The sequence below is a fragment of the Amphibacillus sediminis NBRC 103570 genome, from assembly GCF_001552275.1.
GTDB lineage: Bacteria > Bacillota > Bacilli > Bacillales > Amphibacillaceae > Amphibacillus_B > Amphibacillus_B sediminis.
In genome coordinates, this window is the sequence record NZ_BCQW01000013.1 from 1 (window position 1) to 57671 (window position 57671).

Annotated in this window: 40 protein-coding genes, 1 pseudogene and 1 riboswitch (1 of these 42 running past the window's edge); of the genes and pseudogenes, 31 read left to right on the forward strand and 10 right to left on the reverse strand. The window is 38.2% G+C overall.

Going from position 1 to position 57671, the window contains the following annotated elements; translation table 11 throughout:
- The 5 genes and pseudogenes from ASE01S_RS09255 to ASE01S_RS09270 form a co-directional block, all read left to right on the forward strand.
- Nucleotides 1-1564 (forward strand): acylphosphatase (locus ASE01S_RS09255; RefSeq protein ID WP_067841350.1); only part of this gene is annotated, 1564 nt, incomplete at its 5' end.
- 24 nt (nt 1565-1588) lie between these two features.
- Nucleotides 1589-2281 carry a cysteate racemase gene (cuyB, locus tag ASE01S_RS09260; protein ID WP_067841352.1) on the forward strand — a complete coding sequence of 231 codons (693 nt, stop codon included), beginning with the start codon at nt 1589-1591 and terminating at the stop codon, nt 2279-2281.
- 503 nt (nt 2282-2784) lie between these two features.
- Nucleotides 2785-3129: a transposase gene (locus ASE01S_RS16500; RefSeq protein ID WP_373277944.1), complete on the forward strand. Its 345-nt coding sequence runs from the start codon at nt 2785-2787 to the stop codon at nt 3127-3129.
- Nucleotides 3130-3193: 64 nt separating this feature from the next.
- Nucleotides 3194-3685 (forward strand): annotated as a pseudogene (locus ASE01S_RS16505) (transposase).
- Nucleotides 3686-4165: 480 nt separating this feature from the next.
- Nucleotides 4166-7171 (forward strand): peptidoglycan-binding protein, encoded by a 3006-nt coding sequence (locus ASE01S_RS09270; protein WP_067841355.1) that lies wholly within the window; start codon nt 4166-4168, stop codon nt 7169-7171.
- A 502-nt stretch (nt 7172-7673) separates the two neighbouring features.
- Here ASE01S_RS09270 and ASE01S_RS09275 read toward each other — a convergent pair.
- Nucleotides 7674-8240: a nuclease-related domain-containing protein gene (locus ASE01S_RS09275; protein WP_067841357.1), complete on the reverse strand. Its 567-nt coding sequence runs from the start codon at nt 8238-8240 to the stop codon at nt 7674-7676.
- Nucleotides 8241-8419: 179 nt separating this feature from the next.
- Between ASE01S_RS09275 and ASE01S_RS09280 the strand changes: the two genes are divergently transcribed.
- The 4 genes from ASE01S_RS09280 to ASE01S_RS09295 are packed head-to-tail and all read left to right on the forward strand — an operon-like array spanning nt 8420 to nt 12879.
- Nucleotides 8420-10492, forward strand: a complete 2073-nt coding sequence (locus tag ASE01S_RS09280) for a BglG family transcription antiterminator (RefSeq protein ID WP_067841359.1) — start codon at nt 8420-8422, stop codon at nt 10490-10492.
- The gene (locus ASE01S_RS09285; protein ID WP_067841361.1) at nt 10485-10766 is read left to right on the forward strand and encodes a PTS sugar transporter subunit IIB; all 282 of its coding nucleotides are present in this window, start codon (nt 10485-10487) and stop codon (nt 10764-10766) included. Before ASE01S_RS09280 ends, ASE01S_RS09285 begins: the two co-directional genes overlap by 8 nt.
- Before the next feature lie 22 nt (nt 10767-10788).
- Complete coding sequence (gene ulaA / locus ASE01S_RS09290; protein ID WP_067841364.1) at nt 10789-12156, forward strand: PTS ascorbate transporter subunit IIC; 1368 nt, start codon at nt 10789-10791, stop codon at nt 12154-12156.
- A 12-nt stretch (nt 12157-12168) separates the two neighbouring features.
- Nucleotides 12169-12879, forward strand: coding sequence for a transaldolase (locus ASE01S_RS09295; RefSeq protein WP_067841366.1), 711 nt, complete (start codon nt 12169-12171; stop codon nt 12877-12879).
- Nucleotides 12880-13544: 665 nt separating this feature from the next.
- Here ASE01S_RS09295 and ASE01S_RS15555 read toward each other — a convergent pair.
- Nucleotides 13545-13931: a helix-turn-helix domain-containing protein gene (locus ASE01S_RS15555; protein WP_083512079.1), complete on the reverse strand. Its 387-nt coding sequence runs from the start codon at nt 13929-13931 to the stop codon at nt 13545-13547.
- Between the two features lie 292 nt (nt 13932-14223).
- On the opposite strand from ASE01S_RS15555, the gene xylF reads away from it, so the two are divergent.
- The 3 genes from xylF (at nt 14224) to ASE01S_RS09315 (ending at nt 18149) form a co-directional block, all read left to right on the forward strand.
- The gene (xylF, locus tag ASE01S_RS09305) at nt 14224-15330 is read left to right on the forward strand and encodes a D-xylose ABC transporter substrate-binding protein (RefSeq protein WP_067841368.1); all 1107 of its coding nucleotides are present in this window, start codon (nt 14224-14226) and stop codon (nt 15328-15330) included.
- A 136-nt stretch (nt 15331-15466) separates the two neighbouring features.
- A complete protein-coding gene (locus ASE01S_RS09310) occupies nt 15467-16981 on the forward strand; it encodes a xylose ABC transporter ATP-binding protein (RefSeq protein WP_157065185.1) in 1515 nt (504 codons plus the stop codon).
- Nucleotide 16982: 1 nt separating this feature from the next.
- Nucleotides 16983-18149 carry a sugar ABC transporter permease gene (locus ASE01S_RS09315; RefSeq protein ID WP_067841372.1) on the forward strand — a complete coding sequence of 389 codons (1167 nt, stop codon included), beginning with the start codon at nt 16983-16985 and terminating at the stop codon, nt 18147-18149.
- A gap of 300 nt (nt 18150-18449) precedes the next feature.
- Here the strand turns inward: ASE01S_RS09315 and ASE01S_RS09320 are convergent, their stop codons facing one another.
- Entirely contained in the window at nt 18450-19028 is a 579-nt protein-coding gene (locus ASE01S_RS09320; protein ID WP_067841375.1) for a TetR/AcrR family transcriptional regulator, read from the reverse strand.
- A 321-nt stretch (nt 19029-19349) separates the two neighbouring features.
- Here ASE01S_RS09320 and ASE01S_RS09325 point away from each other — a divergent pair, with 321 nt between their 5' ends.
- The 13 genes from ASE01S_RS09325 to ASE01S_RS09385 all read left to right on the forward strand — a co-directional run bounded on the left by ASE01S_RS09325 (nt 19350) and on the right by ASE01S_RS09385 (nt 36788).
- Nucleotides 19350-20735: a PTS transporter subunit EIIC gene (locus ASE01S_RS09325; protein WP_245630352.1), complete on the forward strand. Its 1386-nt coding sequence runs from the start codon at nt 19350-19352 to the stop codon at nt 20733-20735.
- Nucleotides 20736-20859: 124 nt separating this feature from the next.
- On the forward strand, nt 20860-22740 hold the full coding sequence (locus ASE01S_RS09330) for an oxidoreductase (protein ID WP_067841378.1): 1881 nt from the start codon (nt 20860-20862) through the stop codon (nt 22738-22740).
- 91 nt (nt 22741-22831) lie between these two features.
- Nucleotides 22832-24712, forward strand: a complete 1881-nt coding sequence (locus ASE01S_RS09335; RefSeq protein ID WP_067841380.1) for an oxidoreductase — start codon at nt 22832-22834, stop codon at nt 24710-24712.
- Between the two features lie 741 nt (nt 24713-25453).
- Nucleotides 25454-26248, forward strand: a complete 795-nt coding sequence (locus ASE01S_RS09340) for an IclR family transcriptional regulator (protein ID WP_067841383.1) — start codon at nt 25454-25456, stop codon at nt 26246-26248.
- A 26-nt stretch (nt 26249-26274) separates the two neighbouring features.
- On the forward strand, nt 26275-27294 hold the full coding sequence (locus ASE01S_RS09345; protein ID WP_067841385.1) for an ABC transporter ATP-binding protein: 1020 nt from the start codon (nt 26275-26277) through the stop codon (nt 27292-27294).
- Nucleotides 27284-28330: an ABC transporter ATP-binding protein gene (locus ASE01S_RS09350; RefSeq protein ID WP_067841387.1), complete on the forward strand. Its 1047-nt coding sequence runs from the start codon at nt 27284-27286 to the stop codon at nt 28328-28330. Before ASE01S_RS09345 ends, ASE01S_RS09350 begins: the two co-directional genes overlap by 11 nt.
- Before the next feature lie 58 nt (nt 28331-28388).
- On the forward strand, nt 28389-29600 hold the full coding sequence (locus ASE01S_RS09355; protein WP_067841389.1) for a dipeptidase: 1212 nt from the start codon (nt 28389-28391) through the stop codon (nt 29598-29600).
- Nucleotides 29601-29614: 14 nt separating this feature from the next.
- A complete protein-coding gene (locus tag ASE01S_RS09360; protein WP_067841391.1) occupies nt 29615-31249 on the forward strand; it encodes an ABC transporter substrate-binding protein in 1635 nt (544 codons plus the stop codon).
- 60 nt (nt 31250-31309) lie between these two features.
- Nucleotides 31310-32260: an ABC transporter permease gene (locus ASE01S_RS09365; protein ID WP_067841394.1), complete on the forward strand. Its 951-nt coding sequence runs from the start codon at nt 31310-31312 to the stop codon at nt 32258-32260.
- A gap of 12 nt (nt 32261-32272) precedes the next feature.
- Nucleotides 32273-33163 (forward strand): ABC transporter permease, encoded by an 891-nt coding sequence (locus ASE01S_RS09370; protein ID WP_067841397.1) that lies wholly within the window; start codon nt 32273-32275, stop codon nt 33161-33163.
- A 21-nt stretch (nt 33164-33184) separates the two neighbouring features.
- Nucleotides 33185-34012 carry an alpha/beta fold hydrolase gene (locus ASE01S_RS09375; protein WP_245630354.1) on the forward strand — a complete coding sequence of 276 codons (828 nt, stop codon included), beginning with the start codon at nt 33185-33187 and terminating at the stop codon, nt 34010-34012.
- 490 nt (nt 34013-34502) lie between these two features.
- On the forward strand, nt 34503-34976 hold the full coding sequence (locus ASE01S_RS09380) for a hypothetical protein (RefSeq protein ID WP_067841401.1): 474 nt from the start codon (nt 34503-34505) through the stop codon (nt 34974-34976).
- A gap of 276 nt (nt 34977-35252) precedes the next feature.
- Entirely contained in the window at nt 35253-36788 is a 1536-nt protein-coding gene (locus ASE01S_RS09385) for a bifunctional metallophosphatase/5'-nucleotidase (protein WP_067841403.1), read from the forward strand.
- A gap of 281 nt (nt 36789-37069) precedes the next feature.
- Here ASE01S_RS09385 and ASE01S_RS09390 read toward each other — a convergent pair whose 3' ends face one another.
- The gene (locus ASE01S_RS09390; RefSeq protein WP_245630353.1) at nt 37070-38761 is read right to left on the reverse strand and encodes a cellulase family glycosylhydrolase; all 1692 of its coding nucleotides are present in this window, start codon (nt 38759-38761) and stop codon (nt 37070-37072) included.
- Nucleotides 38762-39086: 325 nt separating this feature from the next.
- Nucleotides 39087-39191, forward strand: a riboswitch (SAM riboswitch).
- 119 nt (nt 39192-39310) lie between these two features.
- Between ASE01S_RS09390 and ASE01S_RS09395 the strand changes: the two genes are divergently transcribed.
- Complete coding sequence (locus tag ASE01S_RS09395) at nt 39311-39592, forward strand: hypothetical protein (RefSeq protein ID WP_067841405.1); 282 nt, start codon at nt 39311-39313, stop codon at nt 39590-39592.
- 254 nt (nt 39593-39846) lie between these two features.
- Here the strand turns inward: ASE01S_RS09395 and ASE01S_RS09400 are convergent, their stop codons facing one another.
- The gene (locus ASE01S_RS09400) at nt 39847-40173 is read right to left on the reverse strand and encodes a MazG nucleotide pyrophosphohydrolase domain-containing protein (protein WP_067841408.1); all 327 of its coding nucleotides are present in this window, start codon (nt 40171-40173) and stop codon (nt 39847-39849) included.
- An 83-nt stretch (nt 40174-40256) separates the two neighbouring features.
- Here ASE01S_RS09400 and ASE01S_RS09405 point away from each other — a divergent pair, with 83 nt between their 5' ends.
- Complete coding sequence (locus tag ASE01S_RS09405; RefSeq protein ID WP_067841410.1) at nt 40257-40832, forward strand: LOG family protein; 576 nt, start codon at nt 40257-40259, stop codon at nt 40830-40832.
- A 454-nt stretch (nt 40833-41286) separates the two neighbouring features.
- On the opposite strand, the gene ASE01S_RS09410 is transcribed toward ASE01S_RS09405, so the two are convergent.
- The gene (locus tag ASE01S_RS09410; RefSeq protein ID WP_067841413.1) at nt 41287-41790 is read right to left on the reverse strand and encodes a competence protein ComK; all 504 of its coding nucleotides are present in this window, start codon (nt 41788-41790) and stop codon (nt 41287-41289) included.
- A gap of 539 nt (nt 41791-42329) precedes the next feature.
- Between ASE01S_RS09410 and ASE01S_RS09415 the strand changes: the two genes are divergently transcribed.
- Nucleotides 42330-43226: a DUF2628 domain-containing protein gene (locus tag ASE01S_RS09415; RefSeq protein WP_083512082.1), complete on the forward strand. Its 897-nt coding sequence runs from the start codon at nt 42330-42332 to the stop codon at nt 43224-43226.
- Nucleotides 43227-44280: 1054 nt separating this feature from the next.
- The gene (locus ASE01S_RS09420) at nt 44281-45384 is read left to right on the forward strand and encodes a glycerol dehydrogenase (RefSeq protein ID WP_067841418.1); all 1104 of its coding nucleotides are present in this window, start codon (nt 44281-44283) and stop codon (nt 45382-45384) included.
- A 422-nt stretch (nt 45385-45806) separates the two neighbouring features.
- On the opposite strand, the gene ASE01S_RS09425 is transcribed toward ASE01S_RS09420, so the two are convergent.
- Nucleotides 45807-48899: an ATP-binding response regulator gene (locus ASE01S_RS09425; RefSeq protein WP_067841420.1), complete on the reverse strand. Its 3093-nt coding sequence runs from the start codon at nt 48897-48899 to the stop codon at nt 45807-45809.
- A gap of 17 nt (nt 48900-48916) precedes the next feature.
- Nucleotides 48917-50047 carry a response regulator gene (locus ASE01S_RS09430; RefSeq protein WP_067841422.1) on the reverse strand — a complete coding sequence of 377 codons (1131 nt, stop codon included), beginning with the start codon at nt 50045-50047 and terminating at the stop codon, nt 48917-48919.
- 219 nt (nt 50048-50266) lie between these two features.
- Here ASE01S_RS09430 and ASE01S_RS09435 point away from each other — a divergent pair, with 219 nt between their 5' ends.
- On the forward strand, nt 50267-56155 hold the full coding sequence (locus tag ASE01S_RS09435; RefSeq protein ID WP_067841425.1) for a SpaA isopeptide-forming pilin-related protein: 5889 nt from the start codon (nt 50267-50269) through the stop codon (nt 56153-56155).
- 62 nt (nt 56156-56217) lie between these two features.
- On the forward strand, nt 56218-56883 hold the full coding sequence (locus ASE01S_RS09440; RefSeq protein ID WP_067841428.1) for a class A sortase: 666 nt from the start codon (nt 56218-56220) through the stop codon (nt 56881-56883).
- A gap of 418 nt (nt 56884-57301) precedes the next feature.
- Here the strand turns inward: ASE01S_RS09440 and ASE01S_RS16355 are convergent, their stop codons facing one another.
- Nucleotides 57302-57436, reverse strand: a complete 135-nt coding sequence (locus tag ASE01S_RS16355) for a hypothetical protein (protein WP_281176897.1) — start codon at nt 57434-57436, stop codon at nt 57302-57304.
- A 28-nt stretch (nt 57437-57464) separates the two neighbouring features.
- A protein-coding gene (locus tag ASE01S_RS09445; RefSeq protein WP_067841430.1) for an AimR family lysis-lysogeny pheromone receptor crosses the window boundary here: on the reverse strand, nt 57465-57671 show its final stretch. The gene runs 816 nt beyond the window's last position; only the last 207 of its 1023 coding nucleotides appear in the window; the start codon falls outside the window, past its right edge — the gene reads right to left on this strand; it ends in the stop codon at nt 57465-57467.

Genomic DNA, 57671 nt, shown 5'->3' on the forward strand with positions numbered 1-57671 from the left:
CTTACTTATGAAAGATTCAGACAGAAAATGGTTACCCCATCTTAAAAATGCTATTCCAGAAGAAGCATTTGGCTATAAACTTTGCATGTATACTATAGCATTAGAAGCTTGGCGTAGAGGATTAAATGTAAAATTCTGTAATGTTTTTTTTGATGGTAAAAGAAGAGTGAGATTTTCATTAAGTGATGGATCCAATGAGTATAAATTTGCAGTTTCTAGAGGTAGCAAGGTTTCTAAAGAAGCTAACCATATATGTGTTAATAAAGCATTGACTAAAGATTATCTTCAAAAGAACAATGTTCCAGCCCCTATAGGTTATAAGTTTGATCTATCTGAGGGTATAGACTATGTATTAAATAAAGTAAGTAGTTTAGGCTTTCCTTTAGTCGTTAAACCTACTGATAGTGGAGCAGGAAATGGTGTCTTTGCTAATATTAAAACTCGTGAGGAATTGATCGAGTCTATAGAAGTTCTATGGAAAAAGCTTAATTTTAATGAAATTATTGTTGAACAATACGTAGAAGGTGATGATTTTAGGGTCTATGTTATAGGAGATAGAGTTGTAGGAGCCGTTACTCGAATACCAGCACATATCTATGGAGATGGGGAGAATTCAATAGATTTCTTAATCGATGAGAAAAATAAAAGAAGGAAACTCAATCCCTATACTCATGGTAGATTAATAAAAAAAGATAGAGAACTGATTCAACAATTGAAGAAAAATGGTTGGAGCCTTAAAGATGTTCCTGCAAAAGATCAGTTAGTCTACTTAAGAGAAAAAAGTAATGTTTCAGCTGGTGGAGATGCTATAGAAGTAACAAATCAACTAACGGACAAGGTCAAAGAAATTGCTATTGAAGCAATAAATGCCGTTCCTGGATTAATTCAAGGTGCTGTTGATATTGTTGCAGATTTAGAAAATAATGTGGGGCATGTAATTGAAATAAATTCCAAACCACAGATAGCAATGCATTTATTTCCAGAACAGGGAGAAGCTCAAGATGTACCAGCTGCTATAATTGATTATTATTTCCCAAATAGTGTTAATAATAGACGGATATATAGTTATTACTTTGATTTCAAGTGTATACTTAAGCCTTTGGAGAACAATTTAGTCAAAGAGATCCAACTACCACCAGCTCCAAAGTTTAACCATAATCGAGTTTGGTACTTAGTTTCTGGTAAAGTTCAAGGTGTGGGCTATAGAAAGTGGATTGCTAAAAAAGCTAAAAGTCTTGAACTAAATGGTTTTGTTGAAAATTTGAGTAATGGTAATGTAAAAGTCGTTATTTCGGGTAGAAAAGCTGCTTTGGAGAAATTTGATAAAATTATTAATCAAGATAAACCTAGAAAAGCAAAAGTTAATAAAGTAGCTAAAAAAAGATGGACAAAACCAATAAAAATGGGATTTGAAATAATTAATAAAGAAAACCAGGATACACAAAATAACATTGCTAATTATGAAGAGTTAAAAGAATCATACTTAAAACTGGAGAAAAAGTATAATACTATTATTAATAGTAGATCTTGGAGACTGACTGCTCTTTTTAGAAAATTTAAATAAAATATTGTTTGGAGATGTTTTTAAATGAAAAAAACAATTGGTATACTTGGGGGAATGGGGCCAGCAGCTACTGTAGAATTATTCAATAGAATTGTTAATAAGACCAAAGCGAAGTACGATAAAGATCATATAAATATTGTTATTATAAATGATCCTGAAATACCAGATAGGTCATTATATATTTCTGGTAATGGAGAGAGCCCCCTTCCCAGACTAAAAAAAAATATTGATAAACTTCAAAGTGTTGGAGTAGATTTTATATTGATGCCTTGTATGACTGCTCATTCATTATATGATCAACTAAATGATTATGCTGATATTGATGTCATTAATGCGATTAATTTAGTTGATCGCTTTATTAGTAGTACACCTAATACTATTAATAATGTAGGTCTTCTTGCGACTGATGGTTCAGTAATGTCCAAGGTTTTTGAAAAGTATATTTCAAAGAAGATTGTAAAGCCTGAAAAACAATATCAAAATTTTTTAATGAGTGCAATATATGACCGAGATGGTTTAAAGGCTGGAAATTTATCTAAAACTACGGTAGATAGAGTATTTTATGTCCTTGATCACCTGAAAGAAATGGATATTGATGCCGTAATTGCAGGTTGTACCGAGTTAAGTTTAGTTTTAAATGAAACTAATGCAGGAATACAAGTAATTGATCCACTTGACTTATTAGCACAAGAAGCAATAAGATTATCCACAAGTTAATATGTTTTTATAGCTGTGTACAATAGTCAAAAGTATCGTGTCTATTTGAGTTTGTACATAGCTATTTTTAATTTAGGCTCTATAATATTTGTTGGGGTTCAGATGAAATTCTAAAAAAAATACACGCAAGCCCAAACATTCTTTATACTTGAATTGTCTAGAAACAAGAAAAAAGAATGGGGTTGCGTATACTATGGATTTTATCATGAATATTCCAGGATTAAAAGATTGCTTAGTGACAAAAGTAGAAGAACGCGATGGAAATGTAGAAATTCATGTAGAAATGGAGCGTCCCCCCCCATGTTTGCCCCAATGTGGAGAGGAAACGCAAAGTATCCATGACTATCGGTATCAAAAGTGAAACACTTAAAATGGTTTGAGCGGATGACCAAATTTGGTATAAGCGTCGTCGATATAGATGTTAAAAATGTGGAAAACGGTTTTCAGAAGCAAACAAAATTGTCCAAAGATATCAACGAACATCATTAGAATGGAATCAAGCGGTGTCCATTCGTTCGATTAAAGGAAAGACGTTTAAAGAGGTAGAAGAAACGTATGGTTCTTCATCTTCGCCCATTGTGAGGCGATTTGATGAGTTAGTTGAAACACAAGTTACCAAAGTAGAATCCCTTCCTCCAGTCATTGCCATTGATGAATATAAGGGGGATACGAAAGAAGGGAAATACCAGCTAATTATAGCCGATGGTGTTACCAAACAACCTTTAGATATTCTACCAAATTGTTATAAAAACGCAATCAAACATTATCTTCAAAAACATGGGGCAAAAGTAGAAATTGTCATCATGGATATGAGGCCTGCGTTTAAAGCTGCGGTTCAAAATCGTTAGGAAAGCCAAGTATTGTGGCTGACCATTTCATTTTTGTCGCTATATATACTGGGGATTAGATGGAGTGCGAAGACGCATTCAACAAGACTTTCATGATTATGATCGGAAGAAGTGTAAACGTATGAAACATGTCTTTCATAAAGCGAAGGATCGTTTAAAAGTAGATGAGCTCGGGCATTTAGAAAGATATTTAAACCTGTCTACAGAGTTAAGAGAGGCCTACGAATTAGGAAGCATATCGAGAATGGTTTGATACGCAAAATTAATCGGTAAAGAGCAAATAGTCCAAGTAAAGGAAGGTCTACAATCCTTTTACCAAACAGTTATAAACACAGGAATTCCTGAAATGATTAGTAGTATCAAGACGTTCCAAAACTGGCAGGTAGAAATATTAAATAGTTTTGTATATGACTATTCTAACGTTTTTTTAGAGGGTATTAATAATACCACGAAGGTTATGAAGAGAAATGCATATGGTTTTAGAGGCTTTAAACGTTTTAGGGCAAAGCTCTTATTAGCAAGACAGTATAAAGAAGTTGGGTTACATGTTGGGTAAAGTGGCGAAATAGAATTGCCACCCCAACATTTGACGTAGAACCTTGATTTAATGTAGTACCTATTATGCCTAACTCGTATAAGTTGGATCGGGTGATACGTATCATCTAGAAATTTCTGATCAGTAATGAAGCATTTCCTCATAGATATCGAAATATTTTATACTTCTTACCAAAATAAATCATTTTCAATTTTTTTAATACTAATGAAACAATAAATTAATTGTTGTCCCTATTAGAATAACCATAGTAGTGATAGTTTCAGTGATAAAGTTGATAACTTATTACTAAGAATAATATTAAATCTTTTTTTTGCTCTAAGTTCGGGGTTTACTATTTTTTATTATTCTCATTTTGATCGGCTATTATAAAAATTCAATAATTATTTTAAAGTGTCATTTTTAGTACTCTATTAAACTTTACTTATATAATCATAGACTGTAAAATAAACTTGAACTAATAGGTTAGGAGGGATAAACAATTTGATTAAGAAAAACAGAATAGCATTAGTTTGGGTTATCCTATTATTTTTACTATTTAACGGTAATAATGTTATCTATGGAGAGGATGGAACTAGAGAGGATGGTACACTATATCCTAATGACAACAACTTTGAGGTAGCTTTATTAAAAGAGCATCTTAATGAATTAGGCTTTTCTGTAGGGATGGATTATCCAAATAACTATGGACCTTCCACAAAAAGGGCAGTTGAACAGCTCCAGGCCTATTATGGTCTAAATGTCACAGGAATTGTTGATTCTTTAACTTCTCAGACTATAGATGAGATTATAAATAATCCACTGAGACTAGGTCAAAATAACATAGAGACGCAACAGTTGAAAGAGAAGTTAAGTCAGTTAGGTTTTTCTGTCACTATGATTTCATCAGATAGCTATGATGAAGAGACTGAACAAATAATAAAGGATCTTCAAGCTCAGTTTGACCTGGTTGTTAATGGTATAGGTGATCCGATTACTTTAGCTTTAGTGGATGAGATATTAGAATCTCAAAAAGAAGAGTTAAATACAGAACTAACTAGTAAAAATTTAACTAACTTAACTGAGAAGACAACTCATGAATTAGGCCCTAAATCAAATAACGAGCAGGTGGCCGAGTTAAAAGCAAATTTAAATTTAGTAGGGTTTAGTGTAGGGATGAACTATCCCAATAATTATGGTCCAGCAACAGAGCGAGCTGTAAAAGAGTTTCAAGCTTATTACGGCTTATCAGCAACGGGGATTGCGGATAGTCAAACACTTCAGAAACTGGATGAGATCTTGACCAGTCCATTACGCCGGGGACAAAATAATGATCAAGCCCGTGAATTAAAAGAGAACTTAAATCGGATCGGTTTTACAGTAAGTATGAATTCACCGGGAAGCTATGGTCCAGCAACTGAACAGGCACTGAAAGACTTCCAGTCTCATTACGGTTTAGTGGTTAATGGAATAGGAGATTCAGTGACTTTAGCTAAGTTAGAGGAAGTTCTAAACCAAGATCTGTCTGTAGGGATAACACGTCCTGATGTTGTAATGTTTAAGGAAAAATTAGGGATGATAGGTTTCCCAGTAGCGAGTAACCCTACACCTTATTACGGAAAAACGACCGAACGGGTGGTAAAAGAGTTTCAAGCTTACTATGGTTTGCCTGTAACGGGTATTGCGGATAGTGAAACATTATCTGTTTTAGAGAATGCAGTTAATCAAAGGCTAGGTCCTGGATCAAACAACAATCGAGTAGCTGAATTAAAAGAAAATTTAAATTTAGTAGGTTTTAGTGTAGGAATGAATTATCCTAAAAGTTATGGACCAGCAACGGAACGTGCTGTGGATCGATTTCAAAGTTACTATGGTCTACGAGTTACAGGTATCGCTGATAGCCAAACACAGGAGAAGCTAGATGAAATTTTAACCAGCCCATTACGCCGAGGACAAAATAATGATCAAGCCCGTGAACTAAAAGAGAACTTGAATCGGATCGGTTTTACAGTAAGTATGAATTCACCGGGAAGCTACGGTCCAGCAACTGAGCAGGCAGTGAGAGACTTCCAGTCTCATTATGGTTTAGTGGTTAATGGAATAGGAGATTCGGTGACTTTAGATCAAATTAATACAATTCTCAATAGTCCATATCAAAATGGGAAGAGCCATCCTGATATGGTTATATTTAAAAGAATGCTTAATACACTAGGATACAATGGTTTGTCTACCAGTAATGATATTTTTGGTAACAATACTGAACGTAGGGTAAGAGAATTTCAAGAGGCGATGGGTTTACCAGTTAGTGGGATTTTGGATGAAATAAGTATTGAAGTACTTTACCAAGTCTATGAAAAACGTGCTGTTTATCAAGAAACCAAATATAATGTCACACTCAATCAACAGTTGTCGATACAAATGGGATTAAGTACACCACCCCAAACGGATCTGTTTAAGAATGCACCAGCATATGTAAGAACCTCTGATTTATCGTTCAGTACAAGTGGGGTGATTACGGGTTCAGGTGTTCGGGTAAGGACATCTCCTAGTACTACAAATAACGACAATATTGACAGTGTCCTCAGTAACGGTACGGCGGTTGAATATGTGAAAACAGTTAAGGGTAGCTCTGTTTCCGGGAATACGGATTGGTACGAAATTAGATATAACGGTAAAACGTTATATGTCCATAGTTCTCTAGCTTCTAAAAGTGCTGCTACTGCTAGAACAACCAGATCAACAAAAGTCTATGAAAGCCAAAGTACATCTAGTCATGTTTACTATACGCTCTCAGGTAATAAGTCAGTTTCTGTTGTTAATCAAGGGAGTACATGGACACAAATTACTGGTGAAGTGTGGCGTAATGCTAAACCAGATCAAGTTTTGCAGTATTTAGATCCTGCTAAACAAGATGAGTTTCAACATTTATTGTTATCATCCAGTGTGAATGTACCGAGTGCTCAGATTAATCGAATTCTATCTGGAAAGGGCATACTTAATGGCAAAGGCCAGGCATTTATAGATGCTGCTAAAACTCATAATGTCAATGAGGTCTACTTAATATCGCATGCACTCCTTGAGACCGGGCATGGTAATTCATCACTAGCAAATGGGATAGAGGTTGGAAGAAATAGCAGTGGAAATCTCGTACTAGTCAACTCAAGCAACAGGAAAGATTTAAGAGACATCAAAAAAGTATATAATATGTTTGGTATTGGTGCCTCTGATGGAGACGCAGAACGTCTCGGGGCTATTCGAGCTTACAATGAAGGTTGGGATACGCCTGCTAAAGCAATTATTGGTGGTGCGAAATTTATCGGTGAAAGTTATATTCATAACCGATACCAACAAAACACACTATACAAGATGAGATGGAATCCTGCTAACCCAGGTTATCCACAGTATGCGACTGATATGGGTTGGGCTGCTAAACAAGTCTCAACGATTAAATCTATGTATCAACAGTTGGATAATCCAATGATGACCTTTGATATTGTTAAGTACAGATAACTTTTTAACCCGTCTTTACCATATCATAATGAGTGGAGAGACGGGTTATTTTTAAAGGCTCTAAAATAATAGTTTAACTTCATTAAGTAGAAGTCTCCCACTTCAATAGCGGTGAGAAGAAAGCTATTTATATTTCACTCAGTAGGTGCAAATCTCGGCTAAATAAAGTTAAAGCCTCTGGTGGATGCAACAGATCTTCAGTGGAAAGTTATCGAACGTAGTGCGGTAAAATCTGCACAAATACGCCAAGGCGCATTTGAATAGTAGTGAATCGAGGAATATATCATCATAAAATTAAGACTTGGGAGCGATAACAGGCATTAGATCAATTTAAGATCTAATGCCTGTTTTCCCTTTAACATCTCCAGGTCTATGGATCGCTTTGCTTGAGTCAAGCCTACCCTTAGTCAAATTAACTGGCATCCTAATCTGATTTTAGAAAACCGCTATAGTCTGTCCGCTTTCAGTTTAATCCACTCATAACAAAATGTGACTGAGTGCATTACGAAGCCTTGCTGTTCAACGTTTTTAATTGCTCAGCAAATGCTTTGACCTTAGCTTTAGACAAGCAAGGTGTTTTGCGAGCCTTAATTGCGTCAATAAGTGTATCGTAGTAACAGACATGCTGTTTAGCCATTAATGAATCATCAACGGCAAGCTTGGTTGAGTTAGTAAAGGTAACGATCGGGTGAATATACTTAGCATTAATACTTAAAAGCACAGCTAGCTCCTTTGCTGATTGTTCAGTTACTTGGAAAGGATTAGTGATCGCCTTTTCTTGTTTTTTACCCGCAAATATCCACTCTTGGTCAGTTGCGGAGCCCTTGACTGTTCCCGGCCAATTCTCTCGGTTAATGACAAAAACACCATAAATAGAAGGAATCACGTGATCGATTGTCATTTCTGTACCAGGAAGCTTGACAGCTAAAACCGTTTGGTAGGCCGTGTCATCAAGCTGTTCAAGTGTACGCTCAATATAGCTTGCACTAACTCTTTTTCTAAGTTTTGTGTACAATGCACTTGCTCCGACTATTAGACCAAGGACAAGAAAAATATATAATTCGGACATGTATGAACCTCCATATTTAGCTTATAATACCACTATCATAACATGGTTTTCCTCACGATAGCGGGCTTTTTATTTTTTGACAGTACAATCATCTGCTTAAAGCACTCTATCAATTAGTACGCAATCATTCTATCATATGAAAGCGCTTTTAAATATAATAAAAGTAGGTGATAACAATGATGAAAAAAGAATCTGCGGTAATTCTCAAGATATTGCTCGAAACAAAAACAATTGATTTGGACAAGCTGTCATTATTGGTCAGGAAAAACAAGAAGCAGATGTGGTATGAGCTTTCCGTACTGAATCAATATTTGGTTGATTGTGATTTATCTCCGATCGAAATCAAAAATGGTGTACTTGTTATTCCAGAAGCGGAGGTGAACGAGTGGAAAACCATTTTAGTTCGAGAAAAAATGGATGGCTTTAGGTTACAGCAAGAACGGATCTTTATTCTAATCCTTTATATCGCTTGTCGGCAAGAATTTGTTTCAACATATCACCTTCAGGATTTAGTCGGGTTAAGTCGTAATTCTGTCATGATTGATATCAGAAAATTGAGGAAACTTATCAATCATTATGATGTAGCTCTACATTATGACAGAAAAAACGGCTATAAGTTCACTGGAAATGAGTTAAAAATTCGTAAGCTGATGGAGTATGCCCTGTCTAAATTAAATGAAGTCGTTCCATTAGACAAAGTCACAACCTTTTTTGAGGAAATATGGCATGTTTCATTTAAGATCGGAGAACTGAATGATGAGATTTTAAATCTAGCTAAGCACTATCAGCTTGAGTTTGTGATGGATAGGCTTGAGGAGTTTGTCTACTTTTTCGCTTTTATGAAAATGAGACGAAAAGAAACACCGATCCCTTTTGCAGAGCATGATAAAGAAATTTTAAGTCAACAACGTCTGTATCCAATGGCTGTTAGCTTAGTAAAAGATATCTATCACTCGAAGCGTTATGATGAAATTTTGTTTTGGGAGACACGATTACTAAGTATTATTCAGGGCGATAAAGGGGATAGTAAGGATAATTATTTTACACAACTAACTACAAGTATTATTCAAAATGTACAAACTATGATTGGGATAAAATATAAAAATGTTGAACTCATTGAGCGAACCCTTTATCAACATATCGTGCCAGCTTATTTTCGAATTAAATTTGATGTGTATTATAAAAATCCACTTCTGGACAAAATAAAAACGGAATACAGGGATTTGTTCCATTTGACCAAAAAGGGGCTACAGCCATTAGCAGATGAGTTGAATAAAAGCATATCTGATAATGAAATTGCTTATTTCACTATTCATTTTGGCGGTTATTTGTATTCAAATCAAGAACGAGAAAAACAAAAACTGCGGGCTTTAGCCGTTTGTCCGAATGGTATTAGCTCCTCACTGATTATGAATGCGAGTCTTAAGTCCATTTTTCCGGAAATTGAATTTGTTCAGGAGCACAGTCTAAATCGAGCAAAAATGTTGCCAGAAGATGAGTATGACATTATTTTTTCCACAACCTTTTTTCCAGCTAACAAAAAATTATATCTGACCAAGCCAATTTTAAATCCTGTCGAGCGTGAAGTGTTGCGTGAGAAGGTTTGCGCAGACTTTGACCTTCTTGATCGTCAAAAGAGTATTGATTTGAAAAAACTAATCGCCATTGTTGAAAGGCATGGAACGATTCAATATAAGGATCGCTTATATACAGATTTGCAAGCCTATTTATATGGAGTTGGTACAGATGCTTATAAGGGGGCGAAAAACTTGCCAGATCTTTTAAATGAAACACTTATCCGAGTTTCTTCAGCGCGAATGAATTGGAAGGAAGCCATTCGTGAAGCCGCTCGACCGTTACTAGAACAACATTATATTAATGAATCTTACATTCAAGCCATGATTAAAAGCGTCGAAAAAATCGGACCTTATATTGTGCTTGCACCGAAAGTCGCTGTTCCTCATGCCAGACCAGAGGAGGGAGTGAAAAAACTAGGCATTAGCTTATTAAAACTCGATCATCCAGTTGACTTTAATAGTGAAGGAGAGGATGACCCAGAACGGTTCGTTCAGCTTGTCTTTGTTTTAGCAGCAGTAGATGGTCAAGCCCACTTATCAGCATTAGTACAGCTGTCAAAAATTCTGGATGACGAAGAAAATATTGAGCAGCTTATTAAATTGAAAGAACCTTTGAAGATTTATCAGTTAATTAAACAGTTAGTAGAACAGGAAGGAGGAACTGAACATGATTAAAGTATTGACAGTCTGTGGCAATGGGATTGGCAGTAGTTTGTTATTGAAGTTGAAAATTGAAGAAATTGCGAAGGAAGCCGGTATTTCTGTTGAGGCAGAATCGATTGATTCTGGTTCAGCAACAGGAAAAAAAGCAGATTTGATCGTTACAGTAAAGGAGTTAGCTGGTGCCTTCCCTGAAGATCAAAAGGTTGCAATTATTCGCTCTTATACGAATAAGAAGAAGATCAAAGAAGATGTATTACCAATTCTAGAAGAAATGGCACAACAATAATAACAAATAGGAGGGGTTTTCAATGGCTATATTAAACTTCATTCAAGGCATTCTATCAGAACCAGCATTTTTAATGGGGTTAATTGCATTTGTTGGACTGATCGCATTAAGGTCTCCTTCCCATAAAGTCCTAACAGGTACACTAGGACCAATTATTGGTTATTTAATGCTCTCAGCAGGGGCGAACGTGATTACAGCTAACCTTGAGCCGTTAGCCCAAATGATCGAAGCAGGCTTCAATATTACCGGTGTTGTACCCAATAATGAAGCTGTAGTATCAGTCGCACAGGAACTATTAGGTGTCGAGACGATGTCAATTTTAATTGTAGGGATGATTGTCAACCTGATTGTTGCACGTTTTACGCATTATAAATATGTTTTCTTAACTGGTCATCATAGCTTTTTCATGGCATGTTTACTTTCTGCTGTTCTCGGGTCAATCGGTTTTGCTGGTTGGGAGCTCATTCTACTTGGTGGCTTTTTCTTAGGGGCATTAAGTGCAGTGCTTCCAGCAATTGGCCAGCGCCTAACCTTAAAGGTTACGGATGGTGATGAAATTGCCATGGGTCACTTTAGTAGTGTTGGCTATTATGTGGCGGGATTGATTGGTAAGCTTGTCGGTAAAGAAAGTAAAAGTACAGAAGAAATAGAAGTTCCAGAAAAATATGCTTTCTTAAGAAATACAACCATTTCAACCGCGATAACGATGCTTGTCTTTTATGTTATTGCTGCCTTAGTGGCAGGACCAGAGTTTGTCGGCACCATATCAGAAGGAACGTCGCCCATAGTTTTTGCCATTGTATCAGGTTTATTGTTTGCCGTTGGGGTAACGATTGTTTATGCAGGTGTTCGAATGATCTTAGCAGACTTACTGCCTGCCTTTCAGGGGATTGCGACAAAGGTTATTCCAAATGCTGTACCTGCAGTAGACTGTGCTGTGTTTTTTACCTATGCTCCTACCGCTGTTATTATCGGTTTTGTCAGCAGCTTTATTGGTGGGATAGTTGGGATGCTTATTTTAGGTGGAATAGGCGGCGTGTTAATTATTCCAGGTATGGTTCCGCATTTCTTCACAGGAGCTACTGCTGGGATTTATGGTAATGCAACAGGAGGGCGAAGAGGTGCGCTAGTGGGAGCGTTTGTTAATGGATTACTGATCTCATTCCTGCCAGCCTTATTACTTCCTGTACTTGGTGATCTCGGCTTTTCAAACACAACTTTTGGTGATACGGACTTTGCCCTTTCTGGGATTGTACTTGGTCGTATTGGGGATTGGATCGGCAATGGGGGGATTTATGCCATTGCAGCAGTATTGGTGATTGCATTAGTTGTCCCGAATTTTATTAGAAAGTCTAATTTGGCTATTAACAACACAGAATATGAAGACTAAGGAGTGAGAAGAATGCCTGAACTAACGATTGATATCTATTCAGATGGGGCAAATATTGAGCAAATGAAAGAAGCTTATCAGTCAGGCAAGGTAACTGGCTTTACTACGAACCCAAGCTTAATGAAACAAGCAGGGATTACCGATTATACTGCATTTGCCGAAGAAGTTGTTGCTACTTTTCCAGAGGTGCCCGTGTCCTTTGAAGTGTTTGCAGATGATTTTGAGACAATGGCAAAAGAAGCAGATAAAATTGCTTCATTTGGCTCAAATGTTTATGTGAAAATACCGATCACCAATACTAAAGGAGAATCAGCTGTTCCACTAATTAAGGAGCTTTCTGAACATTTAGTCAAGGTAAATGTGACAGCTGTTTTTACCCTTGATCAAGTCAAGGCGGTAGTTGAAGCATTAGCTGATAAAACAGACAGTATTGTATCTGTTTTTGCAGGCAGGATAGCGGATGCAGGGATTGATCCAATCGAGATCATGAAGCAGTCAGCTGATATTTGCCATCAGAAGCGGCATGTTAAATTGCTTTGGGCTAGCTCGAGAGAGGTCTTAAATATGATTCAAGCACAGCAAGCCGGGGCTGATATTATCACGTGTACACCTGATTTGATCAAGAAGTCAGCCTCAATTGGGAAAGACTTAGAAGCCTTCTCGCTCGAAACAGTGCAAATGTTCCATGACGATATTCAAAAGCTAGGCTATCAGATTCTTTAAATATGAAAAAAATTTGAATACACATCATGCGTTATTGTTCTTCTCAAGAGAATAGTCACACGTATAAAAAGGATTGAAGCGGCTTCAGCTTTACTAGTAATAGGGCTAAAGCCGCTTTGTTATTTGAATAAAAAATGTGAACTGATACCTAATTGGCCAGTCATAGATAAACCATATCAGATTGAACTGAAGTTGCACTGATTAAGGAAAGAAACAGTAAAAGATTAAATGCGCCTTGGCGTATTTGTGCCCAGATCTTATTGAGCGAAGATCGCTATAGAAAATCTATGGCATCCAATGATCGTAGTGTAACTGGCTGGGGCTGCGATTACTCGCCCTATCGAAGGGCTTTTGTAAGCCTCCCACTTGAAGAAATAAGGGAACACGTCATGTCTAAGTGGGAATCCAACAGCCAGTAACGGCCCGATTGGTTCAACTCACGTTCAGTGGAGGAGATAGGAAGCTGACTAAGTTCGCGACGTCGTGTCGCAACGTCTGCACGAGCACATCCTATGCGTCGAAACCCCACTGAACGAAGTTTCACTTTATTCAGCCGGGGTTTGAATTCCTACTCACCACTTTTAGATGTGGGAGACTTCTGCTAAATGAGTTAAAATGTTATAAAAATAGCCTTAGGCAACTAAATCATAACCTAAGGCTATCCGCTATTGATCATCGTTTAACTCGTCTTGAATAAAACCCCATAGCCGTTCTATTTTGGCAATGTTTGCATCCGGGTTTTTACTGATTTCTTTTAACAGCTTGGTACGTTTTAATGCTTCAATCGCTGACTGCTCTGCCTCATACAAAGAAGAATCCTCTGCAACGATGTGAGCGGGAGTGTAAGGAATATCGGTTAGACCGAGTAAATAATCTGTTGAAACATTGAAGGTTTGTGCTAGCTTAATTAATGTTTCTAAAGCGGGTTCATTACGTCCCTGTTCATAGTAACCATAAGCACTTGTACTAATATTTAAAGCCTTGGCTAAATATTCTTGCTTGAAGCCTTTCGCTTCACGTAATTCTCTTAAGCGTTTTCGAAAGATCTCCATCTAACCACCTCCTAATCTTGGCTGCATTATACAACGTTAGCTTGTCCAATATTTCAAAAACAACAAAATATTACAAAATTCATTTACAAACAACATTTTGTTGTATATAATATAAAGCGTTAATAGAATGTAAGCGAGAAGCAGGAGGGGGGATCAAAACATTGTTAATCTATATAAAGTAAGCGCTGTCAGTTAAAGGGGGCAGGTTCTTAGGGTAAATGGTTTTAAGTTAGACTCAACTTAGTTCGTACAATCAACGAACATTTAAACTTATTCTGAGAGGAGCATTTCAATGACATGGAAGATAGGTAAAATCGGCATGATCATTTTGATAGGCTTTCTGATGATCGGCTGTGGACAGGCAGTAGGACAGGATGATGTCAAGGATGAGGTAAATGAGGATATTGGAGCGAATGATAAAGAAGAAAAGGAAACAGAAAAGATTACCATTGGTTTATCAGTTGCGGATTTGACACTGGAACGTTGGCAGCATGATCGTGATATTTTTGTCGAGCGTGCTGAAGAGCTAGGTGCAGAAGTGCTTGTTCAGTCAGCAGATGGTCAGGATGAAAGACAGCTGTCACAAATTCAAAATATGCTATCACAAGGGGTTGATGTCTTAGTCATTATTGCGAATAACTCTGATGCTTTAAGTCCAGTCGTCGAACAGGCACACGAAGAAGGGATTCCTGTAGTGGCCTATGATCGGCTGATCAATAATGCGCCTGTCGATGCCTATGTTTCCTTTGATAATGTTAGAGTCGGTGAATTGCAAGCTGAATATTTAATTGAAACAGTACCGACGGGGCGTTACTTCTTATTGGGAGGAGCACCGACGGATAATAATGCACATATGTTCAGAGAAGGACAAATGAATGTCCTTCAGCCATTAATTGATCGGGGGGATATTGAGGTTGTCGGGGACCAATGGGCTGATGGTTGGTCGGCAGAGAATGCCCTCAGTATCATTGAGAATGCCTTAACCTCAAATAATAATCAGATTGATGCGATTGTCGCTACAAATGACAGTACGGCTGGTGGTGCGATTCAAGCCTTAACGGCACAGAATTTGGCTGGCGAAGTCGCGATATCGGGTCAGGATGCCGATTTGGCAGCCGTACAACGTATCGCTGAGGGAATACAATCGATGACCATCTATAAGCCGATTAAGGATATTGCCACACGTAATGCCGAGGTAGCGATTGAACTGGTTAAAGGGGGAGAAGTTGTCTCAGATGAGCGTGTTGATAATGGGGCTGTGGAAGTACCGTTTGTTAAGCTAGAGCCAATTTTGGTTACTCGTGATAATATCATCGATACGATTGTCTTCGATCAATTTCATGATTTTGATGAGATCTATCGTAATGTACCTGAAGAAGATCGCCCAGAGCTCCCTTAGCTTAGGATGATTGGATTGACATGAGGGCACGATTTTAACCTTGCCCACATTATATGCTAACTTTGTCACTGATAACAAGTAGGGGGCTACCTCCTACTTGTTGCTAATGGATTGAATGATCACGGGGGTGGTATATGTGAGTGAATTTGCGTTACAAATGAAGGAGATTACCAAGGAATTTCCTGGTGTCAAAGCATTGGATCGAGTGAGCTTCTCTGTTAAGAAGGGGGAGATTCATGCGTTATGTGGTGAGAATGGTGCAGGGAAATCTACATTAATGAAAATATTAAGCGGTGTTTATCCAAGTGGTAGCTTTACTGGAGAAATCATCATCAATGGTCAAGTGGTTGACTTTAAAGATATTAAAGCTTCTCAAGAGGCTGGTGTTGCGATTATTTATCAGGAATTAGCGCTAGTACCTGAAATGACAGTGGCGGAAAATATTTTTTTGAGTAGTGATTTAATGAGGAAGCCGGTTATTGATTGGGCTATTCTTTATGCCAAAGCAAAGTATTGGTTAGATCAGATTGGCTTAGCTATTGATCCGCAAATGCGCTTAGGTGACCTAACTGTAGGTAAGCAGCAATTAATTGAAATTGCTAAAGCCTTGACCAAAAAGGCGGATTTGCTGATCTTGGACGAACCAACAGCTGCTCTAACGGAGAGTGATGTTGAGGTGTTAATCCGGCTATTAAAGGAGCTCAAGCACAAAGGTGTGACGTGTATTTATATTTCCCATAAGCTGGGTGAAGTGATGGAGCTCGCTGATACGGTGACCGTACTAAGAGATGGTCAGACCGTAAGTACAGATCCGATTAATCAATTAACAGAACGTAAAATTGTGACGAAAATGGTCGGTCGAGAACTAACAGATTTCTTTCCATATCAAAAACATGCAATTGGTGCTGAGGTGATGCGTGTTGAGCATTATCACTTTCGTCATATTTCAGGTGAGATGCTGGTAAAACAGGCTAGTTTCACATTAAATAAGGGTGAAATTCTTGGAGTGGCTGGTTTAATGGGATCAGGGCGAACCGAATTATTTACCAGTTTGTTTGGAGGCTATCCAGGTATGGCTTCAGGCAGAGTCATCATTGATGGCTGTGAGCTTAAGATAAAAGGTCCTGCCGAAGCCATAGCCGCAGGACTAGCCTATCTGTCAGAGGATCGAAAAAAATATGGTCTCATTCTTAACATGGAAATTAGTAAAAATGCAACCCTTGCAGCATTAAACAAAGTGATGTCAGGAGGTTTAATTGATCGGGCATTAGAATTGCAAAAAGCAGAGACACTTACAAATAAAATGAAATTAAAAGCCCATAACCTAGAGGCTCATGTTGGACAGCTAAGTGGTGGAAATCAACAAAAGGTTGTCTTAAGTAAATGGTTATTCACCGAACCCAAAATACTGATCCTAGACGAGCCTACTCGAGGAATTGATGTCGGAGCGAAGTATGAAATTTACAAAATTATCAATGAATTAGCTAGTCAAGGTGTGGCGATTGTCATTATTTCATCAGAGTTACCAGAGGTGTTAGGGATGTCGGATCGGATCTTAGTCATGAGTGAAAGAGAAGTGACAGGACATTTATTGCGATCAGAAGCTAGTCAAGAAAAAATTATGCAATATGCGACTGCTAGGAGGCGTTAAAATGAAGGTGAAGCAAGCACTAGAACAAAAACCCTTGAACAACAAACGAAAACTAAATTTAAATGTTCAATCTTACACATTAATCATAGCTCTAATCGCGATTGCGCTAATTTTTAGCTTTTTGACTAATGGTGAATTTCTTTCACCACGAAATCTATCAAATCTATTTAATCAAATGGCCGTGATATCGGTACTATCGATTGGGATGACCTTAATCATTGTCGCCGGACATATCGATTTGTCTGTTGGCTCATTGGCAGGTCTCACAGGTGGAATCGCAGCAATTCTCCAGGTCTGGCATGGATGGGGAACGATTCCTGTCATTTTAATTGCCCTGTTGACAGGGGCGTTGCTTGGACTTTGGCAAGGCTGGTGGGTGGCTTACCGAATGGTTCCTGCTTTTATCGTCACCTTAGGAGGACAATTGATTTTCAGGGGGATTTTAATCGGGATTAGTCAAGGGCGGACAATTGCCCCCTTAGAACCAAGTTTTCGCTTTATAGCCAATAGCTACTTACCATTTAGCTTAGGCTATCTGCTTGCTTGTTTAGGGATACTGATTATGTTTGTTGTGACATGGCGAAGTCGTGTAAGGCGAAATAGCTTAAATCTTCAGCTTCATTCACCATTTGTTGATTACGGCAAAATAGCTCTATATGCTGTATTTACTTTATTCATTACCTTTATGCTCAATCTCTACTATGGTGTGCCTTTGCCAATGCTAATTGTTGTGTTACTCGGTACATTTTTTATCTTTATTGCTAATCAAACCGCATTTGGTCGCTATATTTATGCAATTGGAGGTAATAAGGAAGCGGCTGCTTTATCAGGTATCAATATGAAGCGCAATACGTTAAGTGTCTTTGTTGTGATGGGAACATTAGCCGGTCTAGCAGGTGTCATGCTAACAAGTCGATTAAATGCTGCCACGGTTAGCGCTGGAGATATGTATGAACTTGATGCGATTGCGGCCTGTGTCATTGGTGGAGCAAGCTTAACAGGAGGAAAGGGCAAAATTGTCGGTGCGATTATAGGGGCCTTAATTATGGCGAGTATCGATAACGGCATGAGTATGATGAATCTGCAAACCTTCTGGCAGTATATTGTCAAAGGCCTAATCCTGATTGTTGCTGTCTGGATTGATATTGCTAATAAGCATAAGGCATAAAGGATATCCTGTCTATTAAGTAAAGGCTCTTGGTTAATCGGTATGTTCACAATTCTAGCCCTATGTAGGATATCTGATTTGGGAGTCTATTAACACAAGTTCTTAGTCATATATCACATGATATGCCCTCGGTTATTCAAGTGAGATGATCGAGGGCATGGTCTAAAGAAATTATAGGAGTGGAATCTGACCAAACACAATAGCATGACCAGTTATCGATCTTTGGATAGTAAGATAGATATTAATGGCGCAAGTCTGTGGCAAAAAGGCACAGCATCATCTTGGCAATGGCTAAGGTAGTTACAGATGAGCTGTCTTGAAAAATTGATTATTTAAAATGAAGATTAATTGGCGCTCCATATGCTCTGGTGAATCTCTATAATCAGATTTTATCCATTCTAAAATTAGGCCTAAAATGCCATAGGCAAGGTATGTAACGAAGTAATCCGCATTAATCGCCGAGTTTAATTTTGAGGTGCTAACCTTCTTTTTAAATTCATCAGAAAATTTAGCAATAAAAGTATCATGGATATTAGGAATAGGCTCAGACGTTTTCCACAAATTAAAAAATTCTTTTTTTTGATAAATATAATTAAAGATGTTTTTTTCCGAATAAATTAAGGTATGGTCATCTTTGATTGAATAAAAAAAAGCAGACACTAGACCATTTAGTAAACTATTGTTAAGTTCCTCAACAAGCTCTTCTTTATATTGATAATGAAAGTAAAAGGTGCTTCTATTGTAGTCTGCCCGCTCAACTATATCTGTCACTGAAATATTTTTATACTCCTTTTCAAATAACAAATCAATAAATGCTTTTTTTAACATTTTTTTGGTTTTTCTCACACGCCGATCCTCTGATTTGTTTTCCTTACACATGACTATACCCCCAATTCATAAGGTGTAAATTCAAGTTGAAATTCCCAAACGTATATGTTTATTTTATCATTTACTCTACTGATTAGGAACATGCTATTGCATATGGTATTTATTTTTGAAAATATCAAACACTTTTGCAAAAGATGTAGGCTATTAGACACTTAGGGGAATTTTAGTGGTTGATGTTTTAGCCTGCTAAACATTAAGATAAAAACAGATAAGCTTATCGATGGTTTTAAAGAACGTTCAATCCAAATTTTGATAAATGTTTTAAACATTAACTTATGAAAGCGGATACTTTATTTTTGGAGGTGTAATTGAGTGAATGATAGAGAGCAGTTTGTGAATGAAATATTAGCAGCATTAGGTGGGGAAGAAAATGTGCTAACCATGACTCACTGTGCAACTAGATTACGGTTCTCTTTACGAGATAATACTAAACTAGACCTAGATACGCTAGAGGCTAATTCCAAAATATTAGGTGTAGTAGCTAAAAACGGTAATTACCAATTAATTATTGGGACAAATGTTGCGCAGGTATATAAGGAAATAATTGATATAACAGGTCCATTCTCTTCACAAGCAACAGAAGCATCTGATCAGGATCAAAGTGAGCCAAAATCAAAAGGGAATATTTTGGATCGGTTTTTATCAACGATCTCATCCATCTTTACACCTTATATTCCAGTATTAGCAACCTCAGGGATTATTCTAGGACTGATTGCATTAGCAGAAAACTTTGGTTGGCTAGCAGAAAATAGTCCGACTTCTATTACGCTAAATGCAACTGGGAATGCTCTATTATTCTTTTTTCCTATTTTATTAGCATTTACGGCTGCTAGTAGATTTGGCGCAAATCCGTATATCGGTGCAACGATTGGTGCAGCTTTGATGCACCCGGATTTAAGTGCCATTCTAGTCTCAGGTGAAAAATTGGATTTCCTTGGTGTTCCATATATTGCAATGAATTTTGGCAATACCGTCATCCCAATCGTAATTGCCATTTGGGCATTTAGTTACCTTGAGAAAGGATTAAAGAAATACTTACCACGACCACTCCAGTTTACTCTTGTTCCATTTTTATCGCTTAGTATCATGGTTCCATTGTGTTTACTCGTGTTTGGTCCAATTGGCAACATGTTAGCTACAGGTATTGCCAATATTTATCTATTTTTTGTAGAAGGCAATGTTTTATTATTAAGTTTGTTTTTTGGTGCATTCTTTATCTTTGTCATTATGCTAGGTTTGCACTGGGTTATCCTTCCTATTCAATTGCAAATTTTATCTGAGCAAGGTTTTGAATATTCATTAGCAGCTGGCGGTATGGGAGGATATGCGTTATTAGGGATTTCATTAGCTGTCCTCGTCTTTAATAAAGACAAAAAACTAAAAGAAGTAGCCGGTTCATCAGCTTTTGTTAATTTAATATCTGGTATAACCGAGCCAGCACTTTATGGGATATGTTTAAAAAGTAAGCACTATTTCATTTCTTTAATCTTAGGTGGTGCAGCAGGTGGACTTGTCTGTGGTCTTTTCCAAGTCTACGTCAAAGCTTTTGCCTTTGGTGGAATTCTTGGATTACCAGCTTTTGCGGCGGCAACAGAGGTCTTTCCTTTCTATTTACTTAGTGTATTTTCTTCGATTGCGGTAGGCTTTATTGTCACATTTTTAATTGAAAAAAGCAGAAAAAAACGTTCAATAACCTAAATTCAAGTCATACATGGATTGCTCAATATACAATTGGTAATCCATGTATCACTTTATCAATGTTTTTTCTTCTTTCCCGGGGGATGATTAAATAACTAAGAGAAAGTAAAGGAAGGTGGAAAAAATGAAATTTCCTCATTTATTTAAACCCATTAAAGTAAATCAATTAATTTTCCATAATAGAATTATTGCAACACCAGCTGGTCCTTATCAAGATAAGGCCATTGGCGGTGCGGGTACAATTATAACGGGAAGCGCTAATGTTAGTCGAAAACGATCCAGCTACTCCCGACCTGATGATCCGTATATATTTGACAAATATCATCGCGAAGAAACTAAAAATCGGATATTTGTGGCTAAACAAGCAGGTGCTAAGGCATCTTTAGAATTAATTCACGCAGGTCTTTATGCTCGTGTAGATGATTATGCATATGGTCCTGTCAGCTTTACTAGAGATGATGGTACTGAAGTTCGAGCGATGACAGAAAAAGACATGATTGAAGTAGCTAATGACTGGGCTGAGACAGCCAAACATGCCAAGGAAATGGGCTTTGATCTTGTGATGTTGCACTTTGGTCATGGGTGGCTTCCAGCACAATTTTTATCACCACTTTTTAATAAAAGGGAAGATCAGTATGGAGGTAGTTTTGAAAATCGAATTAAGTTTCCAGTGATGATTATTGATCAAGTACGCAAGGCAGTAGGCCCTGATTTTGTTATAGATATGCGCATTAGTGCATCGGAATGTGTGGATGGTTCAATTGAATTTAGTGAGGTTCTCAATTTTATTAAATTAATAGAAGACAAGATCGATATGGTTCATATTTCAGCTGGATTAGATATTGATTCCGAGGGGAATGTTCATGCTGTTACAACGATTTTTAAAGAGCATATGCCTAATGTTGAATGGGCAGCTGAGGTAAAGCACCATGTCAAGATTCCTGTAACGGTGGTTGGTGCGATTATGAGTCCAGAAGAAGGTGAAGCTATTATAGCTTCAGAAAAAGCTGATTTTATAGCGTTAGGTCGTCCTTTAATTGCCGATCCATTTTGGCCTCAAAAAGCGAAAGAAGGACGAGATGAAGATATTGTACCCTGTTTGCGCTGTCAATATTGTTACCATATCTCTACAGACAGAAAGAATGTCGGGTGTTCTGTTAACCCAAGGTATCATAAAAAACATCTCGTCCCATTAGAATTGGATAAAGCAAAACGAAAGAAACGCGTAGTCGTAATAGGAGGCGGCCCTGCTGGGATGAAAGCAGCATTGGTAGCTGATGAACGCGGTCATGAAGTTATTTTAGTTGAAAAATCAGCCGAACTAGGTGGCGCATTAATTTATGCGAAATATGAAGAGCTGAAAGTGGATTTATACAATTATATGATGTATTTGATTAGACAAATCAACAAATCAAAGGTCAACGTTATGTTAAATACAGAAGCTTCGGCTGATTTTATTAAAACACTATCTCCTGAAGCTATTATTGTAGCTATTGGTGCAAATCCATTTACGCCCCCAATTAAAGGAGTCAATCAAGAGCATGTATGGCAAGCCTTAGATGTCTATGGTCATGTCGATCAGCTTGGTCAAGATGTAGTGATAATCGGAGGCGGATCTACTGGGTGTGAATTAGGCTTAGAACTCGCCAAAAATGGCCGAAATGTAACGCTACTTGAGGGGACAAGTAAATATGCTGCTAATGGTAACACGCTCTATCGGACTGGATTAAAGCAAGCCATCGAAAAAGAAAAAAACTTGTCTATTGAGTTAAATGCCTTCTGCCAAGAAATCAAACCAGATGGTGTAGCTTTCTCGAAAAATGGTAAAGAAGAGTTTGTTTCTGCCCAAAGCGTGATTTTATCAACAGGAATGAGAGTGGATCAACATTTTGTCGAATCATTTTATAATATTGTTCCCGATACGTTTGTTATAGGTGATGCCTATAAAGTTAGGAATGTGATGGATGCGACTAGAGAAGGTTACTTTACGGCCAAGAATATCTAAAAACTTAAATTGAGCCACAGGTTAAGGACCTTATCAGTGATCGCTTTAATCGTTTGTGTTTAATCATATCACATAGAATGAGGGTGTAAAAATGAAATTTCCAAATTTGTTTAAACCAATGAGAATTAAAAATGTTATCTTTAACAATCGAATTATTGCAACACCAGCGGGTCCTTTTCAAGATAAGGCTTTAGGTGGAGCGGGTGTGATTATTACTGGCAGTGCTAATGTGAGTCGTAAAAGAGCAAGTTATTCAAGACCAGACGAGCCTTATATCTTTGATAAATATGAAAGAGAAGCAACGAAAAAACGTGTTGTCATTGCTCATCAAGCTGGTGCTAAGGCCTCATTAGAACTGATCCATTCTGGTCAATACGCACGTGTGGATGATTATGCGATTGGACCTGTTGGATATGTAAGGAATGATGGCATTGAAGTAAAAGCAATGGATGAACAGATGATGAACGAGGTGGCTAACGATTGGGCGGTTACGGCCAAGAATGCTAAAGAAATGGGCTTTGACCTTGTTATGCTTCATTTTGGCCATGGCTGGTTACCGGCAGAATTTTTGTCCCCTTTATTTAATAAACGGACAGATAAATTTGGTGGAAGCTTTGAAAATAGAGCTCGATTCCCTAAGATGATTATTGATCGAGTTCGTGAAGCAGTCGGTCAGGATTTTATCATTGACATGCGAATAAGTGCCTCGGAATGTGTTGATGGCTCCATTGAATTCGATGATGTCTTAAAGTTTATTAAACTAGTAGAGGACCAATTGGATATGGTTCACATTTCTGCAGGACTTGACCTCAATCATGAGGGCAATGTTCATATGGCTCCAACCATTTTTAAAGAGCATATGCCTAATGTAGAATGGGCAGCCGAGGTTAAGCGGCATGTAAGCATCCCCGTAACCGTTGTAGGCGCAATAATGAATCCGAGTGAGGCTGAGTCTATCCTTGCAGAAGGAAAAGCTGACTTCATCGCATTAGGTAGACCGCTTATTGCGGATCCTTTTTGGCCCGCTAAAGCCAAGGAGGGACGAGACGAGGACATTGTTCCATGCTTACGCTGTCAATTCTGTTATCATATTTCTACTGAACGTAAAAATGTTGGTTGTTCAGTAAATCCTAGATACACACGACCAGATCTTGTCCCTCTACAGGTTCCTAAAGCTGAAGATAAGAAAAGAGTTGTCGTTATTGGTGGTGGGCCTGCAGGAATGAAGGCTGCACTTGTTGCCGATCAAAGAGGACATGAAGTCATTTTAATTGAAAAGGAAAAAGAGCTCGGTGGGGCTTTACGATATGCAGAATATGAGGAGCTAAAAATTGATCTCTATCATTACATGAAGTATTTGATCACACAAATTGATAAATCAAAGGTAACAGTAATGCGTAACGTAGAAGCGACCAAAGCTATTATTGATGATTTAACTCCAGATGCTGTTATCATAGCTATTGGTGCTAAGCCGTTTACACCACCGATCAAAGGTGTAGAACTACCCCATGTCGTACAGGCTCTTGATGTATATGGTAGGATTGACCAACTTAGTGATCAAATTGTTTTGATCGGAGGAGGGTCGACAGGCTGTGAATTAGGAATTGAACTGGCTCGTAATGGTAAGCATGTGACCATCTTAGAAGGAACAGATCAACTTGCAAGTAATGGAAATATGCTGTACCGGATTGGTTTGAGACAAACAATGGAGCAGGAGGACAACCTAGATTGGGAATTAAATGCATATTGCCAGGAAATAACCAATCAAGGTGTGAAATATTTACAAGATGGCATCGAAAAATTTATAGATGCCGGAACGGTCATTATGTCAACTGGTATGCGGGCAAATCCTGCACAGAATGAATCTTTTTATGGTAGTGTAGTTGATACATTTGTTATTGGAGATGCCATCAAACCAAGAAATGTGATGGATGCAACTAGGGAAGCCTATTTTATAGCAGCTAACCTCTAAGACATTTACATTAAAAAAACTAATATCTTTATTTTTTTATTAGCATTAAGCATCAGGTGTTTTAGCCGACAAACAAGACATGATTAGAAAGTCTTAAGCCGGTAGTTGATCCTTCAACAGGGAATAACCTTTAATGGTTGCTCCCTGTTTTTTTATCGCAGTGTAACTGGATGGGGCTGCGATTACTCGCCCCATCGAAGGGCTTTTGTAAGACTCCCCCTTCAAGAAATAAGGGAACACGTCAGTCTAAATCGGAGATCCAACAGCCAGTAACGGCCTGATTGGTTCAACTAATGTTCAGTTGGGAGAGAGGAAGCTAACTAAGTTTGCGACGTCGTGTCGCAACGACGACTGCACGAGCACATCCTATGCGTAGCCCCCCAATGAACGAAGTTTCACTTTATATACCTACCTAAATTTGATGGTTAACTTCATTCAGCAAAAGTCTCCCACTTCTACGGACGCCGCAGATTTTCTACGAAATTTATCGAGCTTCACCGATAAATTCTGGGCAAATAGGCCGAGGCCATTTGATCCGTTTATGCTAATAAAAAGTAAAAATATAGTTTAATTATAAAAATAAACCAAAAGAAAACGGTTAATTTTAAATTAAATACGAAAATTCAGACTTTTTCGTAAAAAAAGGTAACATAGCTATTGAAATATTAAAATTTCATGATATATTCTTAATAATAATAAAATTCGGAATATTGGTTCTATTATAGAACCAAGGGATTGATGGTGATCTATTTGAGTTCAAAAACGGTAATGAAGGCATTAAATGTTCTAGAGAAGTTTACGGTCGATCGACCAACTTGGGGATTAAGAGAGCTTGCACGAGAATTAGATATGAGTCACACGATAGTGCATCGTTTGCTATCAACCTTTGAAACGAGAGGCTATCTATTTCAAAATCCAGAAACACAAAAGTATGAGCTTGGCATTAAATTTATGGAGCTTAGTAATGTTGTTGAGGAGAATCTTAAACTCTCGCAATGGATCGAGCCGATTATGAAACAAGTTGCTGAGGAAACAGGTGAAAGTGTTGTACTTACCTTACTAGATAACAGTGAAGGGCTTTTCGCCAAAATTGTCGAGAGTAACCGTCAAGTTCGCTTTGCAGAATCGATTGGTAAACGATCGCCTCTTTATAAAGGAGCTTCTCATAAAGTTATCTTAGCTTTTTTACCAGAAGAAGTGCAATTAGAAATTGCTCAGCAGGGAATGCTTGAATCAGCAGAGGAGATAGTTTCATCTGATCTGTTTTTGACTAAGCTCGCTGAAATCAAACGAAGAGAATGGGCTTATACATCTGGGGAGACGATTCAAGAGGTTGCCGCCATCTCTGTTCCACTTTTTGATTATCAAAAACAGGTGCTTGGTTCCTTATCCGTTGCAGGGCCGGTTTATCGGATAGAGCAGGTTAATCCAGAACAAGTTGCATCTATACTGAAAAGAAATTGCTTGGAATTATCATCCATCTTAAGTAAAGTTTGTTTTCCGACTAGAAGAAACTATTTGTTAAAGCAGTTATAAGTCTTGCGACGAAAAGAGGGGTTAAATTGGCTAAAATCTTAGAAGTTAAAAATCTCGTTACAGGCTATCGGGGGAAAGACGGCTTTATCAAAGCTGTGGATGGTGTATCGTTTGATATTGAAAAAGGTGAAACCGTGTGTATTGTCGGTGAATCCGGTAGCGGTAAAAGTGTAACTTCAATGAGTATTATGAGATTAGTTGAATATGAGAATGGCCAGATCTTAGATGGTGAGATTATCTTTAATGGTGAAGATCTTACAACTAAAAATGCCGAACAAATGCGAAAAATCAGAGGATCAAAAGTATCGATGATCTTTCAGGAGCCGTTAACGGCACTTAATCCTGTTTTTACTGTAGGTAAGCAAATCAGTGAATCCATTCTTTTTCACCAAAAAATGACCAAACAGGAAGCATTAATTAAGGCGGAGGAATTACTTTCACTGGTTGGTTTATCTGAACCAAAGACTCGATTAAAGCAGTATCCTCATGAATTATCTGGTGGGATGAGACAGCGAGTCATGATTGCGATGGCCTTGGCGACAAATCCGGAATTACTTATTGCAGATGAACCAACAACGGCACTTGATGTCACGATTGAAGCACAGATTCTTGAGTTGCTCCGTAAGCTCAGAGAACAAAATGATATGTCGATCATGCTGATTACCCATGATATTGGGGTTGCTGTAGAGATGTCGCATCGCATTATTATTATGTATGCTGGGAAGGTTATGGAAATTTCTGAAACTTCAGATATCATTCGTAAACCTTACCATCCTTATACGAAGGCGTTGCTAGAATCTGTTCCAACTATGGATGGCGAGCGTGGTACCGAATTGAAATCCATTAAAGGTTCTATCCCAAGCTTAAATCAATTACCTAAGGGGTGTCGCTTTGCTCCACGTTGCCCATTAGCAACTGAGCAGTGTCACAGTCAAGAACCACCACTCGTTGCTAAGGATAATAGACAAGTAGCCTGTTGGCATGTTGATAAATTTATTAATCAAGCTGATACCGAGCAAGGAAGGGAGGGTGATTATGTTGAGTGAAGACAAACGTCAGCAGGAACCACTTGTTGAAGTCAAACATTTAAAAAAGTATTTTGAAGTTAAAGAAAGCGGGGGTGTCAAGAGAAAGAAAAAAGTGATTAAAGCCGTTAACGATGTATCATTGACGATATATCAAGGTGAAACACTAGGTTTAGTAGGAGAATCAGGATGTGGTAAGTCAACATTAGGTCGAAATATCTTACGGCTTCAAGAGCCGACTGATGGTGAAGTGATCTTCCACGATCAAGATATTTTAACTTACAACAAGAAGCAATTAAGACAAATCAGAAATAAAATGCAAATTATTTATCAAGATCCATTCGGCTCACTTAACCCTAGGTTTACTATTGGCCAAAGTATCAGTGAGATGTTTAAAATTCATGGGTTATATACACCAAAGGAACGCGAGGAGCGGACGAAGGAGCTGTTAGAGCTTGTTGGTTTAGATCCAAACCGCTATCATAGCTATCCTCATGAATTCTCAGGCGGGCAAAGGCAGCGAGTAGGCATTGCACGAGCCTTAGCGCTGAATCCTGAATTTATTGTCGCAGATGAGCCTGTTTCAGCTTTAGATGTATCCGTACAATCACAGATTATTAATTTGCTGATGAAGTTAAAAAAGGACTTTGGCTTAACGTTACTATTTATTGCACACGGCTTGAATGTAGTTAGACACATTTCCGATCGAGTGGGTGTGATGTACTTAGGGAAACTCGTCGAAATTTCAGAGACAGACAATATATTCGATAGTCCTGCGCACCCATATACAGCAGCGCTACTATCCACTGTCCCTGATCCAAACCCAGAGAAGCGCAGAGAGCGCATCGTCTTAGAAGGTGAGGTGCCTTCACCAGCTTCCCCACCTTCTGGTTGTAGCTTTAGGACACGCTGTCCACTCGCTACCGAACGATGCAAGCAGGTTGTACCTGAATTACAAGAAGTACGAAGCGGTCACTTCGTCTCTTGTCACTACCCTTTGGCAAAAGGGCAAACCTTACTCGATGCTATTAAAGAAAAGCAAACAAGTAAAGTGTAAGTGATTAACACTCACTTCCATTTTATCACAATCTAAAAAATAAAGGGAGTTTTTTAATATGGCAAGTGTTGATAACAAAAAGAACTATGATGGCTATAAAGCGTTTCAATATTTAGAACCTGGTGTAGATTATAAAGAATATAAATTAGCAAAGGAAATTGGACGTGTGCCAGCCTTTGATTATCCAGTCAGTGAAGAAGAAGAAGCGATTGTACAAGAGATCTTTCGTAACGATACCATCATTTCGATGCATGAGCATACCTTTATTGCGCCAGAGGACTTAACAGAATTTTACGAGTTTCGTCGTACCGGCCGAGACTTTACAGCATATGAGGCTTTAAGTCAATCAGGCTTAGATGTTATTTTTGAAAATTTCATGGATGGAACAGCGATGGTGACATCTCAAGCAGGTTGGAAATGGTCAGATGTTATTCATGATATAGGAATTCGTTATAGCGATATTGCTCACCAAGATATGATCATTAAAGCAGAGCGTTTAGAGGATATCTACCGTGCCAAGAAAGAAGGTAAGATTGCCTTTGTTGGTGCACTAGAATCATGTACGATGATTGAAAATGAACTTGATCGTTTAGATATTTTATACGGTTTTGGGATTCGAACAATGGGAGTTGTCTATTCTGAAGCAAACCAGCTTGGAGCCGGTTTAAGAGAACCGAATGATGCAGGGCTTACGGTGTTTGGTAAAGAAGCGGTTAAGCGAATGAATAAGCTTGGTATTACCATTGATGTCTCACATGCTGGGGACAAGACAGCACTTGATACGATTGAAACGAGTGATGCCCCTGTTACCATCAACCATGCTGGTGCAAGAGGGCTATGGAATACAAATCGGATGAAGCCAGATGATGTCATTAAAGCTTGTGCGGAAAAAGGTGGCGTTATTGCGATTGAAGCTGCTCCGCACTCAACGGTAACAGCTAAACATCCACAGCATAGTATCGAATCGTTTATGGAGCATTTTGAATATGTGGCGAATCTTGTCGGAATTGATCATGTTGCCTTTGGACCAGATACGCTTTTCGGTGACCATGTCGGCTTACACGATGTCTTATCTGGACAGCTTTCAATTAAGAGCTCACAAAAATCTGATCTACAACGTGTTGAGTATGTTAAAGGATTAGAAAATCCGGCTGAATGCTTCCCTAATATTGTTCGTTGGTTAGTTAAGCATGGCTACAGCAAAGAAGATATTCGTAAAGTCGTTGGAACAAATATCATTCGCGTATTAGAAGCAACATGGACGAAATAAGGAGGAAGATATAGATGAAAACAAAACGATGGCTTTTTCTAATCATGTTAGTTGTAACAATAGGTATGATCGCCGCTTGTGGTAGTAATGATGGTGATGGTGGCGAACAAGCAGAGCAACCAAGTGGTGAAACAGGAACAAGTGAACCAACTCAAGGTGGTAGTGTTTCCATTCCGATCGTAGCGGATCCAACGTTTAATCCTTGGCATCCAAGTGCTTATGCTGAATCAAACGTCATTAATCGTGTTATTTTTGATGGATTAACAAAGTTTGGTAAGGATGGACTACCAGCACCGAACTTGGCAGAAAACTGGGAAATATCTGATGATGGCTTAGTGTGGACGTTTAACCTACGCGATGATGTGAATTGGCATGACGGTGAACCATTTACTGCAGAAGACGTTGCCTTTACCTTTAATGAAATTGTCTTAGATCCAGATTTAGGTGCTAACAATGCCTCACACTTTTCACAGTTAGATCGCGTTGAGGTGATTGATGATTATACTGTTGATTTTCATTTAGCAAGTCCGGTAGCTGCTTTACCAGCTTATTTAAGCTTTAATACGGAAATTATTCCAGAGCATATTTTTGCAGGGGAAGATCCATGGGATTTAACATCCTTTAATAAAGAAAATCCTGTCGGTACAGGTCCATTTAAATTGAAAGAATATGTATCTGGGCAAAGGGTTGTCCTAGAACGAAATGATGATTACTTTGATCAAGTTGCTTATCTAGATGAAATTGAATATAAAGTATTAGCAGATGCCAACACACATGTGGCGCAATTATTAAGTGGAGAGTTAGATATTTTTGCACTTGATGATACATCTGCCATTGAACGCATTGAAAATGCAGATGATATTACGATTGTTGGTCGAGAAACACCACGCTTTTTCTGGCTTATCTTAAATCATAATCATGAAGAGTTTCAGGATAAACGCTTAAGTCAAGCTATGCTTCATGCGATCGATCGCCAAGCGATTATTGATACCGTGCTACAAGGGTATGGAACTATTGCGGATGCGGGTATCGCACCGATTTTAAGTGAATATTATACGACTGATGTTAAACGCTATGACTTTGATCAGGACAAGGCTCGCGAATTACTTGCTGAACTTGGTTATGAGGATTCAAATGGTGATGGCTTTGTTGAAAAAGATGGCGAACGTTTGACCATCACATTTGATGTAGGGATTCAAGGTGATCTTGAATCAATTGCTCAAATGATTCAACAATATTTAATTCAGGTTGGTATTGATGTACAACTAGAAACCATGGATTGGAACAGCATGATTGACAAAGTTGTGATTCAACGTGACTACGAAATGACACTTAACTGGTGGCGATATCCTGCTGATCCTGATTTAACCGCTTATATGCATTCTAATAGTGCAGATGGTAACAACATTCCAGCCTTTAGCAACGAAGAATTGGATAAATTATTAGAAGCAGGGGCACAAGCGAACTCAGTTGAAGAAAGACAGCAAATTTATCTTGAGGCTCAACAAGTCATGGCAGAGGAGTTACCATACATGTTCTTATGGTACCCACAAGAGGTTCAAGTAAGACAAAGCTCACTACAAGGGATTCCAGATCTTGCCTTTGGTGATGCGTTGTACTATACGAACGAATGGTATATTGAGCAGTAAAAGAATAAGTGCGCCTAAACAGGCGCACTTCTCATTATCGGATGTAAGGAGGAATGAACAGTGCTTCGATTCATACTTAATCGCTTAGGGCAGAGTGTTGTCCTGATGCTAATTGTGACGATGATTACGTTTTTTCTCATTAATTTAGCGCCAGGTGGGCCAACAGGTGCGATGCGTATGGAGGCTTCACCGGAAGAGCGTCAAGCCATTATTGAACGGCTAGGATTAGATCAACCGGTTATTGTTCGTTATGGGCAATGGCTCGGGGATGCTTTGCAGGGGGATTTGGGTACTTCATTTAATTCCAGCGAGCCTGTTATTAAACGTATTTTTGATCGATTGCCTTATACAATTGAACTCACGGTATTCACAGTTATTTTTTCCGTCACAATTGGGATAATTATCGGTGTGATTTCAGCGATTAAGCGTGGTAGGGCACAGGATCACTTCATCAATTTTTCAAGTGTCATAGGTTTATCTGTGCCGTCCTTTTGGTTGGGTTTAATGTTTATCTTACTCTTCTCGGTTGAACTCAAGTGGTTACCAGCATCAGGCGTTGGTCCGCGGGGAGAGGCGTTTGATTTAGTCACATACTTAAAGCATATTATTATGCCTGTGATCATCTTATCGATGACCATTCTCCCTAATATTGTACGATTTACCCGTTCCTCAATGCTTGAGGTCATCTCTCAGAATTATATTCGGACCATCCGGGCAAAGGGAGCAAAAGAATTTATTGTCTTATATATTCATGCACTTCGTAATGCGCTCATCCCAGTTATAACAGTGATTGGTGTCTTAATCCCAAGGTTATTAAGTGGTGCGGTTATAACGGAAACCATTTTTGGCTGGACAGGGATTGGCTCATTAATTATTGAGGCAGCTAACAGCCGTGACTATCCGTTAGTAATGGGGATAACAGTTGTCATAACCCTTGTTGTGGTCTTGAGTAACTTAGTAGTGGATTTGGTTTATTCTAAAGTTGATCCACGGGTAAAAAATCTTGCTTAGGAGGTGAATGAGTTGGAGACACCTGCAAATATTGAAACAGCACCAGAGGTAGAGCCTGTCCAACAGCGCAAGGTCACCTTCTGGACAAGCTTACATCGCAACAAAATCGCGATGCTAGCCTTTTGGTTTTTAATTGTGCTTCATGTAATTGTCTTTATTGGACCCTTAGTCTGGTCTTATACGCCAACGGAAATGACAACAACTGGTCCTTTAGCCAATTGGTCTTGGGCTCATCCTTTTGGGACAGATGATCTAGGACGTGATGTATTTGCGCGGATGCTACATGGTGGCCGGATTACATTACTTGTTGGTTTGGCGGCTATGCTGTTTTCCTTATTAATCGGAACAATTATCGGAGCATGTGCCGGCTTTTTTGGTAAAGTAGTTGAATCGATTTTAATGCGTGTGACAGAGGCAATGATGGCCATACCAAATTTCTTTTTCGTTCTAGTTGCTTTGACTGTATTAGGGACGAGTCCGATGATGGTTATTATTGTGATCGCCTGTTCAGGATGGATGGAAGTGGCACGGGTTGTTTATGGTGAAACACTGAAATGGAAGGAATATGAGTTTGTTGAAGCTGCTAATGCAGCGGGAGCAAAGCCCTTACGAATATTAATTAAATATATCATTCCTCAGGTTCTTCCATCCATCATTGTTTCAGGAACATTAATGATTGCATGGGCGATCTTAACCGAAAGTGCAATAAGTTATTTAGGCTTAGGGATTCAACCCCCAACCCCAACATGGGGCAATATGCTACAAAATGCGCAACAATATTTATGGACTGCGCCTGTACTAGGTATTCTGCCAGGGGCAGCGATTACGTTAATTGTGTTAGCGTATAATTTCTTAGGTGATGGGCTAAGAGATGCACTAGATCCTAAATTTGTTAAAAAATAAAGGAGCTGTTTGGTTGTGTTTATGACAGTTAATGATAATGAGCTTTATTATGAAATACACGGTAATCCGGACGGAGAGACGATCTTCTTTATCCACGGTGCACCAGGCTTAGGGGATTGCCGTAGTGATATTAAAGCATTTTCTGCATTAGGTGATGATTATCAACTGGTTTTTATGGATATGCGTGGTTCTGGTCGTTCTGAAGGAAAACCACCATTTACGCATGAGCAGTGGACAGCGGATATTGAAGAAGTCAGAAAAAAACTGGTTGGTAAACCGATTAAAATACTGGGTGGATCTTATGGTGGGTTTTTAACATTGGAATATGTGTTAAGATATCCCGACAGTGTGACACATGTATTACTAAGAGATACGGCACCAAGTAATGAATTTGATCATTTATCTGTAGATCGTGCTCTTGAGAGTAACCTTCCAGGAATTACAGAAGAGATGCTCCACAAATTATTTGAAGGTCGGGTTGATTCGAATGAAGAACTGAAGGAGATGTTTGCGGCGATTCAGCCTTTATACACGGTTGAATATGATGAAGCGGCAGTTAAAGAAAGAATTGACTCCATTTTTTATCGTTATGAGACGCATAACTTTGCCTTTAGTGAAAACAAACCAAATTTTAATTTAGTAAAGGATCTACACAAGATCAAGGTGCCCACTCTTGTAACAGTAGGTCGTCATGATTGGGTTACACCTGTTGTCTGTTCAGAAATTATTGCTGAGCATGTACCTAATTCAAAGCTCGTGATCTTTGAAAATAGTGGTCATTCGCCTCATGCAGAAGAGAATGAGGACTATTTAAAATTAGTTCGCCAGTTTTTACAAGAAAATAAATAATCTATACTAGGGCTGTCATTAAAACTGTAAAGTGTTTAATGACAGCCTTTTTATCGCAGTGTAACTGTCTGGGGTTGCGATTACTCGCTCCATCGAAGGGCTTTTGTAAGACTCCCCCTTCAAGAAATAAGGGAACACGTCTTGTCTAGAGAATCTGCATAAAAAAACAAACGCGATTAAGTAACTATGATCTTTCGATATTCAGAAATAATTTCGAGGAAATATAAAAATAAGTTTATATTGGAATTCTGTCTTACTGTTTGGCAAACTTAACGATAATTTCTCAAACTACCCTTAACACAGTTTTGTAGTTATGTTATCCTATAAATTGGAATTTTAATTCAATATATTTCAGGTAGGTATGTTATTGGATAACGCAAACAAGGATATCGGAGTTCATTCTGCAGGTAGCCAAGTTAATCAAAGAAATTATGGAACTGCTTTAGACCCACTTAAAATTTTTTTTAAAAAACAATTAAAGGATTAAGAAATGAAAAAGAGGATCATAATCATTTTGTTGGTAGGTACAATCCTTGCTCTAATCTTTCTTTGCTATGATAATCACAACGTTTCTGATCCTGAGAAGGTAAAAGAAGAAATGAAAGAAGCAGGAATTGAGTTTGCAATGTCAGGCTATTATTACTTCGGTTTCCTAGATCAAAGAGAAAAACAAGATAGTGAGTTTGAAATAGATTATTTTTACCATATGGATAATCACTTTCAGGATTATTATTATAGCATGTTCATAACCACGAAAGAAGATAAAGAACTGGCAGAAGACTATATCACATATTTTGAATCCATAGGTGGGTTAAGGCTATACTCAATACCGAGTACAGGTTTAAGTTTGAAAAACGGTGACTATATCACTTTTATTGTAAAATCTCCCATAAAAGAAGTATATCCTGCAAGGGTTGAGCAGATTGAAAATGTTGAAGTGTTACATGCTAGAGTTTTGAAGTAAGGTTAACAGAGTATTTTAAACGTTTATATACGAAAAATAATGGTCATAGTATTGGCCAATATTTTTGAGGAAACATGTATAAATCGAGCTGTGAATGCCCAGCAGTTAGTAGTCTTTGAATAGTGTAGCTTTGTTCATAAAAATGCAGGAAAGATGATGCATTTTTAATGAATACTTTATAAAATTTTTATCTTGGCTTACTTCGATTTTAAGGAATTTTGGTCAAACTAAAGGATAGCGATTCATTCCATTAACGGATAAGGGACGATAAAAAATATGCGAAAAAATCGAAAGCTTGGGCAGACAGGGCCATTTATCGTTATAATTGTTGCGGTCTTTTCAATGCTTTTGGCAACAAAGTTGCTAGCGGTTGTAGCTGAACAAGATGATATAATTGATGTAAAAATAATCCACACTAATGACTTGCATGCACAAATTGATGAATTTGCTAAAGTTGCTGCCTATATTAAGGGAGAAAGAGAAGCCGCTAGTCATTCACTTTATTTAGATGCTGGTGATATTTTTAGCGGTAATCCCGTTGTAGACTTGCAGCATGGTCAACCGATGGTTGATCTTCTTAATCATATTGGTGTTGATGCGATGACGATGGGTAATCATGATTTTGATTATGGTCAGAATGAAACCGTAAAACGGATAAGAGAAGCCAAATTTCCTTGGCTTAGTGCTAATATTAAAGTTAGCCAAGACACGCTTGTTGCTTTTCCACAGCCAGAGCCTTATCGAATCTTTGAAATTAATGGTGTGAAAATTGGTGTTTTAGGTTTAACAGAGGCACCACCTTCTACACCACCAGCCAATATAGCGGGGATTTCTTTTGATAACCCAATTAAAACAGCAAAACATTATCAATTTTTGGCGAAAAAAACAGACATTTTGATCGCTTTAACCCATATTGGCTTTAAAAAGGACTGCCAGTTAGCTAAAGAAGTAGATTTTTTTGATTTAATTATTGGAAGTCATTCACATACGACGCTTAGTGAACCTGTCATTGTGAACGGCACACCGATTGTTCAAACAGGTAGTAACGCCACCCATATTGGCAATGTCACACTAGCCTATAATCATCGAACGGGAGAGGTTAACTTAGTGGAGAGTCATTTACAACGCATTAGTGATCTAACCAAAATGGATGCAGTGATTCAAGAACAAATTGAACGATACAATCTAGCGATTGAGGAGTTGCTTCTAGAAGAGATTGGCTATACGGAAACAGGCTTAAATAAAAGCGGAAAAGCCGATACATCGCTAGGGAATTTTTTGACCGATGCCATGCTTCATTTTACTGGTGCAGAGGTGGCCTTTATTAATAATGGTGGTATTCGCGACAATATCCCAGTCGGTCCCATTACGCTTAATCATGTTCATACCATTGAACCATTTGCTAATAAGCTAATTGCTTATGAGATGACAGGGAAAGCATTAAAAGATGTGATAGCTTTCTCTTATCAAAGGCGTAATTCGGTTGACTTACAAACAGCTGGCTTACATTATACCATTTTAACAGACCATACAGGTCAATATGTCAATGTCGAGTTAGCCATTAATGGCCATGAAGTGGTGGATGATCAAACCTATAAGGTGGTAGTAGATGATTATATTGGGACAGGAGGAAGTGGTTATCACTTTGACGGCGTTGTGCTTGATACCTTATCAGGTACAATGAGGGAAGCAATGATTGCATATGCCAAGTATTTAACGGAAATGGGGTTACTTATAAATTATCAGCCTAATCATCGTATTGAAATTGAAGTGCTCGAGGATATGCCAGCTAAGGTTGAGTCGATTCGTTGATATGGGGCGGCTTAGTAAACGATATAGTCAATGTTAGTTTAGCCATAGTCCGCGCAGTGAGAACCTCAGAGGTAAATGGATTCCTTTTACAATAAAACGATCTATCTTATCATGGTAATTTTATTGTTTAGGGAGCCAAGCTAAAATGGGACAAGCTAGTGCCTGTCCCATAATTTTAGCGAATCATAACGGAACATGTTTAGTCTGCTTAACAAGAAAAGTTATTTTAAAGCATCGAAGTTGCACTTTATTGGAGCATACTAATGATGTTGCTGCCATATTTACTGATTGATCACGGTCCCAGTTACTTGTGATCCATTTTTCTCCACCTGATAGGTCACGGTTTCTCCACTCCAAAAATGCAGAGTTAAGATTACCGGCTGATTATCATGAACCTCATTGAAAAATCTTTCATATGGAAAGGTAATCAAATTTTGCTGATAATCTGGGGAGAACGCATAGCCAAATTCTTTATAACTTGTCCAATTTTGCGGTCCAGCGGGTTGCCCGTAATGATAGACAGCTTCCATTGTCGCAAGGTGGTTTCCTTTAAACTCGATTGGAATAGCAAAGTTAGCAACTGAATCGGTTGTATCGCTGAGTATCGGTTTGTCGTAAAGATGAAGATTAAAGTACCAATTTGCACCTTGATTAAATGAAGCAGTTAATTTTGCTTGATGACCAAGTTGATTATTTTGTGTCAGACTTTCTAGTAGGCTAGCTTTAATTGTTAGTAAATCATCATTTAATTGATAATCAACATTAGGATTTAGCCATTGGCCATCGATACTAAGGCCTGTAAATTGATTGCCATTCAAATTCAACTTAAGTGTAACATCGCTAACTGGCTGGCCTCGTTCAAGATAAATATAATCTGCCTCTGCCGTTGATGAGCGCCCAGACCAGCTTGCCTGCATAATGTCATAAAACTCATGATCATTCCATAGTAGCTCATGGCGGTTAAAATGTTGACCATTGTCCCAAAGCATATGCACCAAATTCTTTTCATTGGCATAATGGATCATGTACTCGAAGAACTTAAGCTTTTCACCTTGTTGGACGGTGCCAACATGAGTATCAAAGCCAAGTAAGCCGAATTCACCTATAACGACAGGAATTCCATTTGCTACAAATTGCTGATAAACACGATCAAAGGTTTCATGAATATGATCTTTTGTTTGCTGATCAAAGGTTGTGTGCCCAGCAATGTTGACACTGAATGGCCAGAAGCCATAGTAATGGATCGTTGAGATTAAATGTGGATCGTTGGTATGAATCATCCAATGGTAAAGTGAATTGAGTTTTTCTGGCTCAGCTCCTGTATCCATTGTCGGAATAACCAATGGCCGAATAGCATTATTGCCACCTGAACCTCTTACAATATTATAGAAGGATGTGTTTAATTGATCTAAATAGCCTTGGGCCGTATTTGCATCTGTTTGAAATCGAGGTTCATTAATACTTTCAAACATGAGGTCAATTGGGTAGTCTTTAAAATGATTAGCTAATTGCTCCCAAATAGCATTAAATCTTGCTATCGTTGCTTGGTGGTTGTTTGGCATGCCGGTTTCAAGCCAAATCCAAGAATCATGATGAATATTAATCATCACTTTCATGCCAGCTTCTAAAGACCAGTCAACAGTATCGGTTATACGCTCGAGAAAATCATCATTTATCCTATAGTTTGGCGTACCACTCATTCGCTGATCAAAAGTAATGGGAATACGAATACTATTGAAGCCTTGCTCGGCAATCGAATCAATTAATACTCTGGTAACACGTGGGTTGCCCCATGCTGTTTCATCATATCCAACAGCATCATAGGTATTTCCTAAATTCCATCCAGGCTGCATATCCTCTACGTAGGCCTCAATATCATACTGAGCGGCTTGTACATCTTCAACTGTTATGCTAATCACCGACATAATCAAGAGTAACATTAATAGAAGGATAACCTTAACTTTGGTTTTCACGATAAAACGCCCTTTCCATTAATTTTTTATTTTGCGGTTTAACACAGTTGCTCGATTGCCTTTCTTCCGTTCCACCTCCTTTACAAAGAGAATAAGCGTAGAGCCCAATTGATGTGAGTAAACAGTTGGAGTAAACGCTTTCATGGATAGTTTAACATACTAATAAATGTAAATTATACTGTAAAAATTAGAGTATTTATCCAGTACAATTTAGAGGTTCTCTGATTTAAATAAAGAATGTTTAGATCTACCTAAATAAATTATTTTAACAAACTAAATGACTTGGTATAAGGTACCAATATATGTTATAATTAGGTCAACAACCTGATTATAGAGAGTGGACGAGAGAACTGGCTTTATGACTCCACGGCAACCTGCCTTTAGGTAAGGTGCCCCAACCAGCAAAGCATATTGCTTTGGATGATGACGTATATATACTTACTGTAGATCACCTCTTTCATCATCCAAGAAGAGGTGTTTTTGTTTGTCACTCTTTATCTGTGTTGGAAAAAAACAACTGAGATTAAATTTTGAAGGAGGAGTGATCGTTTGTATAAGCAAACGGAAGCTGAGAATCATTTACTGTTTGAAAAAATTATTGGTGCTGTCACCCAGGTATTTGAGAGCTATCAGGAAAGTTATCGATTTGAATTAAAGAAAAATCATTGGAATGACATGTATCAATTAGTGATTACAGATGACGACGATCGATATTGTAAGCTGAATTTCCCTGCACACAAAACAGGTAAAAAATGTCAATCAGATCTAGAACAGGTGATAAGATTAAATATGGAGAAAATAGGCTTCGGAGAAACGGAAAAAGAATCTTAAAGGTTTTAAGATTAAAAACCTTTACTAAATGACAAAAAGCACTTACTGAAAGGCACTATTCCTAACATGAGTTAAGTGCTTTTTGTGTAAAATATCTTGATGATATGAGGAAACTAGCCGCTTGAATTTTAGCGTCAGTGAATTTTTAAGCGACTATCAACGGCCAAGGAAGGCTTTAGCATTCCCTATGTGGTATTGATGCAATAGACAACACGTTTTGTCTATCGTTTCGTTAAATATGTAATATTCGTAGTTTAGGATGATTCATCTGAGTAACGCTTTGAGAGCTTTTCCTTATGGGAATTAAATACTTCTTCTAAAGTGATATTATATTTATTGGCTATTACAATAAGGTTACCCAAGACATCACCTAATTCTTCTACTAAAGCCCCCCTATTGGTTATATACGATTCTGTGACTTCATCTGGTCTATTCCTACCAATTTCAAGTGCTCTTATCGCTCGTGCTACTTCCCCAGTTTCCTCCGCTAAAAAGCCAATGCGGATAAAAATGTCTAATTCAGACCAACCTCTATTTTCATAATAATCATGTATCCATCGTTGAAATTCGGCTAAATCCATATTTCACCCTCCTTAAACAAAGTTTAACACACCATCAAGTCTATTATATAATATAATTAATTATTTATTAGGGGGCGAGTGAGATGAAACATATAGCTGTTTTTTGTGGTTCCAGCGTTGGGGCTTCTCAGGTGTATATAGAAAACGCCAAGCAATTTGGTAAAGAACTAGCACACCGTGATATTAAACTTGTTTATGGTGGAGCAAGTGTCGGGGTAATGGGGGCAATTGCAGATACGGTTTTAGCTGAAGGGGGACAAGTCATTGGTGTAATGCCCCGTTTTTTAGAACAACGAGAAATCTCGCATAAAAAATTGTCGAAACTCATTGTTGTCGAATCTATGCATCAACGAAAGGCTAAAATGGCTGAGCTTGCAGATGGCTTTGTTGCTTTACCAGGAGGACCAGGAACATTGGAAGAGTTCTTTGAAATTTTTACATGGGCTCAATTAGGACTGCACCAAAAGCCTCTAGGTCTTCTCAATATTAATCAATACTATGATCCTCTAGTCGAGCTGTTCAATCATATGACAAAGGAGCAATTTTTAAATGAAAAGTACCGAAATTTGGCACTTGTAGATGATGAACCAAATCGGTTACTTGAAAAATTCGAGGCTTTTCAACCCCCAACAACCAAAACTTATCACCAAAAGATTTAAATCAGCAAAAGTCTTCCACTTCTAAAAGTGTTGAGAGTAAATGCAAATATGTCTATTTAGTGGGGCACAAACCCCAGCTAAATCAAGTTAAAGCCTCCAGCGGATGCCACAGATTTTTAGCGGAAATTTATCGCAGTGTAACGGTCTGGGCTGCGATTACTCGCCCCATCGAAGGGCTTTTGTAAGTCTCCTACTTCAAGAAATAAGGGAACACGTCTTGTCTAGTGGGAGATCCAACAGCCAGTAACGGCCCGGTTGGTTCAACTAACGTTCAGTGGGGGAAGAGGAAGCTGACTAAGTTCGCGACGTCGTGTCGCAACGTCTGCACGAGCACATCCTACCCCCACTGAACGAAGTTTTACTTTATTGTTTTGCTACATATGTATTATATATACGTGAACTGGCTTGCTTTGAATGGGTCTTTAAACAGATGCTTAGGCTTAACTTTATGTTTTTACAACCTGTAGCACATGAAGGGATGTCTAGTTGTTTGAGTAGTGATTGTATCGAATCTGAAGTAAAGGTGGTAGCGATAGAGGTAAGCTAGGATTCGATCCAGTCGTCGCTTAGACATGGTAATTGTTAACGATTTTCCATTTGAGTAATGGATAATGGCTTCTTTTTCAAACTGATCGATCAAACGAATATGTTGGGTTAAGATCCAAATACAACTATGGTGAATGGGTGATTTAGTAGAAAAGGCAAAAATCCCTTTTTCCGGACTGATTGGCAAAGGTACACTTTGTTTGAGATTAAATAAAGCTTTCATGGCATCAATTCGCCCTTGATAAGAAGCACCGCCATTGATACAGGCTTGTTCAATAATTTTTCGGCTTGACTGCATCGCATAACGGGTATATTCAAGTTCCTCAATCTTAGTGGTAGCAAAGGTTTCATAGGCTGCTTTTATATATAAAGTTTGATCCGTTAATTGATAAAATGAATTGACATCTTTCATCATCCTCACCTCTTTTTATTCGCAGTGTAACTGGCCTTAAGCCTCCCCCTTCAAGAAATGTCTAGGTGGGAGATCCAACAGCCAGTAACGGCCCTATTGGTTCAACTAACATTCAGTGGGGGAGAGAGGAAGTTGACTAAGTTCGCGACATCGTGTCGCAACGTCTCTACAAGCACATCCTATGCGTCGAACCCCCCACTGAATGAAGTTTCACTTTATCAAACAACATCAACCGCTCTACTCGACTAATGCTTCTTTACTTCTTTAATGTTAGTATCGCATAGAACTAAAGTCTTTGCTACTTAATTCATTGTTTTTTTGGAAGTAATTTAGTATTTATTCTAGATAACAGAGTAATAGATAGGTTTATAGGTATAAATGTAAAAAATAACAATTAATATAGTACAATGTTAAGGCAAGCCGCTTTTAGCTATGATTGTCTACTTATAATTACTTTTGTCTTATTTTTTAGGCGCTTTGTTAACAATTTGGTCAAATATGCTATATTTATTTTAGTATAGAAAGAGAGAGTGATGTAAATGCAATGTCCAAATTGCGGAACTGATGTGAATGAAGAAGTACGTTTTTGTCCGTCCTGTGGAGTTGAGATTGGTATGACTTCCGACATCGAAAATGCAGACGAGGATCAAAAATGGGCAAAAATGGTTGGTAAGAATTATCCTTATTATAAGGAGAAGTGGTCAGCATCTCATAATCCCGAATCTGCTGCTAGCTGGAACTGGGTCGCTTTTGCCTTTGGTGCTTTGTGGTTAGGTTACAGAAAAATGTATAAACCCATTTTCATTTTGTTTGGTATTTTTGTATTAACGGATATCATCGACATTGTTAGTGGATTTAATGAATTAACGGGTTTACTTTCCTATGCTGTGACGGGCCTTAGTAATATTCTTATTGGGTTATATGGGAATACGTTATACTATCGCCATGTCCAAAAGAAGATGGACGATTTAAAATATGCTAATGCTGATGCTTATGCATATGATAAAGCAGGTGGAACAAGTGGTAAAGGGGTAGCAGCTGTTGCAGTCATTATGTCCGTATATTTTATTTTTCTTCTTGGCCTCTTTGCTGCATTTGATCCGGTAGGTGTCACGTTTGGTACAAGTGAAGGTGCATCAGGAATTGAAGGAGTAAAGGAGCAGTTCTCACCTGATGAAGGTATTTATTATGAAGTTTATTTTGGAGAGCGCGGTAGTGCTTCGACTGTTGAAATACACGTCTTGATGATAGAAGATGGCACTGAATATATGGTCGCTCAGTATGAAGAAATGATTGATCCAAATTGGGAAGGCTTCTATAATGAGTTTTACGATCCGGATTATGGCTATTTAGATCCAGGTCAATATTTAGTGCGTGCCTATATAAATGGTGAATTCATAACAGAAGGTGGATTTGAAGTAAAAGAAATCTACTAAAGCAAAAACATCCGTTAACTCACAACATGACTACAAACGTGGCCAGTAAATGTGAGTGCGGATGTTTTTTATCGCAGTGTAACTGGCTGGGGCTGCGATTACTCGCCCTATCGAAGGGCTTTTGTAAGACTCCCACTTCAAGAAATAAGGAAACACGTCATGTCTAAGAGGGAGATCTAACAGCCAGTGACGGCCCGATTGGTTCAACTAACGTTCAGGAGAGAGGAAGCTAACTAAGTTCGCGACGTCGTGTAGGCAACGTCTGCACGAGCATATCCTATGCGTCGAAACCCCCGCTGAACGAAGTTGCACTTTATCATTTAATATAATTGTGAATTTTATTGTTATAAATTGTAGAAGACAAATGGAGCAAGAGTAAAGGCTATTTTTCTGCTGGAACATGTCGTATTATAGATAACAAGCTTGACGAAGCTATATTTGTGAGAAATTGATAGGAGAAATAGTTATACAATTCTATGTAGATTAGCAATAAAAAAAGGGACCCTCACTAGTTAATGAGGATCAAAGGTTGGTGTCGCCTGAGAACAGGGGGAATGCGACATAAATCGCATTTTCATCATAAGCTATTGCGATAAAGTACTAGACTTCTTAGTCACAACGAGATCGAAGAGAAACCCGAGTACTAAGAATAAGATTCACAACTTCCTAAGGTTATTGATCATCTCCTTAAGTAGGTCATGATGAATATAATGAAATGATATAATAGACTGATAATTCTGACTACACTTTTGTCAGATCATATCCCAAACTTTTTAAATTGAAACAATTTCTAGTTTTATACGTGGTATATCCTATTGAAACATTTAAGCTAATGACTCGAACTTTACTCTTTGCTCATTCAGCAGAGGAAGAGATTGCGAATCTGTTAAAATCCGTGCGTTGTAAACATCATTCTCCTCCAAGACAAACCACTGGTATGAGGCTTTTAAAGAACCAACTCCTTCTTTGAATTTTTTAGTTTAATGTGTTTGAGAGTGGGTACATTAGTACTAAACGGAGATAGACGTGATTAATTCAAAGGAGGAATTTACAAGTGGACAAGATTTTTGGAAGTCCTAGTCGTTATGTCCAGGGGAAAGATTTATTATTACGAGCTTCCGAGTATATTGAACCTTATGGAGAGACACTATTAATATTAGCAGATGAAACGGTTCAAGAAATCTGCGCAAATACGTTAGCTGATCAACTTGAAGAAAGTGAGTTTAACGTTGTAAAGGTGACTTTTAATGGTGAATGTTCTTTTAAGGAAATTGAACGGATAGCAGAGATTGGCCGAGACCATGAAGTCGAGGCTGTGTTAGGTGTAGGGAGTGGGAAAGCCTTAGATACAGCGAAGGCTGTAGCTCATGAGTTAAACACGGCTATGTTAATTTTTAATACACTTGCTTCATCTGATGCACCTACATCAGGCTTATCTGTCATTTATACTGAAAATGGTGAGGTCGAAACATATCAGTTTTATGATAAAAATCCTGATTTAGTATTGGTTGATACGCGTATTGTTGCTCAAGGCCCAAGTCGCATGCTTGCATCGGGTATTGCTGATGCTTTAGCTACACTAGTGGAGGCAAGAGCGGCTCAGCAAGCACATGGACAGAATATGTTTGATGGCAAGCCAACTATTGCAGGAATGGCCATAGCTGAGAGATGTGAAGAAATTTTATTCAAGTACGGGATTCAAGCCTATGCTGCCAATCAAGAAAAAATTGTCACACCTGCACTTGAAGCTGTGATTGAAGCAAACACACTATTAAGTGGTTTAGGTTTTGAAAACGGAGGGCTTGCCGGGGCGCATGCTATTCATAATGGGTTTACCGTTCAACATGGTAAAATCCATGACATGACCCATGGGGAAAAAGTTGCTTATGGTATTATCACTCAATTGGTATTAGAAAATAGACCTCAAGCTGAGTTGGAACGTTACATTGACTTTATGCTCAAATTGGATTTACCATTGACACTTGAGGCCATTCACCTAGATGAGGTATCAGATGATGAGTTATATAAAATTGCTGAACTTGCGATCGATCCTGATGATACAATGGCCAATATGCCTTTTGATGTAAGAGCGGATGATGTTGTTGAAGCCATTAAAGCCGTTGACGTCTATGTGAAGGATTATAAAAGACGTCATTAATAAAGTGAAACTTCGTTCAGTGGGGGGGGCGACGCATAGGATGTGCTCGTGCAGACTTGCGACACGACGTCGCGAACTTAGTCAGCTTCTTCTCTCCCCCGCTGAACGTTAGTTGAACCAATCTGGCCGTTACTGGCTGTTGGATCTCCCGCGTAGACATGACCTGTTCCCTTATTTCTTGAAGTGGGAGTCTAACAAAAGCCCTTCGATGGGGCGAGTAATCGCAGCCCCAGCCAGTTACACTACGATAAATAAAATAGATTAAGATAAGATGGTGGTGTGATTTTTCACGCCACCATCTCTTTCGTATAGGATTTTTTCAAAAACGCTTGACTATGTCAATCGATATCTTTGAGCAAAATTAGTGAAGTACTGTTGAAAAACAAGTGATAAGAGACTGATGGAGACTCTCTAGCTTTTCCTTATTCAATAAATCGCTCGTTCGGATTCCATTGCTTTTTAGGTACGGTAAAGCTGACTGTTGTACCTGCTTTTAGACTGCTTTCAATCTTTAAACCTGTTCCAAATAATTGCTTTAAGCGTTTATTTGTATTTGTTAAACCAATTCCTAAATTAACGTTAGCATTTTGCTGAGAGAGTAATGCTTCAACTTGCTGCTTGGGCATGCCAACTCCATTATCTTGGATGGTGATACGGTGGTAATCTTTCTCTATTTTAGTCGTTATAGTCACTTTCCCACCCTCAGCCTTTTTTAGGATACCGTGTCTGATAGCATTTTCAACTAAAGTTTGAATGGATAGTGGTGGCACGAAAACGGAGCTATCTCTCTCTACTTCGATGTGTGATTCAATTCGATCACCAAATCGCTCCTGTTCAATATAAATATAGGCCTCTACCAGTTCGAGCTCATCCGTAAGTGAGATCAATTCTTTAGTATTATAAGAGGCAAAGCTTTTTCTTAAATAAATACTAAATTGGTTGAGAAGTTTAAGCATTCTGGCTGTATCAATTTCACTTAATGAGGCTATCGCATTAATCGTATTAAAAATAAAATGTGGCTGAATCTGAGCCTGTAACCAGGCCCCCTCTGTTTTAAGCTGATCAGCAATGGATAACTTTAACTTGATCAGTGCGCGCACTCTTGCCATAAGTTCATCAGGATTGACTGGTTTTGTAATATAATCATTTGCTCCGACTCGAAAGCCCATTTGAATATCTTCTAATTGACTTCTGGCTGTTAGCAATAGAATAGGCAACTCTGATATACTATAATTTTCACGAATTTCTTCGGTCAGCTGGTAGCCTGACATATTTGGCATCATCACATCAGAGATGATTAAGTCAAAACGTCCAGCTTGAATGTTTTCTAAAGCCTCTTTACCACTTTGAGCTACCTCGACATAAAATGCTTCTTTCAAAATAGAGGTAAGAATCTTTAAATTAATCATATCATCATCGACAATTAAGATCTTACCATCACTTTTTGAATCTGTTTGTTTTAGATAGCCAGAATCATAAGGCGTCGGAATAAAATAGCTTGTCACTAACTTTTCTTTCTTTGATGAATGTAAGGTTTCATGCGTACTAGTGGGTAAAGTAATCGTAAACGTTGTGCCACTTCCAAGCTTTGAATTAACCTGGATAGTACCTCCTTGTAATTCGATTAGTTTTCGACAAATATGAAGCCCTAAACCTAAGCCACCCTCTGCATGATTGATCTGCCCTTGTTCATAAGGCTCGAAAATACGTTCTTGATCTTCTTGACTAATCCCTACGCCTGTATCCGCTACTTTTATAATAGCGTGTTTAAACTTATAATCAGCACGAATGGTAATACTGCCCTCATGTGTATACTTGAGTGCGTTTTGAATCAGATTAAATAAAATTTGAACGAATCGATTTTCATCTGCATAAAGCTCAGGCATATGTTCAGGGATATCAACATAAACGGCCACCTGCTTGTGCTCGATCTTGACCTTAAGCATACCAAGAACAGTCTCCAAGGTTGTAGCAAGGTCAACATTGCGTTGATTTAGTTGCAAATGCTTAGCCTCTAAACGAGTTAAGTCGGTAATATCGTTTAAGGTATAACGCATTTGTTCGCCAATTTGAATCAGTAATCTTAAATTATCTTTTTCTTCTGATGTTAGTGTTCCTTCCTCGTTATGCAGCATCGTATAAGCAATATTAATCAAAGCATGCAAAGGGTTACGCAATTCATGAGACGTATGAGCCAGAAACTCATCCTTCTGTTGATCAGCCTTTAAAAGCTTTTCCGATTGCTTTTTAACGACATGTATCATATTCAGGTGTTTTCGGATAATTAACATGACCGCAAAAAAGACAGTAAAGATAAAATCTAATGGATAGAATGGGAAATCTACAATGAACATTTTAATTAAAAGACCAAAAATAATATTCGATACATAGCCGGTTAAAAAAAACAAAACAAAGATGGCATCTTGATTATTTGAGCGAATCGCCTTAATGAGTTTCCAATACATATTTACAATAGCCAGTATGTATAAAAGCATTAATAATGCAATTAGAAAAAGATAATACTGGATAGGCAAAAGGACAATTGTGACAGAAATGACTGTAAAAATAATGCCGGTTTGTTTTTTCTGACGCTGCCATAGCTGCTCTGAACAGATCAGTTGTACAAAATTAAAAAATAGAAATAAAATCGTAAAAAAGATTAATAATAAGAGGCGATAGCTATGCTGAATCGGAATAGGCAACTGAATAATAACTTCATCATCAATCAAAATACTAAGAGCGCTAAATAAGAGAAGTAAGCCATAATAGAGAAACTCGTTTGACTGCCTGCCATTTACAAAAAAATAGACAATAAAGGCATAAAGACAATGTAAAAGGAAGATGACACTAACAATAATTTGTAGTGTTTCTGTGGTAGTTCCTTCATTTTGTATAGCTGATAACGTTCCAAATTTGACAGACCTTGATATCCCTCCAGTAAAAGGGATATCATAGTTAGAAGCGTGAATAACAAGCTCAACTTCTCGTTTCTCAGTCGCAAAAAAAGTCGTAAAGCTGCCACGACGGTAGTTAAGACTCATAAATGATGTAGTTGGTTCATTAAATGAAGTAATCAATTGCCCATCAACATAGACCTCTGCAGCAGTATGAATCCGATTAAACTTTATTCCATAATAAGTTAGTTCACTTACTTCAGGAAGCTGTATTCGTAGCCGATAACTACCATAGCCATAATTAGAAAAAACCTGACTAGGATTTAACACAGATTGCCATGATTCTGGCACAGAAATAACCGTTTCAGCTTCAAGATCTTGTGTGGCTCCTGGACTTGGATCAATGAACGTATCAGGATAAAAAAGCCAATCACCATTTAAAAATATGGTTTGATCATCAAAATGCCAATCCTGGAGATCGATGATCCCATTGCTGACATTTGGCTGATCATAAACACTATAATAATTAGCCCATACGAGCCGCATTCCTAATACTAGGATAATGTATAAGAAAACTAGCAAAAAAAGCTTATTCTTTTTATATGTATGAATTAAGCCCACGTGTTTGATCCCCTTTGCTAATGATATCTGGCCCATTTCTGATACCAATTGGTAATATTCTCTGATGGAATGACATCTAATTCTCGTTTCATAATTTGTTTTAATTGTTGATATTGTAAATGCACATGATCGTTGTCATTAAGAAAAGAAAAAACTTTCATTAATTCAAAATGTGCCGCTTCATTTTCGGGTTGAACCCTACATATCATCTTATACCAATACTTAGCCTCTTCCCAATTCTTTTGACCTTTAAAGTAATTTGCTAGTTTAAAAGTATGGGTGAGCCAGAGGTTCTGGTAATGACATTTAGCTTCTTCTGCCCACCAATAATGATAATCTCCTAGATACTCTCCTTTATATTGTTCAAGTATAACCTGATAAGCCTTAACAGCATTTGGGTGAAGCTCCGGAAGTGCTTTAACTTTCATTTCCCAATCTTCTAAATCTATGACAACATTTTTCGTAATCAAAATATAGCCTTCGCCATCTCTATTAATGGTAAGGAAACCGCTATATGGCTCAATCACTTTTCTAATATAGTGAATCGTAATATAGGTTTGGTTATTTGCCTTCTTTGCCTCTAAATTTGGCCATAGCAGATCAATGATCCCCTGTTTAATGATTAATTTATTCTTATTATGCAAGAGATATAGAAAAAGTTCCTTTGCTTTGTTGGTACGAAAACTTGGTGTCATCATCTTTCCACTATGGTTTGAAAAGGCCAAAGTGTTTGTTAATTTAATTTCCAGCTTTTGCTGACGTTTATAGGTAGAGCTAGAGGCCATCCCTTGTTTTTGCTTGATTATCCGTTTTATCGTTACTTGAATTCGTTCTTGAGAAATGGGTTTTAAAAGATAGTCTAAAGCATGAATTTCAAATGCTTTGATCGCAAACTCATTATAAGCTGTCACGAAAACGATCAGGATGGTTGGGTCATAAGCAATAATGGTATCCGCTAATTCTAGGCCATTTATTTCAGGCATATCAATGTCTAAAAAGACAACATCGACTTGATACCCGCTTATAAGTTCTTTCACTTTAGTCGGATTAGTTACTTTCCCGATAATGTTGACCTCTTTGGCTTCGAGCAATCGCTTTTCTAGTAAGTCTAAAGCAAGCGGTTCATCATCGACAAGAAGCACATTCATCTTTAATTCTCCTTTCCCCTATTTAATAGTAGTATGATTGTCCTCGACAATCGTAGTTATATTGTAACTATTTATTTTTCTTTGCAAAGAAACTGCATAGTCCTATTTGTTAGTATATCGTAGTGTGCTTTTAAGTTCAAAAGACCCTAAATTAACTACGACAAAAGTACGGGTTGTGAACTTAGATGCAGATGCAATTTTTTTGGGGGGGAAGGCCTTTTGGTTAAAAAGTTAAATGTAGTTGTTTTAATTGGCTTGCTCTTATTTAACGTAATCGCACAGCCAGGTGTAGTTGCCTATGCAAGTCTACAAGCAGATTTGCCAGAGGATGAACACCATTCAAGTCAAGAGGAGCATCTACTTGACAATACTTCTGAACACGAGCAAGCCGACGAACAGTTTGATCGTAGTCAAGAGGAACAAGCTGAGCAAGAACAAACCGATCATCAAGCTATTGAGACAGAAACAGAAACAGATCAGCAGGAGCTTGATGATCAAGAACAAAGCCTTGCGCAAGAAGAGAATAAGCAAGTAGAGGAAGAAAAGGATAGCTTAGAGTCGACATCAGTAGATGTAGCCTCTACGGGTAACACTGTTATTGAGGAAAACATTCTTACCTCAGTTAGCCTTACTTTGGCAAATGGCGATCCTTTACCAAATCCGATGCCAAATCCTAAGGATGAAGTATTAGATTTGGCCATTCAATATGGATTTGCATTACCTAATGGCCATGGCTATAAAAGTGGGGATAGCTTTCACTTTAGCTTGCCTGAAATTTTCAAGGTATACAATCAGGTTTCGGGTAATTTAACAACATCAGATGGTGCAACTATCTTTGGTCGTTATACGCTTGATATGGATGGTAATATCGAGTTAATCTTTAACGAAATGATTGAAAATAATGATAATATACACGGGCAGTTATCCTTTAGAACCGAAATCAAGGAAGAGCTTGAAGGCGACTTGGAGCAGGAAATTGAAGTTGAGATTGGTGAAAGTGAAATTGTCAAAATTCCAGTTTCATTCGAATCCAACGTCGCAACTTCAATTGACAAAAGAGGTCTGCCTAATCGCGAATACAATGCTGAAAGCATTAGTTGGGAAGTTGACTTTAATAAGAATTTAGACTATATCTCTAATGCGGAGCTTCGAGATCCGCTTGGTGAATATCTAGAATTGAGTGGTGACCCTGCTGATACAATTAAACTTTATCATCTACGGGTCCAAATTGATGGTTCCGTTATTAAAGGCGACTTAGTTGACCCAGCAAGCTACAGTATAGAACAACATGAAGGGAAAGATTTTAAACTTGTATTCCATGAACCTATTCATTCAGCCTATCGGCTAGAATTTGCTACGGTGATTATCGATCATGATTCTACTTCATATCAAAATAGAGCAACATTAGTTGGTGATGAGATTAATCCCCTTCATGCAGAGGCTAAAGTTAGAACTGGAAGAGGAAAGGTTTTAGAAAAAGTCGCTGTGGATTATGACCCGGTTGCTCAGACCGTTAAGTGGGAAGTACGAATCAATTACAATGAAAAAACAATCCCTTCGTCGTTGACCGTCGTTGAAGACTATTTTAGTGATGGTCAGGTTTTACTTGAAGATTCGTTTACTGTTGAACGCATTACCCTAAATGAATCCGGACAAGAGATAGCGAGTCAGGAGGTAAGTTCTAGTGCGTATACGTTAAATAACTCAACCAATTCTGACGACGATAAAGGTTTTGTCTTTCAGTTTAATGACACGATTGATCAAGCCTATAAGCTAACCTATCTGACTACCTTTGCTGACCGATTACTTGAAGACGGTACAGTTGATAACCAGGTCAGCTTTAATGGTGAAGAGTCTTCAGCCGGACAGCGGGTAGAGCAAGGGGCAATTAGAAAGTCGCTTGGTGCGATTGACTATCAGAATAAAACGGTTGATTGGCAAATTGTGATTAATCGTGATCAACAGGTTATGAATAACGTTGTTCTAACCGATTATTTCACAAATGGTGGTTTAACACTAAACTTAGATACGCTCACGATAACTGAGGGTGGCACACCATTATCTAAGGATGATTACAGCGTTTTATTAGATCCGAGTGGTGATCAGTTTACCATAGAATTTCATAAAACGATTGAAAATGAAATTAGAATGAGCTATCAAACCGACTTTGATTATACAGAGCGTCATGATCTAACGTTAAATCGGTTACCTAATCGTGCCAAAATTACATGGCAAGATTATAGTAATCGTCATTTTGAACGTGAATCTGAAGCTATTTTTACACCAGATGTCTATACACAGGAAAATGGACATAAGAGTGGTAGCTATAATGCGATTACCAAGGAAATAACGTGGACGATTGGTGTTAACTATAATTTATTAGATTTAGATAATGCTAAAGTCGTTGATTTCATTAAGCAAAATCAAAATTTGAACGAGGATAGTATTCGTATTTACGAAGGTATTCTAAGCTCAAGCTCTAATCAGTTAACTAAAGGCGAGGATATTACCGATAACTTTGAGCTTCGATTAGGGGAGAGTCAGGGACAGCCAACCATTGAAATTGAGTTAGGCGATATTGATTCAGCTTATATTATCGAGTTCACGACATCTTTGGAAGGTGAAATTATTGCTGAAGGCTACGACAACCAGGCCTTCCTCAACTCAGCCAACTATGACGAAGCAGAGTTAAATGCACGTGTCAGTGTAACTGACGGAGGCAATTATACGAAGAAGATCGGTAGTCAAGATGGCATGGTCATGAATTGGCAGGTGACGATTAACCCAGGTCAATCAAGCCTACCAGGTCCGGTGATATTACGAGATACGTTAAGTGATAATCAGGTATTACTTGAAGATGAAATAAAAGTTTATGAAACGAATGTAACAGCTTCTGGTCATTTATCTAAGGCTGCTGAATTAGTTGAAGAGGAAGATTATACACTAACGATTAATGAACAGGATGGTCAATATACCCTTAATATTAGTTTTGAGGATGGTATTTCTAGGGCATATATCGTGGAGTATAAGAGCTTTTTAATGGCGGCCGATCGCGACCATGTAAGTAATGATGCTGTTCTACTTGTTCGAGAAACGATCAAAGACGGAAACATGGATGATTCGAAGGTGTACCAGGTTCGAATCACGACAGGAACGGGTGTAGCGACAGGTGAGAAAGGTCGAATCTCCCTAGTAAAAACAGGTGTAACAGATACTCCTGATGGTACAGCTACTGATAGCTTAGCAGGTGTTGAATTCTCATTATATGACGAAACAGGGACTTATCGGATTAGAACAGCAACAACCAACGAAGATGGTGAGCTGATTTTTGATAATATCTTATATGGACGTTACCTGCTTAAGGAAGAAGGGGCACCAGATGGCTTTCTAATTAGAAATGAATGGACTGAAATTACAGTTAACGAGCCAGAGAATAACATTGAAATATTTAATGACAAAATTGTTCGAGACGTATTGCTAGAAAAGGTGGATGCTGATTCGAACGAATATTTAGCAGGGGCAGTCTTTAAGCTTGAACATCAAAATGATAACGGCGATTGGGAAGTTGTCAGTGATGATCTAACGACTAATCAAGATGGCCAGATATTCTATCAGGATCTAGCTCCAGGGCAATATCGTTTTATTGAGACACAAGCAGCTGAACATTATCAGTTGGATGACGAACCGGTTATGTTTGAGATTAATGATGAACAAATAACGTTATCACGTGTAACGAAGGAAAACACACTTATTCCTGGATCGGTAAAATTAATAAAAGTAGATCATGAAACAGGAGAGTCACTTGCGGATGCCGTCTTTGAATTGCGTGATCAAGATGAAATGCCAATTGCTACAGACTTAAGAACAAATGAAAATGGTGAAATCGTTGTTGAAGATCTAAGACCAGGACAATACGTATTCGTTGAAGTGGAAGCACCGTTTGGCTATCAGTTAAATCAAGAGCCACTTGAATTTGAAATTGTCCGTTCACAAGCTGACATTGAAGAGCTTGAGTTTGAAAATCAAATAGCTCTATCAGGCTTCCGTTTACAAAAGGTTGACGAAGATGATAGCAGTCAAGCTTTAGCTGAAGCTGAATTTGAACTACAAACCAGTGACAGTCAGGTTGTTCGCACCGGTCTTGTTACCAATGATCATGGAATATTAACTGTTACTGATCTTAGACCAGGTGAATATCAACTTGTTGAGGTAAAAGCACCTGAGCATTATCAGCTAGATCAAACGCCAATTCCGTTTGAAATTGCTTTGGGTCAAGAAGAAATCATTCAGCTCGAAATGGAGAATGGTTTAATTCGGGGATCTGTAGCATTAACCAAGCTAGATCGGGATACAAAACAGCCATTGGAAGGCGTCATCTTTGAATTATTAGATGCTAACGAACAGGTGATTGAGACCGACCTCGAAACCAATCAAGACGGCTCTATATTAGTCGATAATTTGAAGCCTGGTTTATATTACTTTAAAGAAATCCAACCTTTACCAGGTTATCATGCTAATGACCAATTGTACCCAGTCGAGGTTGTTTTATCACAGGAGGAACCAGCAGAGGTTGTCGTTGACAACGATATAATTCTAGGCAGTGTAAGTCTTACAAAGATTGATCAGGATGACTCAAGTCATAGATTGCCCGAAGCGATATTTGAATTGCAAACACCAGAAGGAGATGTCATCTTCTCAGATTTAACAACAAATGAAGAGGGTCAATTGACTGTACACGGTCTGAGACCTGGCAACTATCAGTTTATTGAAGTCAAAGCACCTGAGCATTATCAGTTAGATCAAACGCCAATTCCGTTTGAGATTGTTTTAAATCAACAGGAAACATTAGCGTTAGAAGCTGAAAATGAGCTTATTCGCGGTTCTGTTGTCTTAACGAAAGTAGACGATGAAACGGAAGAACCATTAACAGATGTTGGCTTTGCCTTACTTGATGCTGATCAAAATGTGATCCTAACTGATTTGAAAACAGATCAAGCCGGTCAAATCGTGGTAGAGGATCTAAAACCAGGTGAGTATTTCTTCCAAGAAACCGAGCCATTATCAGGCTACCATGCTAATGAGGATTTATATCCATTTACGATTACCTTTTCTCCAACCAGTCCAGCTCAGGTACAGGTTGAGAATGCCATTATTCGTGGCAGTGTGCAGTTAGTTAAAGTGGACGCAGACCATGCCGATCATGTTTTAGCAGGGGCTGAATTTAATTTAGAAACAGCAGCAGGAGAACTTGTTGAGGCAGGACTTGTCACCGATGAAAACGGTCAGATTAGTGTTGATGACCTTCGTCCAGGTAGCTATCAGTTTATTGAAGTTAAAGCACCTGAGCATTATCAGCTAGATCAAACACCAATCCCATTTGAAATTGTTTTGGATCAGCAGGAAACATTAGTGTTAGAAGCTGACAATGAGATCATTCGCGGTTCAGTTGTCTTAACCAAAGTAGACGATGAAACGGAAGAACCATTAATAGGTGTTGGCTTTGTCTTACTTGATGCTGATCAAAATGTGATCCTAACTGATTTAAAAACGGATCAAGCCGGTCAAATCGTGGTAGAGGATCTAAGACCAGGTGAGTATTTCTTCCAAGAAATCGAGCCATTATCAGGCTACCATGCTAATGAGGAGTTACATCCATTTACGATTGCCTTTTCTCCAACTAGTCCAGCTCAGGTACAGGTTGAGAATGCCATTATTCGTGGCGGTGTGCAATTAGTCAAAGTAGACGCAGACCATGCCGATCACGTCTTAGCAGGGGCTGAGTTTAAGTTAGAAACAGCAGCAGGAGAACTTGTTGAGGCAGGACTTGTCACCGATGAAAACGGTCAGATTAGTGTTGATGATCTTCGTCCAGGTAGCTATCAATTTGTTGAGACGAAAGCACCTGAAGGTTATCAACTTAATACCAAGGCGATTAAATTTGAGGTAAGTTCTGATCAAGTCACAGATGTAACGATTGAAAACACACAAATTATTACAGGCTTTTTACCACAAACAGGTGCGATCACCAACCCATGGATACTTGGAATAGCACTTGCTTTGATTGGAATCGGAGGCATCTTGACTGTCAAACGGAAAAGAAAGGCCTAACGGGTCTAACGCTACTTTATTTTTTAGAATAAGGTAGCGTTAGTATTCTTTGGAGGGAGAACATGTTAAGAAAAAAAGTCGGTATTCTTTTAATTGTAGTCGGCATTTTTCTTTTTTCGCTTTATCCAATTATGGATTATCTTGTTACGCCCTTTATGATCAATAAATTGCATAGCGAAATGCTTGCAATGGATGCAGAGACTTATGCAAAAAATCAAGCTCGAGAGATCGAAATTAGCTATGATTTCGACAGTGTAGAAAATCTGCCTCTGTTGACAACTGAATTAGAATTAGATCCTAATCTTGTTATTGGTGAAATTCTTATTCCTAGCGTTGATATTCATTTGCCGATCGTAAAAGGAACGAATAATCAGTCATTACGGTTAGGGATTGGAACAATGAAAAAAGATCAAGAAATGGGAAAAGGAAACTATGCCTTGGCTGGCCATAACTCTCGAAATCCCGCTCAATTCTTTGCACCGTTAAGAAAAGTCAGTCGAGATGATTACATTTATTTGACAGATAAGCAACACATGTATACTTATCAAGTGGATACGATTGAGATTGTTAGCCCTGATCGGATCGATGTCATCTTTGATCAGGAGGAACAGGAAGCACGGATTACTCTAGTGAGTTGCTATAGTCATGACGGCTCTGATCGTATTGTTGTACAAGGGAAATTAGTTAGTCAGACCCCATATGATGAAGATTGGGAGAAAGAGATTTAACTTTATTCAGCAGTAGTCTCCTACTTTTATCGCAGTGTACTGTCTGGGGCTTTTGTAAGCCTCCCACTTCAAGAAATAAGGGCACACGTCATGTCTGAGTAGGGGATGGAGGAAGCTAACTAAGTTCGCGACGTCGTGTCGCAACGTCTGCACGAGCACATCCTATGCGTCGAAACCCCCACTGAACGAAGTTTCATTTTATAAGTGGTGATGGACGCTCGCAAACTTAATGAATAACTTGTTTTACGCGTAGGAGGGTTTTTAATAACAAATGTTGTTAATTTTCTGCACCAATGGCTACAGTTAGCGTTATTAGTATCTGTCATATATAAAACAGCCTCAAGGTTTTTGCACATTTGTGCCTAACCTTGAGGCTGTTTTAATAAATAAAATGACTAGATTATCTTTTACAAAAAACTTATATACCATCATTTCCCGGATCTCTAAAAAGACTGATTGTACCGGTATCAGTTGATTGCTCGGCTGGTGCATTTAATGAAAAACCAGCTAGAATTGTAATGGTAACGAGCAATGAAACGACTAACTTTTTCATCTATTCTCACCTCCTTTACTGTATCAATTTATAATGTATTTAAAGCATTGAGGGGTAAACGAGCAAAAAAATGGTCCCCTTGCTTTTCAATAAAGTCATTGTAAGATTGCCTCAAAAGACGTGAGTCTCGACGTGCTCTCCCTAAATAGTATTTGGTAAAGGGGGTTACTTTAGTGACTTTTGTTAGTAAGCTCTCAGCTAACTTTAGCTCACCTCGTGCTATGGCTAAATGGGC

Coding starts and splice junctions, on each gene's coding strand:
- ASE01S_RS09410 (WP_067841413.1), bottom strand. CDS start 41,790: ATGAAAGATGTCAATTCATTTTATCAATTAACGGATCAAACTTTATAT.
- ASE01S_RS15555 (WP_083512079.1), bottom strand. CDS start 13,931: ATGGAGATCTTTCGAAAACGCTTAAGAGAATTACGTGAAGCGAAAGGC.
- ASE01S_RS09335 (WP_067841380.1), top strand. CDS start 22,832: ATGAAATTTCCAAATTTGTTTAAACCAATGAGAATTAAAAATGTTATC.
- xylF (WP_067841368.1), top strand. CDS start 14,224: ATGACATGGAAGATAGGTAAAATCGGCATGATCATTTTGATAGGCTTT.
- ASE01S_RS09385 (WP_067841403.1), top strand. CDS start 35,253: ATGCGAAAAAATCGAAAGCTTGGGCAGACAGGGCCATTTATCGTTATA.
- ASE01S_RS09405 (WP_067841410.1), top strand. CDS start 40,257: ATGAAACATATAGCTGTTTTTTGTGGTTCCAGCGTTGGGGCTTCTCAG.
- ASE01S_RS09280 (WP_067841359.1), top strand. CDS start 8,420: ATGAAAAAAGAATCTGCGGTAATTCTCAAGATATTGCTCGAAACAAAA.
- ASE01S_RS09375 (WP_245630354.1), top strand. CDS start 33,185: ATGACAGTTAATGATAATGAGCTTTATTATGAAATACACGGTAATCCG.
- ASE01S_RS09380 (WP_067841401.1), top strand. CDS start 34,503: ATGAAAAAGAGGATCATAATCATTTTGTTGGTAGGTACAATCCTTGCT.
- ASE01S_RS09430 (WP_067841422.1), bottom strand. CDS start 50,047: ATGAATGTGCTTCTTGTCGATGATGAACCGCTTGCTTTAGACTTACTA.
- ASE01S_RS09360 (WP_067841391.1), top strand. CDS start 29,615: ATGAAAACAAAACGATGGCTTTTTCTAATCATGTTAGTTGTAACAATA.
- cuyB (WP_067841352.1), top strand. CDS start 1,589: ATGAAAAAAACAATTGGTATACTTGGGGGAATGGGGCCAGCAGCTACT.
- ASE01S_RS09275 (WP_067841357.1), bottom strand. CDS start 8,240: ATGTCCGAATTATATATTTTTCTTGTCCTTGGTCTAATAGTCGGAGCA.
- ASE01S_RS09315 (WP_067841372.1), top strand. CDS start 16,983: ATGAAGGTGAAGCAAGCACTAGAACAAAAACCCTTGAACAACAAACGA.
- ASE01S_RS09330 (WP_067841378.1), top strand. CDS start 20,860: ATGAAATTTCCTCATTTATTTAAACCCATTAAAGTAAATCAATTAATT.
- ASE01S_RS09440 (WP_067841428.1), top strand. CDS start 56,218: ATGTTAAGAAAAAAAGTCGGTATTCTTTTAATTGTAGTCGGCATTTTT.
- ASE01S_RS09350 (WP_067841387.1), top strand. CDS start 27,284: ATGTTGAGTGAAGACAAACGTCAGCAGGAACCACTTGTTGAAGTCAAA.
- ASE01S_RS09285 (WP_067841361.1), top strand. CDS start 10,485: ATGATTAAAGTATTGACAGTCTGTGGCAATGGGATTGGCAGTAGTTTG.
- ulaA (WP_067841364.1), top strand. CDS start 10,789: ATGGCTATATTAAACTTCATTCAAGGCATTCTATCAGAACCAGCATTT.
- ASE01S_RS09400 (WP_067841408.1), bottom strand. CDS start 40,173: ATGGATTTAGCCGAATTTCAACGATGGATACATGATTATTATGAAAAT.
- ASE01S_RS09320 (WP_067841375.1), bottom strand. CDS start 19,028: ATGTGTAAGGAAAACAAATCAGAGGATCGGCGTGTGAGAAAAACCAAA.
- ASE01S_RS16355 (WP_281176897.1), bottom strand. CDS start 57,436: ATGAAAAAGTTAGTCGTTTCATTGCTCGTTACCATTACAATTCTAGCT.
- ASE01S_RS09295 (WP_067841366.1), top strand. CDS start 12,169: ATGCCTGAACTAACGATTGATATCTATTCAGATGGGGCAAATATTGAG.
- ASE01S_RS09355 (WP_067841389.1), top strand. CDS start 28,389: ATGGCAAGTGTTGATAACAAAAAGAACTATGATGGCTATAAAGCGTTT.
- ASE01S_RS09415 (WP_083512082.1), top strand. CDS start 42,330: ATGCAATGTCCAAATTGCGGAACTGATGTGAATGAAGAAGTACGTTTT.